The sequence below is a fragment of the Flavitalea flava genome (assembly GCF_054461575.1).
Genome location: NZ_JBTLQH010000004.1, coordinates 57,672 through 115,342, shown reverse-complemented (window position 1 = coordinate 115,342; position 57,671 = coordinate 57,672). Strand labels below are relative to the sequence as shown.

The window sequence follows — 57,671 nt, the reverse complement described above, 5'->3', positions numbered from 1 at the left end:
TTCGGGCTTTCCCAATGGTATTTTTTATCCTTTGCCGCCCTGCTCTTCTGCGGTCTGCTGGATGGTATCAGTGTAGTCGTGCGAAGCACTATCCTGCAATTAAAAACACCCGATGCGATGCGGGGCCGGGTTTCATCTGTCAACTCCATGTTCATCAACTCCAGTAATGAGCTGGGCCAGTTTGAAAGCGGAGTGATGGCCAGGCTGCTGGGGGTGGTTCCATCTGTAGTTTTCGGAGGATGCATGACCATTGCTGTAGTCGTCGGCACCTGGTTCAGGGCACCAAGTCTGCGGAAGATGGAATATTAGCTATCAGCCTCCGGTATCCATTAATTTTTCCAAAACAAAATAAACGATCGGGCAAAAGGTTGAATTTTTTTGCGTAATGGCCGGTCTCTTTAAAAGGATATCCTCATCGGTATAAGGAAACCGTTCGCAATCCGAAGGTCTTGCTGTATAGATGCTGCAATAATTATCATTTCCTAAAAAAGGGCATGGTAAGGTCTTCGCCACATAATCACCGTCTTCATCTATCCGAAGATAACGGTCGATCAGTTCCGTTTCGCGGATCTTCAGGTGTTTGGCAATCCTTTTTATATCCGGGCCTTTGAACCGGGGAGAATAATTCTTGCAGCAATTGGCGCATTGAAGGCAATCGACCCGCTCAAAAGCCTCTTCATGGAGATCGGGTAATTGTTTCAACACCTTGTTTTTATCCGCTTTTTGCAAAAAACGTTTGTACTGTTTCTGGTGTTCCCAGGATTTCTTTTCCCAGTTATGTAATATATCGCTCATACAATTTTTCTTCCCTCCCTGCTATTAATAAATATCTATCTGTTATTAACATCTACCGGTAATTAATATCTAATTAACAAATACAGGATACGAAGATCGTTCAATTAACGTTATTTCGGGTCAGGATTGGCCAATTAGTGTTAACTGGTGGCAAAGATCGGCCAATTAGGGTTGGCGAAGGATAAATACCGGCTATTTTCAATTAGATTTGCGTCAGATGGAAACATTCAGGGAACAGATGCTCATTCTTGTAAGTACACCTCTATACCTAATTGTCATAGGGCTGGAAATCCTGTTGAGCAACTACAGACATCGGAAGTTGTACTCCTGGAAAGATACCCTGACCAATATTTACCTCATGTTGCTGAATGGCAGCCTTGACCTTCTTTTCCGGACAGTATATCTATTTATTCTGGATTATTTTTACCGGCATCACCTGCTCTCCGTCACGCATGTTTTTTCTTATTGGTTCATGTTGATTTTAGCCGAAGATTTCCTTTATTACTGGTTACATCGCTGGGACCATGAGATCCGTCTTTTTTGGGCAGTGCATGTAACTCATCATTCTTCTGAACACATGAATTTTACGGTAGGGTTCCGGTCATCTGTTTTTCAGCCATTGTATCGTTTTGTTTATTTTATTCCCCTGGCCTTATGCGGTTTCAAACCGCTGGACATTATATTCATCTATTCCGCCACACAAATCTGGGGCATTTTCGTACATACCGAACTGATCAATAAAATGGGATGGCTGGAATATATCCTGGTGACCCCCTCTCATCACCGGGTACATCATGCCTCCAATCCGAAATACCTGGATAAGAACATGGGTATGTTCCTTATAATCTGGGATCAGTTATTCGGTACCTTTCAGCCCGAATTGACTGCCGAAGAATATCAGACCAAAAAATACGGTCTGACAAAGCCGCTTGAAAAGACGACAACCGGCAAGATTATTTTTCATGAATGGAACGATATCGGAAAAGACCTCTCGCGCGAGGATATCGGCTGGAAGGAAAAATGGAACTATGTATTCGGCCCTCCCGGATGGAGCCACGATGGCAGTCGGCTCACCAGCGACCAGATGCGGGATGCAGAGGATTTTACAATCACCAGATTGTCCGAACGATAGATAATAGATAATCCCTCTCCTTTTCCACGCGGACTCCTCTCCTGTTATTTTCCAGTTATACCTTAATACAGTTTTAATTTAATTTTAATATGTACTTTTCTTCATTACCCCATTTCTGCAGTAAATTTGCAGCAGGGGTATAAGAAATTAATATTTACACAACAAGTTTAGCATCAAGTTTTAGGGTTTAGGGGTTTTTAAAGAGCCCTTTCTAGTCATAGAAAGGGCTTTATTTTTTCTTCTCTTTTATTCACTTTTTATTCACCTCTCATCGGCCAGGCCCTTATAACCTATTGAGACCGTTAGCCTTACCATTTTCAAAAATCAGGATAACCACCTTCTTCAATTCGCTGTTTTTTCGCACTATCGCCGTAACTTTGCCCATCTTTTTTAAACGGTCAACCTCTAATTAGTATGAATCTATTCGAACAACAGGCGAATGAATTTGCAGAACGTCATATTGGGCCCAACGATCAGGAAACCAGCCAGATGCTTAAAACCATCGGGGTCCGTTCACTGGAAGAACTTATTGACAAAACGATACCTGGCTCTATCCGGAGCAGAAAACCATTGGCTATTCCAGGCCCGGTAAGCGAGTATCAGTACCTTAACGACCTCAGGCAGGTTGCGGCTTTGAATAAGGTATACAAATCGTATATCGGACAGGGGTATTATGATACCATCGTACCTAGCGTCATTTTACGAAATGTTTTCGAAAACCCGGGATGGTATACCCAATATACCCCTTACCAGGCCGAGATCTCACAAGGCCGCCTGGAAAGCCTGCTGAATTTTCAGACCCTGGTGGCGGATCTGACCGCCCTCCCTCTGGCCAATGCCTCTTTGCTGGATGAAGGAACTGCCGCCGCAGAAGCAATGACCATGTTTTTTAACCTGAAGAACAAAGACCACGATCATATCACGGTTCCAAAGTTTTTTGTCGATAAGAATATTTTCCCCCAGACCAAAAACATCCTGATCACCAGAGCTCAGCCTGTAGGGATCGAGCTGGTTTACGGAGACTTCCGGGATGCGGAGATAGACGGTTCTTATTTCGGCGCCCTGGTGCAATATCCGGGTAGTGACGGGGCCATTTCAGACTATCGTTCATTTATAAATATGGTTCACCAGGCAGGCGCCTTTGTGGTAATGGCCACAGATCTGCTGGCCCTGACGCTGCTCGCTCCTCCGGGCGAATTGGGGGCCGATGCAGCCATTGGTTCCTCCCAACGTTTGGGCGTCCCTATGGGATTCGGAGGGCCACATGCTGCATTTTTCGCCGCCAGGGATGATTTCAAACGATCCATCCCGGGCCGTATCATTGGAGTCAGCATAGATGCACAAGGCAACCGCGCGCTGCGTATGGCTTTGCAGACAAGGGAACAACATATCAAACGGGAAAAGGCTACCTCCAATATCTGTACAGCCCAGGCGCTGTTAGCCAACATGGCTGCCATGTACGCCGTCTACCATGGTCCGGAGGGCCTGACCCGGATTGCTAAACGGGTAAGCACCCTGACACGAACCCTTTCCCATGAACTGGAAGGATTGGGGCACCCCAACTTAAATGAATTTTATTTCGATACCATCCGCCTTAAAGTGGCGGATGCCGTAAAGATCAGGGAGTTTGCGGAAGAAAGAGGTATCAATTTCCTTTATTCAGAGGACCATCATATCGGAATCACCCTGGATGAAACGACTACGCAGCATGATGTCATTCAAATCCTTTCCGTATTTACAGATGCAGCCGGTCTGGACCTGGTCTCTGCCACTTTCGATGTTGATGACAGCCTGGATAATATTCCATCCTCCGCTACGCGGACTTCGGAATTCCTGACGCATCCCGTTTTTAATACCCATCATAGCGAAACAGAAATGATGCGCTACCTGAGGAGCCTGGAGAACAAGGATCTTTCCCTTAACACCTCCATGATCTCACTCGGTTCCTGCACGATGAAGCTGAATGCGGCATCCGAATTGATCCCGGTTAGCTGGCCGGAGTTTGGTAAACTGCATCCCTTTGCACCGGCAGACCAATGGAACGGGTATCGCCGGATCCTGACAGAACTCGAAAGGTGGTTAAGCGAGATCACCGGCTTCGTAGCGACCTCCCTTCAACCAAACAGCGGTGCTCAGGGAGAATATGCGGGGCTCCTGACCATTCGATCTTATCACGAAGCCAGAAAGGAAGCTCACCGGAATGTAATACTTATCCCTATTTCCGCTCACGGAACCAACCCTGCCAGCGCCGTTATGGCGGGCATGAAGGTGGTAGTGGTAAAAAGTGATGAGGATGGTCATATCGACACCATTGACCTGAAAGCCAAAGCCGAACAATATAAAGACCGGCTTGCGGGACTGATGGTGACATACCCTTCGACCCATGGTGTATTTGAAGAGAGCATAAAAGAAATTTGTAGTACCATACATGACAACGGAGGACTCGTTTATATGGATGGCGCTAATATGAATGCCCAGGTCGGACTTACCAGCCCCGGTCAGATTGGAGCAGATGTCTGTCACCTGAATCTGCATAAGACCTTCTCCATACCTCATGGCGGCGGCGGTCCGGGAATGGGGCCGATTTGTGTCAATGAAAAACTAAAGCCATATCTGCCTAATGCCGTTTCTGCAGCCCCTTATGGCTCTGCCAGCATTTTGCTGATCAGTTATGCCTATATTAAAATGCTGGGGGCAGAAGGGTTAACCAATGCAACCAGGTATGCCATCCTCAATGCCAACTACATGAAGGCAAGATTGGAAAAACAATATCCGATCCTTTATAGTGGAAGCAACGGCACCTGCGCCCATGAGTTCATCGTCGATCTCCGGCCATTCAAGGCTAGTGCAGGTATCGAAGCAGAAGACGTAGCCAAACGCCTGATGGATTATGGGTTTCATGCCCCCACGCTCAGTTTTCCGGTTCCGGGTACGGTGATGATCGAGCCTACCGAAAGCGAAAACAAAGCGGAGTTGGATCGTTTTTGTGATGCTATGATCAGCATTTTCCAGGAGATTAAAGCTATCGAAGAAGGAAAATCGGATAAGGTGGATAATGCCCTGAAAAATGCACCGCACACTCAACATGTAATCTGTGCAGACGAATGGAACCATGCTTATAGCCGTTCCCAGGCTGCCTTCCCTTTGCCTTATGTAAAAGAAAACAAATTCTGGCCCAGCATCGCCCGGGTAAATAATACCTATGGTGACCGTAACCTGATCTGCACTTGTGAGCCTGTCAGCTCTTATGCAGAAGAGATATTGGCGAATTAAAAAGGATAAAATAAAAAAACCTGGCCCTTAACATAAAGGCCAGGTTTTTTTATTTATATAAGGTCCATTTCAATCATTTAATCATTCATGATTGATCGGTTACTAATCAAAGACTGCCAGTAGAATTGAGGAAGGTGTTCCAAGGGATCGAAAAAAAAAGATCTCTCAACGATATATGATGAAAGATATCGGATAATGATCATTCAAAGGAATTCAGATAATGGAATTGTAAAATCTATAAAGTAAAGTTAAACTTGTTTTATCGATTAACTATCCCATAATAAATCAAAATATACCTTATTCCAGTCAAAAAAAAGTTCTAAAATCTATTTCCGGATGAATTTCGTATATGCGTTGCATACTTTTAAATTCAGATTCTATCCATAACCACCTCATGGCCTGCCCATGCATCGTTTCATAGTAAGAGATGACAATCTGGAATCCGGTTTCCTATCCCTTTCGAAACAACTACCAGCTTCGATTACAAACAATACCTTACATATTCCCCAGCATAGAGGAAGCGGTGTAATAAAAAGTGTATTTCTGGAGACAGGTTTATATCTGAGGTACTTCCGGATAGCCTATTATGAAGATATTGAGATCCTTCGCCAGGAAAAACAACCGGATAGCGATATTATTTTTGCTTTGTCCTTCCTGTTGACTCCATATTCCCCGCAAACGGCCAACCCTTTTCCTAATCCTTCAGGGTGGAAAGGTTATTCCAACACAATTTTTTTAACGTCAAATAATATTCGAATTTCCGTCCGGATCCCGGAAAGGAGCCTTTCACAAACTATCGAACTTCTGTTCTCACAGAAATGGCTATCGTCTAATATGACAGGGATGGAAAAGAAAATTGAAACCTTTACCGGTGGCCTGGTAGCGGACAATTTAATATCCGGGGATAATGGTCTTCCTTTCCTTACCGAACTAACCAGGACGGATGATGAAAATTTGCTTAGGGAAATAGAAGCTGAATTGAATAAACCAATGTCAGATTTGTTACTGGTACGGTCAAGAGCACTAATGCTCCTGTCCAATGTTTTTAAGAACCTCCCTGAAGAAACGATAACCAAATTACCGATCCGGGAAACGTATTATATACAAACCATACGACAGGTAGAACAAAGATTGGTTCGAAATCTGGAAAACAGGCTGCCATCCCAGAAACAATTGGCTAAAGAATTTGCCTTGAGCGAGTCCACTTTAAAAAGACATTTTAAAGCAACATATGGAAAGACCATATATGAATATTACCTGGGTAAAAAAATGGACCTGGCCAAATGGTTACTTAAAGAGAAAAAAATGAATGTGTCTGAAACAGCCTATATGCTTGGCTATGAAAAAGTCAGTTCCTTTATTATCATGTTCAAGAAATATCACAAGGTGTTGCCAGGCTCACTTCGTTGTGGTTAAAAGGACGTAAAGTGGACACAAAAAAGCCGGAGATCTCTGATTCAGACCCCCGGCGTACTAACCCGGAATAATTTTCCCGATCACTCAAACAAATCCCTTCTTTAGATTTGCTTTAATAAACAGCCCTAAACACCTTGATAGACAACGGATTAGTGGTGTTATTTGGTTTCCCTGTAAAAAAAATGGTATATGCATTAGCAGCGGCTGGGTTAAAATCGGTCATGGTAGCCAGGACCGAATCCGTTCCGGCAACCTTTACTTTCAGTGTATAACTGGCTGGATTGACCGGTTTGAACAAATTCAGACTTGTACGGGATACATTATCCGCAACAGCACGGTTAGGATCACTCACGGTAGTATTCAAATAGAAGTCTACAAGAGGAGCGTCTGGACACATATTAAAAAACCGGTAAAATCCACTCGCCGTGGTAATATTGCTGAAATCATCCGCTATTTTCGCTGCTTTGGCAGTTCCATTAACTGTGGTGTTGTAAAGTAAAAGGGTATAGAATTTAACCGAATCGTATATAGAGGCCGGAATCTGGGCCAGCAAACTATCGGATCCGGCAACTTTGAATTGAATGTCGTAAATAGCAGGATTTAACCGCGAATAACCGTTAAGATAACTACCTGATGGAATAGCAACCGTTGATTTCGAACCATTTAGGTAAATTTCTGTAGATGGGGCATAAGGAGCCAGATTCATAGCTGTAACGAAGGTTGCAACTGTGTTGGTGCTGGTAGAACTCGACTTTGCACAACCGGTAAACCCTAACCCTAAAATCCCCAAAATAATCGTCCAATAAATAGCAGCTGTCCACTTATTCTTTCTCATGTTCTCGTTTTTTAATAATTGTAAAGTTTTCAAATTAGATTAAGTATACTCCTGACAACTTCTACGCTCTTTCCGTTGCGTGGGTTGTCTTAAACAGGGTTACGATTAAATAAAAAAACGTTTACCACTCCCGGCGGGTTTTGTGTTAGCCCGGAATGGTAAACGAATGAAAAAAACGCCTTGAATCCGGTAATCCGGGTTATTGTACAGTTACATTAATGGTAGTCGCCAGTTTACCTCCGTAAGAACGATGTATTCCATCGGCAAATTGAAGAGTTAAGACATGTTTCCCGGCTGGCAGGGTAACTTCGGTGCTGGTTTGTCCTTTTCCAAAATGAAGATGATGTTCATCCTTCGGCACTACAATCCCTGAAGGAATGGAATCCCCGGCATCGATTAATAAATGGTGGTGCCCCGATCCTGCCACGATGACGCCGGCAGTATCGATTTTCAACCCTTCTACCCCCATTTCTATTTTAAAGGGAGATTTCACTTTTTCACCGTCCTTTAGGTTCTTAAAATACACTTTGGCCCCTGCCGGAACATCGGGCAAAGCTGTGGATAATTTACTGGAATCAACGCTATGATTCATATTCATGCTGTCAGGTGTCGCAGTTGCCTTGGTAGTGTCCGAAGGAGACGCGGCTCTGTCAGCGGCATTGTTACAGGCAGCCATACCCAATACCAATGCAGCAGAAAGAAAGTGAGTAATACGCATGTTGGAATTTATTTATTTTAGGAACTAAAAATACTTAATAAATGGTTACCCTGCCACAAAAAAGCAAAAACCCCGCACCATATCGTGCGGGGTAATGAATTTACTGTAAGATTGGACGTTCTTTACAGCGAGAGCCCTAAACAGGATAGGACATTGGACATTTTTGGTTTTTACAGGACGGATCGGACTTCTTAACGGTTTGGTTTTTCATGAAGGAGACCGGATCATTTATTCATTCACTGCGCAAAGTTGCGTCAACAGAAAGAAAATTCAAATTTTTAAGATGACCAATCTGTTACCCTTTGTGATAACCTTATATTCCGGTACAGGCAAACCCTTACCCTCACGTAAGTATACTACCTTGCCCGGAAAATCCCCCTCCCGGAAAATCGTGAGTTTCCCTATCTGTTTTCCCCTGTTCAACCGTAAAAACCCGGTTTTTGGGGGTCGGATAGTTATTCCGGGAGCTATCAAAAAAAAGTCGTACTTTGCATCCCTATTTTATTACCAATACAATTAATGATGGACAACAAAACAACAGGCACCGTAAAGTTTTTCAACGCAGACAAAGGATTTGGTTTTATCAAGCATGATGATTCCAACAAAGAAACCTTTGTACATGCCAGCGGGTTGATTGACCAGATCAAAGAAAACGATCACGTAGAATTTGATCTTCAGAACGGGAAAAAAGGCCTGAACGCAGTAAACGTAAAATTGATCCGATAAATCTGGTCTTTTTGCACACAACTTTTAAGAGGACCCTTGGTCCTCTTATTTTTTTCCCCCTATTTTTGTAAAAAATAATAGGGGCTATTTTTTTGTCGGGGTTTTTGTTAAAAATAACCCCGACAAAAAAATATCTAATGATGGCCCTTCGGGCAAGGGACCCGTGGTCCCTTATTTTTTGGCATGTTTCTTTGCAAAACATAACATGCCCAAAAAAATACCCCCCCTACGGCTTCCACTCTTTCTTCCATTCGATGACCGGTTTGCCGTCAACGATCTTTAAGGGCAGCCAGACATAACGGGAATCTTCCAGGTCGGCCTTATTCCAGCGGTCGGCCATAAAAACAAAAGAATTTTCCTTGCCTGCTACCGGCAATACAAAAGTGCTTTGAGCGTGATAGGTGCTGTCTGCACCCGGCCCGGTGCAGGGATTGGACGCCTGTTGAACCCAATCTCCCAGAGGATGACCGGCTATAGCGAAAAGTGCGGCATTAGGGTCCCATCCGGTACATAAGGAGGTGATAAGGTAATAGGTAGATTTGTATTTGAATAAGGCAGGCGCCTCCCGGTGAGCCCCTATCAATATTCGTTTGTATTGGGTCGTTGGAGATAAATAATCATCCGAAAGCAGACAAATCTGCATGGTTAGGTTATTCTCCGAAGCACTTACGAGATAGGCTTTCCCATCATCATCCCGAAAAAGTGTCATATCCCTTGACATCTGCCCGTTAGGCTGAATACTGCCCAGATACCTGAACGGGCCGGACGGGCGATCACTCACGGCTACCCCGGCCCTGGCATACCCATAATCATTCTTATCGATATGCAACCACATGACGAACTTACCTGTCCGGTCGTTATAAATAACTTTTGGCCTTTCGATCACCCGCCCGGTATCAAGATCCGAACTTCCATTCCCAGCCATGGCGGCCAGGGCTATTCCTTCCTTTTTCCAGTTCAGCAGGTCTCTTGATGAATAACAGGATACTCCACCTGCCGGTACCCGGTAATCTTCCCAGTCGGTGATGCCGGGCACCCTCCAGGTCTTTCCCTGTTTGATCTCCCCATACCAGTAATAAACGCCCTTATGATAAAGGATCCCACCTCCATGCGCATTTATAGCGTTTGTATGGGTATCCTGCCATATTTCTCCCGGTCGTATAACGGAATCGGGTGTTTGTGCAATGGCTGACCGTATACCGGTCAGCAGGCATCCAACGAGCAAAATTGAAAAAAACGACCAGTACCCAAACTGTTTATTTCTTCTTTTCATATCCCGAATTTTATACCTAATCCCTCTTTCTGCAGGGAAAATGAAACTTTACTCAAACCATTAATCAAGCCCAAGTTAAACAATACTTCTATTCGGAGATGTGTTTGGTAATCCTTAAATTGCAGCTGCTCATTCAATTCAAAATTGTCTTCTTAATACCATCCTCTTTATGCGCTTGTCCCTTTTAACATTGGTCCTGTTATTATCGCTGTCAGGTCTTGCCCAGAAATATTACCTGTTCATTGGAACCTATACAAATACCAGCGGGCACAGTAAAGGAATCTATGTTTATCAGTTCAATGCAGCCACCGGGGATTTTAAACCCGTAAGCACCGCAGTTACAGAAAATCCCTCTTATCTCGCTCTTTCTCCGGGAGGAAAGTCAGTATATGCCGTCAATGAGACAGGAGGAACCAATCCGGGTGGTGTAAGCGCTTTCTCTTTCGATAAAACTACCGGTCATTTACAATTCCTGAACAAACAGGAGAGCGGCGGAGATGATCCCTGTTATTTGTCTGTGGATGCCGGCCGCAAATGGCTGATGGTAGCCAATTATAGTGGTGGCAGCTTGTCCGCTCTTCCTTTACGGGCAGATGGTTCGATCGGCGCCCTAACGCAGTCGATACAACATACCGGAACAGGAGCCGATAAATCGAGACAGGAAAAACCGCATGTACATTCCGTGACTTTTACTCCGGATCAACGATTCCTGGTAGCAGCCGATCTGGGTTTGGACAAACTTTCCATTTATCGTTTTAATCCCGGAGCAACTGATCATCCGCTCTCTGCACTCCAGGACTCTTCTGTGGTGATCAAACCGGCTTCGGGACCAAGACATATCAGTTTTTATCCCGGTAAACCCTGGGTATACCTGATGAATGAAATGAGCGGAGTCGTTGACGTCTTCCATTATGCTAAGGGGAAATTTACCCTGTTCCAGCAGATAAGTTCTCATCCTGCCGGCTATTCAGGCGATATAGGCAGCGCAGATATCCATGTCGCTCCGGGTGGTAAATATCTCTATGCTTCCAACAGAGGCGATGCCGATAATATAGTGGTTTATGCTGTCGATTCCGCCAGCGGCAAATTAACGGTGAAAGGATTTCAGTCCACGCTGGGGAAAGGCCCACGGAATTTTGTCATCGACCCGACGGGTCATTGGCTGCTGGCCGCCAATCAACGGACCGACAATGTGGTTATCTACCGGATAGATCCGCAGACTGGTTTGCTGACGCCTTCCGGCAAGCAGATTCAGGTTCCCAGTCCCGTTTGCTTAAAAATACTGAAGAATTAAAAACTAATCCTTCCATGCCTTCCGCAGGAATCTGATCCAGTTCCCGTGCAGTATATTCTCAATGTCCTGTGGTTTATATCCTCTGCCGGTTAACAGATCCGGAATTTTTTGGAGATCGGCAATCGTTTCCAGGTCATAGGGGCATTGTTCCTTTCCATAACCACCATCCAGATCGGTACCGATACCCACATGCAGAACATTTCCCGCCAGCTGGCAAATATGGTCAAGGTGATCGACCATTTTTTCCAGGTTGCATTGCATGGCTTCAGGGGTAGATTTTCCCCTTACCCAGCCAGGGACCATCATCCAGGCATCCAGGGGGCCGCCAATAACCGCGCCCTTATCAATCAGGACCTTGATCATATCATCACTGAACTGGCGGTTATGGTCCACAAGCGCCCTGCAATTATTATGACTGGCCCAAATCGATCCGTTGAAAAGGTCCATCGCGCCCCAAAAAGCATCGTCACACAGATGTGTAGCATCCAGGATCATATTCAGTTTTTCCATTTCGTGCAGCAATTCTTTTCCATCTTTCCCAAGATGGCCGGTGGCATCCGTACCATTGGCATAACGGCCAGGCCCATAATGAGCAGGCCCTACTGCACGCAGACCATATTTATATGCTTTTTCTAAATAGTTAAGTGCAATCAGGGAATCTGCCCCTTCCAAACTAAGGATATAACCGATCGGCTTTTTAAAATCTCCTTCTGCATTTTTATCATTAGCCCGTTCTCCCATCCAAAGCACCAGATGATTTTCCAACGATTTTGCATCCTTTATCATGATCATTTCCCCTTCTTCCTCCATGGCTTTATACCAGGCTAACTGGCCCTGTGTCTGGGACCAGGCCTGTTCAGGAGAATGCCAGCCGGGTAACGGATTACCCGGCGCTACATAACGCGCGATCTGTGTGGCTACGACCAAACCGATACCTGCGTTCCGTAATTCAGGAAATGCTACCGTTCCTTTTGCGCGATCGGGTTTATCTTTCCATCCTTTTTCCCGTTCCCGGATTGCCAGTACCGGCAAACGAAGATCCCTGTTCCATTCCAGGGCATTCATGCTAAGATCAAGATGTGCGTCAATTATAAACATAGTAAGATGAAGATAAGATTTTTTACCCCTGTTTGGCAGCACGTTGCATTCTGGTAAAAAAGCAACAATGATGCTGAAGGAAGAACCCTGAAAGGATTTCTTTTGGGGGTTTTCAAAAAAATATTTGCTGGATTCCAAAAACGTCCTACATTTGTATAGACAACAGTTGTCAATACACTATTAAACCCCCTCAATTAACCTGATAAAGCTCCGGAAGGATCCGGAACTGTATAAAAGGAGAAATTAGGATGAACCCGGAAGAATCGATAAAATCAATAACGATCGTTGCAGATCTGGCGCCTTACAAAAGAGCGTTGATTAGTTTACTTTATACCGGTTACCAGATAAGCGACCGGCTGAACGAGCAGTTAAAGCCGTTCGGAGTTTCTGAACAACAGGTGAATGTATTGCACATTATAAAAAAACAAAGTTGCTCTCCCTGTAATCTTTACAATATTCAGGAGCAAATGATGCATAAGATGAGCAATGCCACCAGATTAGTCGAAAAGTTACGTTTGAAGGGATTGGTCACCAGGGAAACCTGTGAAGACAACCGCCGCAGAGTGGAAATTTGCCTTACCGAAGAAGGGCAGCAGCTATTGGATAAAATTGAAAAAAAATTGAGCAAATTTCATTTCGAACACGAAACCAGGATGACAGACGAGGAATATATACAATTAGCGGATTTATTAGACAAAATGAGGAGGCAGGAGAAGAAGGACGGGGGATGTTGATTTTTTTTACCCTAACTGCTGTATATACAACAATTGTACAGTAGTTAATAGTACACACAACAATAGACAGTTAGCACACCAATAGATGAACTTTAGAAAATGACAGGCAATGAAACAAATTTTACCCATCCTTCTTCTCTTCTTGTTTTTTACAGGAAAGAATGACAGGCTTTACGCACAGGTGGAACAAGACACCACCGAAAATAAAGAGACTACCCGACAAAATATGCAGGACGCCCCTACCCGGCTCCTGCGTATTTACGAAGACAACGATTTCATTAATATATACGGCAAAGGCACAGACAATGCTTACACCAATGGTACCCGTATAGACCTTTTTTATACGAAAAAACACCCTTCCCGCTTCTTCATCGACCGGTTCATGCCAAAAGCCGGCGATAGCAGCGTAAATGTTTTCGGATGGGGGATCATGCAGATCATGCTTACGCCAAATGATATCGCTGTTACTGAACGCCAAAGTAAGGACTACCCGTATTCAGGGGCGTTATTCGCAACCCATACCCTTTATTCTTATGATCCGGTAAAAAAATATGATTTCCAGACTGAACTGATCCTGGGTGTGATGGGGCCGGCCTCTATGGCCCAACAACTGCAAACCTGGGTTCACAGGATAATCAATTATCAGCGTCCGATGGGATGGGGCAATCAACTGGGGACGGATATCCTGATGAATGTCAACTTTACCGCGGAAAAACAATTAGTGGCCTGGCGTTCTATGGCACCTTATGGGGAAGTGATCGGCGGAGGCCAGGCATTCTTCGGAACGATGCTCAACGGAGCGGCTGTCTATACCCTGATCCGGATAGGAATTATGAACCCTTATTTCGATGGATTTATGAGCCAGTACAATAATAGAAGAACCCATAATAAAGCCGGTAACGATAAGGTCAGGATTAATTTTGTCATCAAGCCCGAAGTGCAAATGATATTCACCAATGCCCTGCTGCAAGGTGCCCTTTTCACCGGCGCTCCTGGCGGCAAAAACCCCGGCAGCGGCGGCAGCGGCAATAAGAATGGAAACGGAAACGTCGAAGCAGAGGCCAGTCAATCTAATCCCGGTCTGCACAGGATGGTCTATTCCATTAATTATGGCATCGTGGTTTCATCGGGTCGCCTGGGAGTCTCCTTTATTCAAAGTTCAAGCTCTCCCATGATGAAAGGATTATATGACCACACCGTAGGGAATATATCCCTGTATTACGGCTGGTAAGACCGATCCCATGTTATATTTTTTACCACAATGTGAAGCATTTAATAATTAATAACCATAAATCAACAGAAGATGAAAACGACACGCAAGATTGGCATTTTATCAGCAGTTTTAGTTGCACTCGCATTGACAGGGAAAGCCCAGACGACGCTACCACAGAAAAGCGCCAGACAGGAATTCCGTTTAAGCGTTGGACCTGAGGCCGGTGTTCCCCTGGGAGATCTTTCCAAAGGATATGACTGGAGTCTCGGGGGCTCCGTCCAGGTGGATATCCCGGTCATTCAAAACCTTTATGTGACCGTTAATGCAGGGTACAACAATTTTTTTGTTAAAAAGGATCAGGCGGAGTTCCCGGACAAGAACCTGCAGCTGATCCCGGTAAAGGCAGGTTTGAAGTATTTCCCGGTCGGGAATATCTTTTATGTTCAGGGTGAAGCGGGCGCTTCTTTCCTGGCGAATAAATCAGACCTGCTTTCCAACAAGTCAGCCGCCTTCGTCTACGCACCGCAGATCGGAGCCTTGTTGAAACTGTCAGGTAAAAATTATATCGACCTGGGTTTCCGGTTTGAAAGCACGTCCTCCTTTTACAACGGAGGAAACACGAATAACTACCTGGGCCTGAGAGCAGCCTATGCTTTTGGTCTCTAAAAAATGTGTGAAGATGAATATGCCCTGAAGAAAAACAGTAAAAGCCCGTTCAGGTAAAAGCCGGGAGGCTTTTACCTGTTTTTAAATAAAAAAATTACGGGAGCTTAACCCTTCCCGTATCCCATAGTAAATAACCGATAATAAAAACAACCACATGTCCACAATAGAATTCAATGAATTATTGATCGGCCATACCGAAAGATTGAAACCTTACGCGATCACTCTTACCCACGATGGGGAAGAAGCAAAGGACCTTCTTTCGGAAACGATCTACCGGGCTTTAGCTAACCGGGATAAATATAACGAAGGCACTAATATACAGGCCTGGCTATTCACCATAATGCGCAATACCTTCATCAATAACTATCGCCGCAGGGGCAGGGAGAAAAAGATCTTCGCTTCCAATGTTCAGGGGACTCAGCATGCTTATTACGAACCAGCCACCCAGAGTCTGGCAGAAAGCAGATTGGGAAATAAAGAGATCCTATCTGCGATCCATTCCCTGCCGGATAGCTGGAGGACGCCTTTCAGCCTGTATTTCGAAGGGTACCAATACCAGGAAATTGCCGACCGGATGAATATAGCATTGGGGACTATTAAAAGCCGTATCCATTTCGCCCGTAAATTCCTGAAAGAACGGGTCAGCCGCTGACCCTTTTTTGTTAACCGATATTTAATAAAGGCTATCCGGATCTCTGCTGATACCACAGAATCTTAACGGGTAGCCTTTATCTTACCGGTTTTCTAAACTAACCCCAATTGCTTATCTTCGCGCCATGCATTATGTTTCTGTAGAAGGATTGAGTAAATCTTACGGCGTTAAGCCCCTGTTCCAAAATATTACCTTTCATATTGAAGAAGGCGACAAGATCGCCCTGGTTGCCCGAAACGGGAGCGGAAAGTCAACCCTGCTGAAGATATTAGCGGGTACGGAAACCGCCGAAAAGGGTACAGTCTGGATCCATAAGGACGTTACGGTTGCCCTGTTCGAACAGGAACCTGTTTTTATAGAAGAAAAATCCATTCTGGACAATATCTTCCATCACAATCACCCCATTATCAATGCTATAAAATCCTATGAAGAGGCCAGCGACGATGGAGATATTGACAAATTGACCGATGCCATCGTAAAACTCGACGAGTTGAATGCCTGGGATTTTGATACCAAGGTCAAACAGATCCTTGGAAAACTGAATATTCATCACCTTCATCAGACAGCAGGGTCTTTATCCGGTGGACAGCGCAAACGAGTAGCTCTCGCCAAAACATTGATCGATATCGGATTCGAACACAAGCATGTGTTGCTGATAATGGATGAACCTACCAACCATTTGGATGTGGAAATGGTCGAATGGCTGGAACATTATCTCAACCAGGAAAAAGTGACCCTTTTACTGGTAACGCACGACCGCTACTTTCTGGACGCCGTAAGTGAAGAGATCTGGGAAATGGACGGGAATAGTCTTTATGTGGTAAAAGGGGATTATGCAGATTTTTTAGAAAAAAAAGCCGCCCGTATCGAAAACGAATCGGCCAGCATCGACAAAGCGCGGAATACCTATCGAAAAGAACTGGAATGGATGCGCAAACAACCAAAAGCCAGGACCGTTAAAAGTAAAAGCCGGCAGGATAATTTTTATGTGGTTGAGGCAAGAGCCAAACAGCGGATGGAAGATCAACAGGTAGAGTTACAGGTAAAAATGAGCCGCCTCGGAGGAAAAATTGCAGAGCTGAAAAAACTATACAAAAGTTATGGCGATAAGGTCATCTTAAAAGGCTTTGATTATACTTTTAAAAAAGGTGAGCGCCTGGGAGTGATCGGAAAGAACGGAGTGGGCAAATCCACCTTTATCAATATTTTACAGGGAATCGAACAACCCGATAGCGGAAAGGTCAATATCGGGGAAACAGTGATCTTCGGCAACTACTCACAGGCAGGGCTTGTAGTCAAGGAAGACATGCGTGTCATCGAGTTTGTAAAGAATATTGCGGAGCATTTCCCCCTGGCGGATGGCAGTACCATGAGTGCCTCCCAATTCTTAAACCTGTTCCTGTTCCCACCTGAACAACAATACACCTATATATCGAGGCTCAGCGGAGGCGAAAAAAGAAGATTACATCTCCTGTCCATTCTTTTTCGCAATCCCAACTTCCTTATCCTGGATGAACCCACCAATGATCTGGATCTTCCAACGCTGGGTGTTTTGGAAAATTTCTTAAGTGATTACCAGGGATGCCTGCTGATCATATCGCATGACCGTTATTTTATGGATCGGTTGGTAGATCATCTCCTCGTTCTGGAAGGAGATGGCGTCACCCGTGATTTTCCGGGGAATTATACCCAATACCGCGAATGGGTTAAACTTGGTAAGGATGATGCCGCCTTCCGGCCGCCCGGTGATGGGTATAAAGCTTCCGATACCGATATCAAGGCCAGTCCGGCCAAAGCTGCTTCGGCTACCGCCGTTGCTACGGAAAAAAAGAAGTTGTCCTATAAGGAAAAAAGAGAGTTTGAATTGTTGGAAAAAGAAATGGCAGACCTGGGTAAAGAAAAAGAAAATGTAGAACAAAAACTCAATAAAAGCGAAACGCCTTTCGATGAGTTACAAAAATTAGCTCTCCGGAGCGGGGAGATTACCCGCCTGCTGGATGAGAAAGAATTACGGTGGCTGGAGCTTAGCGAGGGGGATAATTAGCCTACTGCTGTTTCCTGCCTGAAGCTCTTTTCCCGAATCCGGGAACCAGCATGGGTACATTAAGCCGGTATACAGCATACTGTTCACCAAAAACACGCAATAATTTCTGCTCTTCCAGCCAGGCCCCCAATACAGTATATATCGTGATCATAAGACAAGCGATCAGGTTACTCAGGAAAGGGAAGAACAGGAGCAGCGCCCAGATGAATAATAAGGTGCCCAGGTATAAAGGATGGCGCACGTATCTATGAAACCCGCCCGTCTCCAGTGATCCATGTCCGCCTTCTATCTCATCTTCGCTGCCTCGCTCCCTGAAAAATACCGCAACCCCGCTCAGATGGAAAAAATATTTATGTATACTGAAAACCATCAGTACAACCCCAACCACCCCAGCGGGCAAACCAATCCATAGCCTGATGACCGGAAAGGAGCCAACCGGAGAACTTCGAATGGAAAATTGCCACCACAAAATGGCCAGCATAAAGACCAGGGCAAATACCGAATAAAGGAACCGGTAATACCTAAACCCCTTCCCCATCCTTTCCTCAAAAAATGCCTTAACCCATTCAGCGGCCAAAAGGCTGTGGGCAAGGCCAAATAAAAACCACAACCCTGATAGCATCCAATGATCTGTATTCATTTGACAATTTGCCGGTTTTATACCCTTTTATCAGGCTATTATTACTATTCTCTTATCCTACAATATACATCTATCCCTTAACTTAGCCTTATCGTCAAAATTCAGGAAATTCATGAGAAAGCTTTTTTCAGTACTCTCCATTCTGGCAACTGTATGGGTCCATGCTCAAAAGACTCCCGATCCACGTCCTTTTGCCGCCACGATAACAGCCGCCGATCTGGCAACCCATTTATACATTTTTGCCGGAAAGGAATTCGAAGGCAGGGAAACGACGACCTGGGGGCAACGCAAAGCAGCTTCCTATATTGAAAATTATTTCAGGTCCATCGGCCTTCAGCCAGGGAATAAAGATAGCTTCCAAATGGTTTACCCGGTATTCCAGGACTCCCTGACTTCTTGCAGCATCCGGGTTAACGGTCATTCTTTTGATCTCAATAAGGATTTTGCGGTGAACGCCTCTTCCAATAATACGGCCACCCTGATAGGTAGTGAAATTATTTTTGCCGGATACGGGATCAGCGATTCCATTCAGAACGATTATAAAGGACTCGATGTTAAAGGAAAGATAGTCATGATACTGAACGGTCTGCCCGGAAGCCGACGGTCCACAGGTTCCGGAACCAGCGCCCCGCCTTTCCACAGAGGCAATCTTTCCTCCAATTTCAAAGTGGAAGCAGCCCGAAGGAACGGAGCATCCGCCTTGCTCATTATCCAGGGTGGTTTTCCCAGGAATTCCTTTGGAGACAAGGGCCCCTTGTACCGGGAAGGAAATACCGATGTTTCCTCCCCCAACCTCTTTTACGTTTCAGATAAAATTGCAGGTCTGGTAATGGGCGACGATTTTGCGATAGCAAGATCCGGAAGCCCCCAGCCTAAGTCCTATCCGGCAGATATATTGCTGCAGTTCAGTAAACAAATCGAATGCTTACAGGGAAGTGATGTACTCGGATTCCTGGAAGGGACCGATCTGAAAGATCAACTGGTTGTTTTATCCGCACATTATGATCATTTGGGAAAAATGGACACTGTTATTTATTATGGGGCCGATGACGATGGATCGGGTACTGTAGGTCTGCTGGAACTGGCTCAGGCATTTGCAGAGGCAAAAACTGCCGGAAAAGGCCCCCGCCGAAGCGTACTTTTTCTCGCCAACTCCGGCGAAGAAAATGGACTGTGGGGTTCGGCCTATTATACAGATCATCCTTCCTATCCCCTTGAAAATACCACCGTCAATCTGAATATCGATATGATCGGTCGTATCGACCCGAATCGTAAAAAAGGAGATTCTACCAATTATGTGTACGTGATAGGCGATGATAAATTAAGTTCCGATCTCCATCCCATCAATGTCGCTCAAAATAAAAAATACACTAAACTGGAATTGGATTACAAATACAACGATCCCAAAGACCCTCAACGGATTTATTACCGGAGCGATCATTATAATTTTGCCCGTAATGGAGTTCCTATCATTTTTTATTTCGACGGGATCCATTCCGACTATCACCGGCCATCGGATACTCCTGATAAGATCAATTATAACCTGCTGGAAAAAAGAACCCGTCTTGTCTTTTATACTGCCTGGGAAATGGCGAACAGGGATGATATGCTGAAAAGAGATATTCCGTTGAAGTGAAACAGTCTCAGCGGAAAAAATAACTATCGAGGATATTCATAGCATCCTTCTCATCTCTTGCACAGAATGAACAGGTAATGGTAGAATCGCTGGCCCCTCTTGTCTCATTTTCCCAGGTAAAATAGCCCAGTTGCTTTCCCGTCCGATCGGAAACCTTTAACGCATATTTATTCTGAATGATATACAAACAATTGCTGTCGGGAGCTGGAAATTGAACTTTGAAGCTTTTTTCCCCATTCAGAAAATGGGTGCCGAGATAGGTAAGATCGATATCTTCCGAGTCGTTGTCCTTACCCGCAGCATAGCGGATATAAGCTCTTTTATTATCCTTGATCCAAAAGGAAAAGCCTTTGTATTCTTTGCTATTTATTTTTCCATTGGAATAGGTGGCGACTCTTACCTTCTCGGGGGGATGCAGGAGGGAAAGGGTTAACGAAAGGAGTGCCAGTCTGATCATAGAAAAGGGGTTCGTTAAAAAATAAAATCCTGAAAAAACAGGAATACGCACTGATCAACGTCCGATCAGTGCGTATTAGTGTTTTTATATTGTTTTATGTCTTTTTATTTCACGATATCCAATAATTCGACATCGAATATAAGGGTAGATCCCGGAGCGATCATTTGTCCTGCCTGCTGGTCACCATAAGCCAGGTTAGATGGAATAAAGAGCTTCCATTTACTGCCTACAGGCATCAATTGCAAGGCTTCCGTCCAACCGGGGATAACTCCATTCACGGTAAGTTCAATGGGTTGCCCGCGGTCCACAGAGCTATCGAATACCTTTCCGTCCAAAAGCGTCCCATGATAATGACATTTCACTTTATCAGTGAGAGCGGGTTTTGGACCGGTTCCTTCCTTGATCACGGTATACTGAAGCCCACTGGCTAAGGTTATTACCCCGGGTTTATTTTTATTGGCAGCCAGAAATTCTTCGCCGATCTTTTTATTGCCGGATGATTTTTCGGATTTTGCTTTTTGCATGTAACTGACGATACAGGCATTGGCTTGTTGCTCATCCAACATCAGCTTTCCTTTCCTGTTTACATCGTTGATTGCCCTGGTAACGAGAGCTGTATTGATATTGGTAATATTCTGTTGTTTGTAAAAATTGGCTACGCTCAAGCCTATGGCATAACTTAAAGAATCCTGCGTAGTTCTTAAAACGGCTGCAGGCGCGGTGGTCTTTTTTGCGACGCCGGCTACGGAAGCGGCAGGCTTTTTCACCTGGGACCAGGCGGACAAACAGACAGATATACTAAGGGCAGATACGATGATTTTTTTCATTCTTGAATTTTGTGACGCAAAAATAGTGTTTATTACGATAAAGGTCAACCTGCAGGCTATTTTCCGCCAGGGAATATTAACGTATTCAGTTTCAATATGATATTTGCTTTTTCCGGTTCACCAGCCGCCCGTAGAACATGAGCATAACTTTTCAGTTCGGAGGCAGACTGGACCAGTGGTCTGATCCGGTCTGCCAGTGCAGGCAGCTTTTTTTCCAAATTTACGGCATCGTCTTCCCTGAACACCCCTATCAGAATAGCAGGTGCCGGGTATCGGGGGACATAATTTTCTCCCGAACTGATCATCAGGAGGTCTTTTTCCAGGGAGATTACCGGAGATTCAACGATGCGCCCTAATTCTCTGCCTTCCCGGAATCCCTTCCCGTCTGCATTATCGAATACCAGCAAATCAGGCACCCGGAAGATGTTCATTCCCTTTTCTTCATGGCCAGGACTCTGCTTATAGGCAGAATCCTCTTTACTGACCATGATCAGCTCTATATTAGCAGGATCTACACCACAATAATCCAGTATTTTATACATCCTTGGCACTTCCCTCCTGCTGTCTCCACACCAGGTTCCCATAAAGATCAGGAACCGTTTGCCATCCAGCATGGATTTGAGCTTGCCTGCCAGAGCGGAATCAACGGAATAACCGTTGTAGTTTTTGACGAACCATTCATTAAAGGGTGGCTTTTGCAGATTATCCCGGGTATTGATCCCGAGGAGATCAGGATTGTTATTTGTTCCGTGGTTGACGGCCAGTTTGGAATGACAGGAAAAAAGACAGGCTACCAGGCCTGCAAGGATCAGGTATGCATATATGGTGTTCATATGTTTATTATTTATCTATATAGGCTGTCGTCTTCTCATGATAAGATTTTATCATAGAAGATTCAGGCTAAATAAGTTGTGTCTGAATAGAAATAAAAGATGCCGGAGAAGCGTTTTTCTGATCAGACACGGGGAGGTTGAAATACCGGAATGTCAACCCCTGCGGGATAAAAGGAGAAGAAACGATCAGATCCGGACCTCAAAGGTTCCGGAAAATACCCCGAAAGGGCAACCACCGGATGGCCGGCAAAAACTTGTTCCGGTTTTAATTTGTAGGAAGTCCTCTCCGCACCGGGGAGCTCACCTGCCGATTTTTGGGTAACCTGTTGTTTTCCGCAGTCACAGGCAACAATGACGGAATAGGAAGGAGAAATGGCCGGACATTGTACATAATCCAGTATCCGGCTGTATTGAAACAGCAATAACAAAATAAAGAGTAATATGGATAAAATCCGTTTCAGAGAAAGAATTATGTACAAAAGAAAAATTAAGCAATTTTTCCGGGTATTGCAAATAGGTTGACAACAGGCTTATCCGTTGTACTATTATTCCTTAACGTTCTTTTACCTTATAGTCTCAGATTTTGGTCTTATTTTTAAATCCGAACTTAAAAACAAAAATATCCATGATGAAAAAATTAACATCCGTACTGTTCCTTTCCTTTTGTACCGTTCTGTTGGTAAATGCACAGGGCGGTTTGCTGGGGGGGGCTAAAAATGCCCTGAATTCTTTAAAAGGCGGTAAATCCGGTTCGCTCAGTTCGGATGATATCGTAGCAGGTTTAAAAGAGGCCTTATCGCAGGGAACAAAAAAAAGCGCAGACAAATTATCGGCCGTGGATGGTTTTTTCAAAGACGCAGCTGTAAAGATCCTTCTCCCGCCTGAAGCCCAGAAAGTGGAAAAAACCTTACGCAGCATTGGATTAGGTAAGCAGGTGGATGATGCCATCCTTAGCCTCAACCGGGCAGCAGAAGATGCTTCCAAATCGGCTGCCCCCATCTTTTTAAACGCCGTAAAAACTATGAGTGTACAGGATGGGTTGGGTATTCTGAAAGGAACAGATACCGCGGCCACCGCTTATCTCCGCAAATCCACCAATCTGCAATTGACTTCTGCATTCAGACCCGTGATTGATTCATCACTTCAAAAAACCGGTGCTACCAAATATTGGAAAACTGTATTTGAGACCTATAATAAACTACCGACCACTTTTACTAAGGTAAATACGGATCTCTCCGGTTATGCTACGGAAAAAGCTCTCCAGGGAGTGTTCTATTATGTTGCGCAGGAAGAAAAAAATATCCGTCAAAACCCTGCAGCACAGGTAACCGACCTGTTGAAGAAGGTGTTTGGAGGGAAATAAGAAATAAGCCATTAAAAAGCCGCCGGAAATTATCTCTCCGGCGGCTTTTTGCGTATACCACTTTCTCTAAGGTCTGTTTTCTATAAACAACCTCTATTTTTTCTTTTCCCTATCCCCTTCGTCAGCTTCTGCTTTTTTACGAAGTTGTTCCAGCAATTGCAGTCCCAGCAAACCGGTGATGGGCCCGTTGGACGTCTCTCCTCCTCCCCCGCTGCCTCCAATCAGGATATCCGGCATGATCCTGATCTGTTGAGCGCCGATCGCTTCCATTACTTTTAACTGGGTAAAATTACCGCCTCCCATGGCTTCCACTGCCAGTTTGTAGGACTCTGCCGAAGATTTACCGATAGCCAGGATCTTACCCGCTTCTGCACTACCCGTGAGCGAGATCTTTTCGGCATCCGCCTTTGCCAGCCATTCGATCTTTTCCGCGTCAGCCTTCGCCAGCAGTCTTGTTCTTTCTGCTTCACCGCTGGCCAGGGATTTCAGGCGGTCTGCTTCTGCAGTAGCCTGAAGACGTACGCTGTTGGCATCACCCGTGGCCTTCTTAACGGAAGCATCCGCAATCCGTTCAGCGATCTGTACACCCTGATCGGCTTTCACGATATCCTTTTGTATTTCTGCGATCGCCGTTTCCTTTTCCAGGCTTTGACGGGTTTCCTGTGCTTTCATTTGAGTTTCATAGGTCACCTTCTGTTCTTCGGCCAGTTTACGGTCGGTCAGGGTCTTCATCAGGCTTTCAGGAGGAACGATATCGCCGATCAGGGTATCAACTCCTATGACATTATATTGTTCCAGCACCTTGCCGATGTGCTCTCTTGCCGACTGCTGCCTTTCTTTACGCGTACCCAGGAAGGCGATCACATCGCTGTCCTGGGCCGAGTTACGGAAGTAATTACCAATTGTCGGCTCCAATACCTGGCTTACCAGATTGGTCATATTTCCAAACCGCCCGATCACTTTCGGGGCTTCTGTAGTCGGGATATGAATGATCTGTGAAACATCCAGGTTGAAAGGGAACCCGTCCTTACTTCGCACGGTAATGGTAGATAAATTTTTATCCAGCTGATGCGCTTCGCTCCGGGCATTGGCCCAGTTCAGGACCAGGTTGGTAGTGGGAACCAATTCCACTTTCATAATATAGGGGTTGATCGGGTATTTTCCAGGGCCTAACGGCTCTGCCCATACGCCCTTCGAACCCTTGGCAACAATATTACCATGCCTGAATTCCACGCCGCTCAGATCGACGCCGTCACTACCGACATAAGAAATCACTACCCCAACATGACCAATTGGGATCTCTGTCATCTTCACCGTTTCCACTTTGGCAAACCAGGGGTTCAGAAAATAGGTACCGGCCAGGATGACCTGTTCCTGCAAACCTTTATAACCGCCGTTGTTCATGAACAAGTCCACGTCCTGGAACCGGTTGTGGTCCCCGATGATCCTGCCTGCTATCTGTCCTTCCTCCAGGGGTTTACCTTCCTGCGTTGTTACAATCCCAACGGTATTGTCCGGTATGCTGACCATATCGGAGATTTCCACTTCGAACAGGAACGTATTGATCCGGTAGGAACCCGGAGTAATAATACCCGTCTGTCGCCCTTTTCGGCCGCCGCTCTTCAAAAAGGCCTGGGCATCCTGGAAAGAATCACAGGGCACCTTACGGGCAAGGATAGAGCCGGTTTCCAGTTCAGCCCCATCCCTGGCCAGCACTAATCCGATCTTACCGGTGGGTACGATCGTGAAGGATTGAAAACTGACATCGTATTGCCATATCCATTTTCCAAAATAGACACCAGGAGCCAGGGTTTGCGCCTGGAAGCCGGCCTCGCCCTCTGTAGCTATTATCCGGCCTTCCGGCAAGGACTGATTACCCACCAGGACGAACTTTTTAGTTACCAATCCGATCTTGTCCTCCGGCACAATGACCACTCCGAAAAAAACACGCAGGATCAGCCTGTATAATAAAAGACATAATAATGGGATACCGAGGATCAATCCCCATTTGATCAGCATTGACGTTTCCATTTGATTGTTGATTTAGGTTTTAGATGAAAAATAAATATTTCAGCCTGCATTTGGAAAACACAGTCAGCCATAGATGTTTCAGGAATTATAACCGAACGGGTTACAGTAAAAGATTAAATAACGACAACAGGATTCTAACTATTCACTGGAGGAGAAGTATTCAAAATGGTGAAACGGAGTTCGGCCCATTTTAATTCAGTTGTCTTAGTAGCGGGTTGCATAACTTATGTTAATTGATAAGGCAAAGTTTGTGTGTTTACAGTTCTGCCACAACAGAAATCAGGATGAACGGTATCCAGGAAACAAACTAACGGAAATAAGGGTCCCAGAAAAAGGATTAACGGAGATGGAAGAGCCTCCCCAACATGGAGAGGCTCTGAAAAAAACAATAAGTACTTAATTAATATTCAATGACTTATCCTTTGGATAGGTTATAAGGGTTACATAATACCTGATTCCTATTTATACAATAACTCATAATACTCATGAACCATACGCCCCGAATCGAATTGGTAACGTACATCCCTCATACCATTCTTGGCGATCTGCCTCCAGGTATCATATTTATCATAATACAAAGGAAGGATATCCTTTTCGAGGATCTCATAGACCTTATTGAGATCATATTCATCCTGGGCTTCCACATGCATATTGGCATAGTCGGCCTTGGGAACGACAAAACCATTATTCCCGTTATTGATGAATTCCGGGATCCAGCCATCATCGGTGGAAAAATTCACCGCTCCGTTCATGGCTGCCGTCATTCCACTGGTTCCGGATGCCTCACGCGGAACCCTGGGATTGTTCAGCCAGCAATCGGCTGCTTGTTTCATCCGTTTGGATAAGCCAAGTTCATAACCGATCACAACGGCAACATTTTTATAGCCTTTACTGAGGTGGACCAGGTGATTAAATTCATTGATCGCCGGGTAGTCCATCGGGTATGGTTTACCTCCCCAGATGATTTGTACCGGATATTTGGCGTTACTGGTTAGTTTGTTAAAACGCTCGATGTCCCTGGTTAGAAGGTCGGCTCTTTTATACCCTGCGAAACGACGTGCCCAGACTATGGTAAATACATTCGGGTCGAAAACTTTCCCGGTCTGATCGGCAACGATTTCAAAGGCTCTTTTCTTCATATATTTTTTGCGGTCGTCCCACCAATAATCATCCCCTCCCTCCATTTTCCGGTACAATTCCTTATCCGCCCAATAATTCCAGTTTTGTGCATTGGTAATGGATATGATCGGACAGATCCCGCTATATTTACTCCACATGGCCCTGGAAACATCACCATGCAAACGGGATACACCATTGGCCAACCTGGCAAAACGGAGAGCAGCGAGTGAATGGTTGAAGGCATCGTCTTCCATGCCCGTCAGTTTTTTTGTTTCTTCCACGGAAAGCCCGCAGAAATAACTCATCTTATGACATAGATATATATCGTGTTTCTCATTCCCTGCCTCCTCCGGCGTATGCGTGGTGAATACAAGTCGTTTTCTCACCTCTTCGATATTCCGGTTATATTTCTGATACAGATAAAAGGCAGCACTCAATCCATGTGCTTCATTCAAATGATAGAGTTCCGGATTAAAACCCAGTTCATCCACTAATTTAGCTCCTCCTACTCCCAATAAGATAAATTGAGCCACTTTGGTTGCCACATTCGCATCGTATAAGCGGTGTGTGATCGTCTGCGAAACATAATCATTTTCCGGAAGATCGGTGCTCAACAGGAATAAGGGAGCACTTTTAAAGGTTTCGGGTTTCAGATACCAGACCTTTACCCATACCGGATGTTCATGAATATTAACCTGGAATTTTATTCCCGTGTCTTCCAGGAAACTATACTGTTTCTCCATCCAGGTCACCTGCAGGGTCTGATCCTGATTCCGGGCCTGGTCATAATATCCGTATTTCCATAAAATGCCGATGCTTATCATATTCTGACGTAACTCATATGCACTGCGCAAATGCGAACCCGCCAAAAAACCCAGCCCTCCGCTGTAGATCTTCAGCGGCTGATGTACGGCAAATTCCATAGAGAAATAAGCAATTTTCTTTGAATAACGCTCGTCGACGGTGTAAGGCACATTAAAATTTCTAAAACTCATAGTTATTCCTGATTATTTTATCTATGTAAGAAGTACGCAATATAACGGATAATCCCGAATTGAATTGCCCGTCCTTCTTTCATTCGATTTATAGATTTTTTCTATTTTGATTTCCCCGGTCCTGGTTTATGCGCCGGTTTTGTTTTGAGTTCTTTTCTTTTGCCGTAATACCCTTCAAAAAAACATTTGATGTCCCTGTGATTACCACAACCCTCCAGTTCTTTCATCGTAACACCAGTGGTCCCAAAGGAAAAATCCACCGTACAGGGGTCTCCATTTGCCCGGTAGCGGGCAACATTAGCCGAGATGAGTTTCGCCTCTCCTTTTAATTCCCCCTTACAGGAACTTTCATCTTTCTCAAAATGCACGAAGACTAAAAGACGGGAATTATCCTTGCCATCACGAACAGTAATAAAGTTGCGTTTATCCTGCATATAATCCCCGGTGAATTTATGTTTGCGTGGCAATGTATCGATCGGATTATAAACGGGTACAGGCTTATTACTGGCCTCATTCGATTCAGTCATAATAAGCGTAAATACGCCTGCTTCATTAAAGACATAAGTATCTTTTCTGAAATAAACCTGACCCCCTGTTGTTTTCCGCTGATGGGTGATGGAAATGGTGTATTTGGAATCCATTCCGGCCTGGCCGCTTATACCCGCCTCATTGTCCAGGTAAATAAGGGGCTTGGATACTACAAATTTATTTTTTTTATCAAGTCCAAGAATAAAAAGTGCTTTCCTGGAAGCGGTGGAGGCTTTGACGAAAAGATAAGTCTCATGATCTGGAACCACTACCTTGCCGGCTGCGAAGAGCCTTGGTTTTATTTCCTTACCGAAATACCGGGTCAGCACGGTGTCTGGGATGAACCGGGAGAATAGGTTATTATTAATTATGACCGAATCGTTCTCCTTGCGCCTCAGCAGGGTATCGGACACCAGGTAAGGTAATTTAAGAGGCTGGAAAAATTCCACAAAATCACTTACATCCACTTTTTCGTCATTTTCGGCCAGGGACACCTTTTTGTTTTTGCAGGCAAACAACAGAAGGGTTAGCACGGTCATCAACAGGTATTTCTTCATACAAGGTGTTATTGAAAGCCTCATTTTCAGCCCTAAAAGTAACCATTCAGGACAAGAAGCGGAAAAATGAGGCTTCCTTTTATCAATATTTAATTTTAGATTTGTCTAAATTTAATTTTAGTCAGCCAGAATAATTAAAATGCAATATTCAGTCAGTAAAGAGAACCACCTCAAAGCTATTTTCCACCTGCAGAGTGAACAGGGTATGGTGACCACCAATGCCCTGGCTGCCGCTTTGCAGACCCGTCCCGCTTCCGTGACGGATATGCTTAAAAAGCTGAAAGAGCAGAAATTATTGCTCTATGAGCGATATAAAGGGTTCAAATTGAACAATGAAGGCAAAAAAGCCGCTATTCAGGTCATTCGAAAACACCGGTTATGGGAATATTTTTTGGTGAAAAAGCTGCAATTCGGGTGGGATGAGGTGCATGAAATAGCTGAAGAACTGGAACATATCAGCAGCAAAAAGCTGGTAGACCGCCTGGATGCCTTCCTTGGATTTCCAGATACGGACCCCCATGGGGATCCTATCCCGGACGCTCAGGGAAAATTCAACATTTGCCAGCAGATAAGTTTGTCCGAACTACCCCTGAACAAGATGGTCGAAGTCTCCGGCATAGCCCGGCAAACGACCGAAATGCTGGAATTATTACAACACAAACATATCCGGTTGGGTACCAGGCTTGAGGTAAGGAAAAAATTCCCGTTTGACGATTCCCTGGAAGTAAAGGTGCGCAACCGTCCGGCCGTTACAATCAGCGCCCTGGTTGCCAAAAATGTGCTGGTAAAGGAGGATAAGTATGAATAACCCTCATCGTAATGTTTCGCTGAGCGAAGTGCACGGCAGTGTGGATGCTACCCTGAAAGGGCCGCGGTGGCGACAGCTATTTGTTTTTTTTGGACCAGCCTATCTGGTAAGCGTTGGTTATATGGATCCTGGCAACTGGGCCACGGACCTGGCTGGAGGAAGCCAATTTGGCTATAGCCTGCTATGGGTATTGCTGATGAGCAACCTGATGGCTATCCTCCTGCAAAACCTTTCGGCAAGGCTGGGTATCGTCCGGGGCCGCGATCTGGCACAGGCGAACAGGGAGGTCTATCCCCGTTATATAAATATCGCCCTTTATGTGCTGGCTGAGATCGCCATTGCCGCCTGTGATCTGGCTGAAGTGTTGGGAATGGCCATCGGCATTCAGCTTCTCACGGGTTTACCGCTGGTATATGGCGTCTCCATTACCGTATTGGATACTTTCCTCCTTTTATTCCTGCAAAAGCTGGGAATGCGCAGGATGGAAGCATTTATAATCGGTCTTATCGCCGTTGTAGGCCTTTCTTTCGGAGTCGAGATCTTTCTGGCCCGCCCGGATTTAAAGGAAGTAGCGACCGGGCTGGTACCTGTCTTACATGGAAAAGAGGCCTTGTATATCGCCATCGGTATCATAGGGGCGACAGTAATGCCGCATAACTTATACCTCCATTCTGCCCTTGTTCAGACACGGAAGATCCTTCCTGGAGCAGAACACATGCGCAAGGCCCTGAAAATCAACTTCATGGACAGCGCTGTCGCTTTGAACCTGGCTTTTTTTGTAAATGCAGCCATCCTGATCCTTGCTGCCACGGTTTTTTTTAAGACGGGGAATACCCATGTGGCCTCCATTAAAGAAGCCTACCAACTCCTGCCGATGCTGGGAACTACAGTTGCGCCAAAATTATTCGCCATTGCCCTGATTGCAGCCGGCCAAAGCTCGACGATCACCGGAACGCTGGCCGGACAGATTATCATGGAAGGGTATTTGCAATTACGGATCAACCCCATGATGAGAAGATTGCTTACCCGTTTGCTCGCTATAATCCCTGCGGTAGCCGTTATTCTTATTTCCGGTGAGGAAAAGGTGGATAGTCTGCTCATCCTGAGCCAGGTGATCCTTAGCGTTCAACTGGGATTTGCGGTCATTCCCCTGATCCATTTTGTAAGCGATAAGACGACCATGGGAGATTTTTCTATCAGCCCCTTCATCAAAGCTTTATCCTGGATGGTTGCCTCGTTGTTGGTGTATCTTAACATTAAACTGGTCTCTGAAGAAATAAGTTCATTTTTTATGGAACCGGGTAATCTTATCTGGAAAGGATTGATCCTTATCTCAGGGCTTGCCGCCATCCTGTTGCTGCTATATATTGTTTTGCACCCCTGGATCAACCGGCAATCCCAGCGAGCCTCGATCCAGCTCCACCCCCCGTCTGCTTACGGAGATCTGCTTGACCTGCAGGTCCCTGTCTTCCGGCATATTGCCATCGCACTTGATTTCAGCAAACATGATGAAAAATTACTGGCTTATGCGGTTGGGCAGGGAGGAAAAGAAAGCGGGTATCTGCTAATACATATCGTGGAAAGCGCCTCGGCCAGGATGTTAGGACAGGAAAGCGATGATTACGAGACCAGGAGGGACCAGGAAAGACTTGACCTTTACGCGGCAGCACTGCAACAAAAAGGGATCAGGAGCAGTACCTGCCTTGGTTTCAGGAACCGCAGCCGCGAGATCGTACGTATTGTAACCGAAAAGAAGGCCGATATGTTGGTGATCGGCGCTCATGGGCATAGCGGGCTGAAAGATTTTATTTATGGAGAGACCGTCAATACGGTCCGTCATGATCTGAAGATCCCGGTTCTGATTGTAAGTTTGTAAGAGCCCTCAACGTTTGGCTTTCTTAGGTCTCAACAAATGTTTAAGACGGCTGAAGGTCTCTGGTTTTATATTTAAATAGGAAGCAATATATTTCTGCGGAACCCGCTGCAGCATATGAGGGTGGTTCCGTACATATTCCAGGAAACGCTCCCGGGTATTTTTTTGTAATTGGTCGAAATACCGGTAATCCTTTTTAATGAATTGGTCAGAAACCAAAAGTCTGCCCAATCGCTCTACTTTTGGATATGACGCATATAGCTCCTGCAAATTATCGTAACTAATAGAAAAAAAGATCGTGGGTTCGATAGTTTCTACAACGGCGCCGGACGGTTTTCGATAATGAAAGGACAACTCTGAATGAACGATATGGCCTTCGGTGGCCAATTGGACAACCACCTCCTTATTTTTTATAGGAAGATATTTCCGAACCAGCCCCTGTGCAAGAATATTAAGATAATTCTCTATTTCGCCTTCCCTGGTAACCTGCACTTTTTTATCGAATTCCCTTATCTCGATAAATGGCAACAGCCGGGCAAATTCGGCGGCAGTCAAGGGAACAAATGCTGAAAGGTATTGGTGGAGACCTGCAAGGGCGGTCCTGACCAACAGGGTCTGCTTATTCATTGCCTTCCTTTTTACCGGGCCCTGATGGTTGTTTCATGGGAAGATTTTTCAAACGACTGAATGTTTCGGGTTTCATATTCAAATAGGAAGCCAGGTATTTATGGGGCACCCGCTTCATCAGGTCAGGATTTTTCTCAACAAATCTTATCAAACGTTCCCTGGCATCTATGCGAAGGGATTCCAATTCCCATTCCTCCTTTTGCAGGTAAAAATAAGTGGTCATCATCCGGCCCAGTCTTTCCATCCTGGGAATTTCATGGTATAATTTTTCCAGGTTCTGCCTGGAGATCGAAAGAAAAGTGGTTTGTTCAAGGGCTTCGACGATATAGGGGGAAGGATTCCCCGATAAAAAGGAGGCGGAAGAGCTGATCAGCTCATTTTCCCGGGCAATGTGGGTAATAACCTCCGTTTTCCCTTTTATGAAATACATACGGGCGAGTCCTGTCACTAAAAAATTCAGATAATTTTCCACCTCTCCGGCCCTTACCAGCGGCTCTTTCTTATCAAAATTCCTGATCTCCAGCATCCCGGTCAATGAAGAAAACTCTTCATTGGTCAGGTCTAAATAAGCCGATACGTATTGCCGCAAGGAATCTAACATCCACTGATAGGTATTATATTAGCTGCAAACATACAAAAAAGGAAAAAAACCCTGCAAGACTAAAATGGACCACGGGTCCATTGGCTATAACCGAGCAAAGCGTAACTGAGTTCCGTTCGAAGGAGAACGGGACGAAAGTTACGGGCGTAGCCCTAAAGAACAAGACAAAGCAAGGAACGACGCTTTGGCGAAGTTCCCATCATAATGGGATGAACGCGGCAAGGGGTAAATTTTAAAAAAACCCCGCCGCGTTCATCTTAATTCACCCAATTCTTGTAGGTTTGCTATCTTTTGAATGTAAAAATGAAGAAATATGGCCAAGAAAATCAAAGTTGCAAATCCCGTAGTTGAGCTGGACGGGGATGAAATGACCCGGATAATCTGGAAATTCATTAAGGACAAATTGATCCTCCCTTATCTTGAACTCGATATTAAATATTATGACCTGGGTGTGGAATTTCGCGACGAGACGAACGATCAGGTGACCATCGACGCCGCAAACGCCATTAAACAATATGGTGTGGGGATAAAATGCGCTACGATCACGCCCGACGAGGATCGTGTAAAAGAGTTCAAACTGAAACAAATGTGGAAAAGTCCTAATGGGACAATCCGGAACATTTTGGATGGAACGGTTTTCCGCGAACCTATCGTAATGAAAAACGTTCCCCGCCTGGTGTCCAATTGGACAGCGCCGATTATCGTAGGCCGTCATGCCTTCGGAGATCAATACCGGGCGACGGATACGGTTATTAAGGGAAAAGGCAAACTGACCATGACCTTTACTCCTGAAGGTGGCGGAGAACCGCAGACCTTCGAAGTATATAACTTCAAGGGCGATGGTGTAGCCCTTTCTATGTACAATACGGACGAATCGATCATTGGTTTTGCCAGAAGCTGCTTCAACATGGCTCTGAGCAAAAAATGGCCTTTATACCTTTCCACCAAAAACACCATTCTGAAAAAATACGATGGTCGTTTTAAAGATATCTTTGCAGATATATATGAAAAGGAATTCGTACAGAAATTCAAAGAGGCCGGTATCGTATATGAACATCGCCTGATTGATGACATGGTCGCCAGCGCCTTGAAATGGAATGGTAATTTCGTTTGGGCTTGTAAGAACTATGATGGTGACGTTCAGAGTGATTCAGTAGCCCAGGGATTCGGTTCTTTAGGGCTGATGACTTCTGTACTGGTCACACCTGACGGAGGAATTATGGAAGCTGAGGCTGCCCATGGAACGGTTACCCGTCACTACCGCGACCATCAGGCCGGAAAACCGACATCGACCAACCCTATTGCTTCTATCTTTGCCTGGACAAGGGGTCTTGCTTTCAGGGGCAAACTGGACGGGAATCAAGCCCTGATCGATTTTTCCAACGCCCTGGAAACGGTATGTATCGAAACTGTCGAGAGTGGCAGTATGACAAAGGATCTGGCCATTTGTATCCACGGCAATAAGGTGGAGCATGGCAAACATTATCTCTATACAGAAGAATTCCTGGATGCTATCGATCAGAATTTGCAAAAGAAGCTGTTATAAAAATAAAAGACTGGTAACCAGGTTAAAAAAAGAGTCCCGCCATTATGGGACTCTTTTTTTTAATCGTCTGGAGGTAGATGCAACTGTTATAATGAATAATGCTGCCTCTATAATGAATTATAATTCCTGAACGCTTCTTCCCGCTCAATCAGCAGCGTCCTGGTATTTCCTTTTTTGAGCAAACGCTGAAAGCTGAAATCCTGTTGATCTTCCTTCTCATATAGTGCATGGAATTTAGTTATCCCCTGAGCCGTATATATCCCGCAAAAAGGCTGAGCAAACGCGGTTCCCTGGTATACAAAAAAATCCGGACGATCTTCCCGCTCTTCCTGGTAAAAACAAATCATCCGCCTGATTGTCATTTCATCCAGGTCAAGCAAATCACAGGATAATAACAGGAGATCTTTATCAGGATTTTTTTTATGCGCGCTTATTAGCCCTTTCATGGGGCCAGGCCAGGAGACAGCATCCACGATCAATTGGATAGAAGGAATAATAGCGGAATATAATTCCCATTGGAGCTGGCTAATGGAGAAAACGACTGGTATCTGGTGAGAGGCAAGTTTATCTCTCATGTATATTACCCAGGGAATGCCCCCCTTTTTCAATAAACCTTTATCCCGTCCCATTCTCCGGCTTTCTCCCCCGCACAAGACGACTCCTAAAAGATTACCGGCTGGATTACCGGAGAGATTACCTGCCGGATTGCCAGATGGATTATTCATAAATATGCTTCGATACATCCCCGGTAACAGTATGGCAATTGCAATTATTTCCCCATTCATGGGTGCCATCCGTATAATGTTCGCATTTCCAGATCGGGGCCTCATGTTTGATCCTGTCAATAATATAACGATTCGCGGCGAAGGCTTCCCGTCGGTGGGCCGAGGCGGTGATTACCACCACGGCCGTATCACCCGCAGACACCTTTCCAATCCGGTGCTGAGCTATGGCGATATGCAGTTTCCACTTATCTTTTGCTTCTTCCAGGATATCTCCGATCATCCTGATCGCAAGGGAAGAATAGGCTTCATATTCCAGGAAAGCGACCGCTCTGCCCTTGTTGTTATCCCTTACTTCACCGCTGAATAATACGACCGCTCCTGCTCCGGGATGGTGAGCCATACTCATCTGTCCTGCTAAATCAAGGGGCTCCGGAGAAAGGTATGCTGAGGAAAGATTATCCTCCGCTGCTGGGAGGGATGATGATGACCGTATCATGTTCCTGTAATTTATATTCATTATCGATAAACCCGTCTTCGACGGCAAACCTGCAGCTCTGCAACAGTTCTCCTGCGCTTTCATTTATCGCCAGCAAATGTGTTTTTAATTCATCCGTATTCCGGGCTATTTCCACCAACTCGAATTCGGGTGTAAAATAATCTTTCAGCGCAGCGTATACATGGATTTTCATATCTATTAATTTATACTTATCCCATAAATCATCCGCCAATATGGAGCATGCTCAGATCGCTCCCCTTGAAGCGTAAAGTCTGTTTCTGTAAGAGTGCCTTTTTTAATTTTATATTCAACCCGTCAGCCCCATCGGTGTCCTCCAGGGCAATTGGATGATTACTACTCAGGCAACCATAGATATTTCCCTGGCTATCCAGCCGGAGACGATTGCAATCCTGGCAAAAAGGTTCGCTTTCATTGGCAATGATGCCAAATTCCGCACCATTATCCAGTTGCCAGTAATTGGCGGTCGCCGAACCAGCGCGCTCAAGGGGTGTAAAATGATATTGTCCGGAAATTACCTTGAGAATTTCTTCCTGGGAAAATAAATATTTTTTTGATGACTCGTGCAAATGTCCCATCGCCATAATTTCAAGGAAACGGATTCTGAGATTACGGGATATGGCAAAATCAAGTAAAGGCAGGATCTGTGTGTCATTCATCCCCTTCATGACCACTGAATTGATCTTCACGGACAGACCTGCCTCAAGGGCGGCATCGATCCCCCGGAAAATGCGTTCGGCAGAATGACGTTTGCTCATCCGGAAGAATATATCTTCCTCAATTGCGTCCAGGGATACATTAATGGATTCCATTCCCGCGTCTTTCATCGGGGCGGCCAACCTCTCCAGCAAAAAGCCGTTAGTGGTTAATCTGATCGCTGAAATTCCTGCCAGGCGTATACCTTTGATTAATTCAATCAATCCGGGATATAACAGGGGTTCTCCCCCTGTCAAACGGATCGTATCCAACTGAAGGCGTTCATGAAGCCGCCCGATCACTCCCAGCAGGCTGGGCACGGACAGCGATGTGGCCTTTTCGCTCTTTTTCAGGTAATCATCCCCCGCAACGCAATACACGCAGCCAAGATTGCAATGATTGAGCAGGCTTACCCTAAGCGTTTTAAAGGTCCTTCCATATTCGTCTTTGATCGCTTGCATATTTATCTACAAAAGAGGTATCCTCCTGTTCATAAAGGTACGATGACTATTAATGATTTAACAGGGATTTTTCAATGGCCGTAAAGCCCTCTTTTCCCCCTCCGCAGACAGGACAGCTATACCCTGAACTGGTCTTTTCAAAAGGGCGGCCTGAAGGCTCTCCATTCTCCGGATCTCCATACCTTTCATCATAATGGGTAAGACAATGCCGGCATTGAAATACCCGGGGTTGCTCTGAGGTAACCGGGACATCTTCTTTTCCCCTCTTTCCTCTGCCACCCGGATTTCCCTGCCCCTGACGGTAAAACAGGGAAGGTATCCGTTCCTGCGTCATTTGCTGTTCATAAAAATACTTACATAAGGAAGCCAGATAAGGATAAAGATTTTCCTTTTCAAGGCCATCCCGGAACAGGATATACTCCTTGGAATTGGCATTAAAATCAGGCGTATATAAAATAGCATAACGGTCCAGCAATTTCCGTTGGGAAGGCGTCCCTCCTTCCTGTTTACGGATAATGATCGATCCCGACAAACCCGACTTCGGGCGGGTCTTAATGGCAAAACATAAACCGTATGTCCGGAGGTCATCGTTATCGAAAAGACGTACCAGCCAGCGTTTCAATCTGAGGCCCTCCTCGCAAAGATCCTCTGCCTGCCAGTTCAGTTCATTGGACGCATGCCTGACGTTAATTCGGTGTTTGTTCAATACAAAATCCCAAAGACTGCGGTCCTCCTGCCCGATCCCTTTGATGATAAGGGATTTCCAGGGAGTAGTGTATAACTGGCCGACCTTGGTTTGGAGACAGAGGATACAAATGTCTTTCAGAAAAGAAAGGGGAAATAATTCTTCCCTGCGGTAAATCCCCAGCCAGAGCTTATTCCCATAGCGGTTAAACCCTTCATAATAGGGCAGATTAAATGCCGGTAATTTTAATGGCTCCGTAACCGGTTGGGAGATAAAACTTTCTCTTTCCTGCACTTCTGTATATAAACGATCCCCATTTATGGTAGGCTGGTCGACGAACAACTCTTTTTTATGAAGAATAATTTCTTCGACTACCCGGCTGATCCTGGGAATATCCCTGAAATAGATCAGGTCTTTCCACTGGTAAATAAGAGAGGTTCTGGGGAACCGGATATAAAGGAACCAATAGTTCCCGATATCTGAACTGATAAAATTGATATTCCCGGTAAAAAAAGGAACAAAGGACTGCTTGCTCTCGACCAGGTTGACTTTCAGCCCGGGGCGGAAATCAAATCCATCCAGGATATCTTTATACAATCCTTCGCTAACCCAATCTGATTTTTCAAAAACGTTCTCGCAAACATAGGAGCTGACGATATTGGGGAATTTATCCTCATTGACTTCGTAACTAATGCCTGCCTCCTTAAGATCCCGGAAAAGACCCGCACCGAATTTATCGGCCACCTTACAGAACAATTGCTGACGGGTTCCAAATTGTATTTGGGTCACTTTGGCCTTCTCCGCTGCTTCTGTAATAGCGTACAAATCCCCTGCGGACACGATCCCTCCGGGAAGATTGATCCGTACTATATGATTTTTTCGAAACACCATTTCAGAAAATGATTTACTTTTTGTTCAATTCCTCTTCCAGGATCTTCTTTACCTCCGGTTTGCAAGAACCGCATCCTGTCCCTGCGCCGGTAATGGCACACAACCGGGCCAGATCTTTGCAACCTGAGCTTATCTGTATTTCCAGGTTGCCGCTGCCGACGTGGTTACAGCTGCAAATCAATTTTCCCAAAACCGGCTCTGTTTTTTTTCCACTGCGCAGCAATTGCAGGCGTTTTTCATTCAATTCTGTTCCACCGGTGATCAATTCGCGGAATTCCTGGAACTCCGCTTTATCTCCAATCAGGATCGCGCCGACGAGACGGTCCTGGTATATAATGCATTTTTTATAATAACGCCGGGATCTGTCAATGAATAAAATCTCTTCATAGTCCTGTTCATTGGGGCTTTTGGAGAGACCGATACTGCAAAGGTCGAACCCATGGATCTTAATAATATTCATGGGCACGGTTCCGGAGTAATAAGAAGTGATGTCCCCATTCAAATAACCGGCCACGACACCCGCCTGTTGTTCCGCCGCTGCCGTAAATCCATATAACGTTCCTTTGAACTCTGCAATCTCTCCGATCGCAAAAATAGCCGGGTCATTGGTTTGCAAATACTCATTTACGATAGCCCCCCGCTGACAATGCAGGCCGGCTTCCCGGGCTAATTCAATATTTGGCGTCGTTCCGATCGCAAATACCAGCGCATCGCAATCGATAGTCCTTCCGCTTCTCAAACGAAGACCCGTTAGTTTGGATTGACCGTAAAAAAGCTGTACTTCATCGTCATAATATACTTCGCAGCCCTGATCAAGGATTTCTTCCTGCAATAACTGACTACCCAATTCATCCAATTGGCGGTCGAGGAAACGTGAAGTCCTGTGTACGATAATAACCTTTATGCCGACCTCCCGTAAAGATGCGGCCAGCTCAAGCCCCAGGAGTCCCCCGCCGATGATCACCACTTGCCCTTCCTTTGGTAAATGGCCCAGGAAACGATCGGCATCCGCCCGGCTACGCATGGTAAATATGCCTTCGAGTTTCGGAACGTTCTTTGGTATGGCAGCCCTGCTACCGGTAGCCAGGATCAGGGTATCGTATCCGGTTATTCCTCCATTCGAGTCAATGACATGTTTATTTTCCCGGTCTATCCTTTCAATTCCAAGCCCCCTGTTCAACCGGATCCGGCTGCCCAGTTCTTCTTCATCGGTCATCTTAACCAACTGGTCCCATTGCTGGGTTCCGCTGATATAATCCGGAAGTTGTACGCGATTGTAAAAAGGCAGATTTTCTTTGCTGAATATGGTAATTTCATCTTCCGTGTTTACCCCCCGGTAAGACTGAACAAAACCAAAGGCCCCTGCACCTGCACCAACAATAACGATCCGTTCCTTTTCCTTTTTGAATTTCCGGACCCGGACTGCTGAAAATTTAAAATCGGGTTCTTTGGAGACAGGATCTACCAGGTTTTGGGTGAGGTTATTGACCCGGTTCAGGTCATTTCCCAGGATCTTTCCCCAATGCATAGGAAGAAAGACTACCCCCTTTTTGATGGCGGAAGAAAGTTTTGCTTTAACCCGCACCTCTCCTCTCCTGGATTCCACGGTTACGGTATTATTGTCGGCAATATCCAGGGCCTGGGCATCTGCCGGATGTATTTCCAGGAAAGCCTGTGTGTAATGCTGTTTCAATTTATTGACCTTTCCTGTCTTGGTCATGGTATGCCATTGATCACGTATACGACCGGTGGTCAGTATCAGCGGAAAATCCTCATCTGGCCCTTCACTGGTAAATGTATCGGATACCGCATGAATAACAGCCTTTCCGGTAGGAGTATAAAATTTATGATCTGTAAACAAACGGGCGGTTCCCTGCCCTTCTGACTGATAATTTTTCAACGGGTATTCTCCTTCTGTCTCCGTTTCTTTTACTATAAATGGGCGGTAAGGCCATTGAACAGATCTTTTCGATCGAAGTATCTCATAATTTAAGCCGCTGATAGAAATGGATGTGCCTGCAGTCAGCGACGCATGCTCCAGGAATATGGCATCACTCCCGGAATAATCGAACCCTTTATAACCCAATTTGCGGGCAAAATTGCAAATGATCGATGCGTCCGCCAGGGCTTCTCCCGGAGGATCCACTATTTTTTCCAGGTAACTGATCCTTCTTTCGGAATTGGTCATCGTTCCTTCTTTCTCGGCCCATGCGGCAGCAGGAAGGATCACATCTGCATAGGCCAGCGTCTCTGGTTTATTGCTTACTTCCTGCACCACGACGAATTTGGCATTCCGGAGCGCCTTTTCTGCTGCCCTTACATCGGGAAGGCTGACCAGGGGGTTGGTACCGATGATCCAGATGGCCTTCAGGCTTCCATCCGCCAGGGCTCCGAACATTTCAGTTGCAGTAAGGCCCGGTTTGCTGGAAAGAGGTCCGCCACCCCAAAACTGTTGTACTTCCAACCGGTGCACAGGATTTGCCAGGTCGCGGTGGGCAGGCAGCAAATTGGCAAGCCCTCCTGTTTCACGCCCACCCATCGCATTGGGCTGACCAGTCAGCGAAAAAGGCCCTGAACCAGGCTTGCCAATTTGTCCGGTTATCAGGTTGAGATTGATCAGAGAGAGGTTTTTATTTACACCGGCAACACTTTGATTCAAACCCATGGTCCACATGCTGATAAAACCCTGAGCCTTTCCGATATAGGTTGCTGCAAGACGTATATCTTCTTCCTTCACCCCGCAAATAACCGAAGCTTCGGCAAGCGTGCGTAAAAATACCTGTGCTTTGTATTGTTCAAACCCTTCCGTATGTTCGCGGATAAAATCCGGCCGGATAAATCCATCTTCGATCAGGCATCTGCCAATGGCGTGATTCAGGGTAATATCGGTACCCGGGTTGACCGGCAAATAAAGATCTGCGAGTGCAGTTGAGTCAGTACGCCTGGGATCTGCGACAATGATCTTCGTTTCCGGATGGGCTGCTTTACGGGCCTCTATCCTCCTCCATAAAATAGGGTGACACCAGGCAGGATTGGCCCCGGTAACAAAAAAGCAGGTTGCCTCCTCGATATCGGCATAACTGACCGGCACGCTGTCTTCCCCAAGTGCCATCTTATAAGCGGCCACAGCGCTGCTCATACAAAGCCTCGAATTACTGTCGATATTGTTGCTGCCGATAAACCCTTTCATCAGCTTATTGATCACATAATATTCTTCTGTCAGGCATTGCCCCGAAATATAAAAGGCTACCGAATCAGGGCCATATTTATCGATGAATGTTCTGAACACGGCAGCAGCCCTTTCCAATGCCGCATCCCAGCTTACGCGTTGCAAAGGCATGCTCCTGTTATAACGCATTTGCGGATAAAGCAGGCGGTCGGATCTGTCGTTTACAGTATAATGAAGATTAATGCCTTTACTGCACAACATTCCTTTATTAACAGGGTAAGCGGCATCTCCTTCCACCGTAAGACTTCCTTTTTTGTCTTTATGCACAACCACTCCGCAACCCACTCCGCAGTAGCAGCAGGTAGAAGTAAATTTATTGGAATGTTGCGGGTCGTTGATCATTTACAGTATCCTTAAATTTTAATTGGATGATATCCCGGAAAAGGAATTGCCGGAAGAAGTCCTGGAAGACAGCTCAGGCTTTTTGAAACGGGTAATCAGGATAATCACCGAAACAATCATAACGGTAATGCCTATATATTTGAATGCCTGTCCGTAGGTTAAGGAATCGGATTTGAATAAAAATCCGAAAAACATCCCGCCAAGATTTCCTCCTGCTCCCACAACGCCGCTTATAAGTCCGACATTCTTTTCATTTATAAAAGGAACAATTCCATAGGTAGCGCCATTGGCCATTTTCAGGAACAGGGCAAAGGACAACATGGAGACGATGGCCATCCCAAAACTTCCTGCACCGGCAAAAACGATCAGTCCCAGGCCTTCCAGCAGCAGTACGCCGGAAAGAAGCAGGCCTTTTCCTCTCATACCCCATAGACCGCCTGCCTTATCGGATACGAAACCTCCCAGGGCACGGGCAAAAATATTCATGGCTCCGAAAATCCCGGCCCAAAACCCAGCCTGGCTTTGGGACAATTTAAATGTATCGACGAAATGGAGGGAAGCTACGTTATCGAAGGTGATCTCCATGCCAAAACACATTCCGTAAGCCAGGGCCAGTGCCCACACCCGCCAGTCCGCCAATGCGGACCAGTCTGTTTTTCTGTTGGCAGATCCTGTGCGGCCTGTTTCGCTGTAATTGCCTTCAGGGGTATCCTTAGTGAACCGGTAGTATAAAAAGGCGATGCCAAGCATCATCATTCCTGGAACAATCATGGCATAACGCCATGCAGCATGGCGGGTATACCCGAATCCTACAATAGCAGCGAAGATGACGGGCATGACCATATTGGTTACGCCCCCTCCCAGGTTACCCCAGCCGCCGGTTATCGCGTTGGCCGTTCCTTTTATCTTCGACCCGAACATCATGGAAGTATGGAACTGCGTGATTACGAAAGATGCACCGATAATCCCTATCGCCAGCCGAAACAACAGAAAACTGGTATAATCCCTGGATAATCCTACCAGGAATACGGGTAAGGACCCGATGAGCAACAATCGTATAGCTGTTTTACGCGGGCCCCATGAATCGCACAGTTTGCCGATGATGAGCCTGGCCAGTATAGTAGAAGAAACGGATGCAATAATAATATTTCCAACCTGCGATTTGGTAAGGCCCAGGTCCGTCCGGATCGTTGGCATTAAAGGGGCCAGGCCGAACCATCCGAAAAAACAAACGAAGAACATCAACCAGGTTATATGGAAGGTACGCATTTGAATGGATCCCAGAGAGAACAGGTTGATCCTTTCCAGGGGTTGGTTTCCGGGAAAAACCAAAAGGGGAGCCGAGGCTTTTTTTTGGTTGGCCTTTGCGGCAGATTGCAGTTGATTAGTCATGGTAAAAGAGCTTATATAAAATGAGATATTTTTTTTGTTCCGTTAGAGACCGCAGATTCCTGCCGGAGCTATCTGGCTCCCAAAAAATCAGGCCTGATATTGATCTGGAGATAAGCCCAGGCAGCATTCAGCCCGTTGGTCCCCGGAGTGATCCCTTTGGCATATTCCATGCTCTTTGTCGCGGCCATCCAGCAGATTCCCAGCTCTACCATGGTCACCTTATTTAAGTTATAGCTGGCGACCCCATCGATCTCGCTGCCCAGGTATTTAGAAACGGGCTCTCCTTTTATGTCCTTTTGTTCCGAGGCCAGTCCAAAATAATGATAGCCGAGTTCTGCGTTAAACCGCCCTCCCGTAGCCGCGTATTTCCATTTCAGGAATGGATTGTTCAATCCCCCGGTGGGAGATCCTGACCCGGCATAGAAATAATCCATATAACCCCAGAATTTATGGGGGGTACCGTATAAAGGGTCAAAACGGTGATTGGTAGCGGAGCCGGAAAGGGCATTGTTCCCCGATACATAATCCCATCCTGCCGTATACGTAAAATTCCTGTTTGTATGCGAGAGGGAAAAAGTGGATGTCCAGGCATTCAGATCCAGGCCATCCCTATCCTTGCCTGCCTGATAATAAACGCCGGCATTGAGGGTCCAGGCCTTTTGTTTATCGAGGGCGCTGGTCATCAGGAGACCGGTGGTTATCCTGGCATTAACGCCCTTCAGGTTGAAGCGTCTTCCATATACATAACCCGTATCCATACCTGCAATATTCCGTACCGAATCAGCCTGGTACTTCCCGAATTCATCGGCAAAAAACAGCCCGGATATCCTGGTCTGGTTAAATTTCCTGGCGACATACAGGAATTGCATGGATTTATAATCCTGGTTCATTCCGTTGGTGCCTGCCGCATTGGCCAGTGAAGGGCTCCCGTTTTTGGCGCTAAACCCTGCCCCGTTTACCAGGGGCACCAATCCTGCGGGAGTCGGCGCCAGGTTGCCCTTGCTATCTTTTACATAGGCAGGCAGGTTGGCAGGTGTGTAATAGGTTCCGTTAACATTAACAGCATCGGAATTCTGGTTGAACGCTGCTCCCAGGTCTGTCTGCCACCCCTTTTGCAACAACTTGAAAACAAGGGCATCATGTCTTCGCCCCTGCTGTAGCCAATCCAGATTGCCCAACAGACGCTGATCGTCATACACTAATTCCTGGCGGCCTATCCTAACACTAAAGTAATCAATGGCAGATCTGGTGAATGAACTGTCTTTCACATTCGCCATTATCAATTCTGCCCAGGCTTCATGCACGCCCAGGCGGTTGCCATCTGCATTACTGATGGTTGAAGCGTCAGCACCCCATACTCTTACGTCCTGGACAGAAGTTTGAAAAATGACCCTGGCCGACCGGTATTGAAAATTGAGCCGGGCGCGTTGAGAGGTAAGAAAGGCCGTACTGCTGGCATTTGGTTTTAGCGTTCCATATCCGTCCCGCAGTTCGGTCCGGGTCCGGAGCTGGCCAGTCAGGGAGAACTGAGCCTGGCTGGATAAATGTATCCAGAAAGTAAAAACTATACTGGTTACAATAATGAAAACAGTTTTTTTCCTCATAAATTTGTTTTGGTTTAAGATGAGCTAATCATTTTACCATGTAAGCCCCGGACAGACCCTCATCTCCCGGGGTTTTTTGGTTTTCAAATGACAAACAATCGTTGACAGATTGAAAAATCAAACGTGAAATAGCTGGCAATCGTAGATTGAAATAAAAAGGAAGGCAATGGCAGGTAATCGCAGAATGAAACCCAAACTTTGTGGCTGGATTATTATCCAGGCAAAACACATTAGTTTTTATTTCATATAATGTTTAATCAAAAAGCAATTATCAAAAAATACTATTTTATATGACTTGCGCAATAAAAATAACGATTTTTTCATTTTCTTTCTAATCATTTCATTATTTTAATCATATATAATTTATGATAATATATTAATTTTTATCAAACTCCCCTCCTTTTTGCTTTTAAAAACTAATATTGCAAAAGGCTATAATCCAAAAAGGCATCAAACAAAAGCGCTGGAAATGAAAAAAGACAATCATGACTGTGATCTGAAAAGCTGTTTTTTATGCCAACAATGCCTTCCGGAATGGATCCCGGCAATTGCCGCCAATAAAAAAAATCTTCATTTTAAAAAAGGCGAATCGATATTCACCGAAGGCGATATTGTTGCAGGGATCTATTTTGTTTATGGTGGAAAGGTAAAAGTTCACAAAAAATGGGGATCCGAAAAGGAACTGATCATTCGTTTTGCAAAAAAAGGAGATATTTTCGGTCATAGGGGCCTTGGACATGAAACGCTGTATCCGGTTTCCGCTACGGCATTGGAACCGGTCAATGTATGTTTTATTGATCTTGCTTTTTTTCAGGCAACGCTGAAAGTAAATTACGCCTTCATTTACCAGCTTTTGTTGTTTTTCGCCGATGAGTTACAGGAATCCGAGAAGAAAATGCGCAATCTCGCACATATGCAGGTGAAGGGACGCATAGCCCAGGCCTTACTTGCCTTAAAAGATAAATTCGGTCTCACGAAAGAGGGCATCATCGACCTTTCCCTTAGCCGGCAGGACCTTGCTTCCTTTGCAGGAACCACCTACGAAACTGTATTTCGTATCATCAATGAATTCGCCCAGGACCAGGTCATTTCTGTGGATGGAAAAAAGATCTCCATCAGGGATGAAGGCAGATTGGTGAAGTACACCAGGGAAACCGAAAATTAAAAAACAAATTAATCGTTTAGCGGAAAAAAGCGGACTACCGTTCCTTCCTTAAGATCTCCGGTCCCTGCAGGATGCAGCGCCAGTGCATTAGCCTGTAATCCCATACGGATATCTCCGGATCCATTTAAAATATTTGTCTCCAGTCTGGCTGGCGAGCCGGTAATGCGGGCAGGGAAAAATTCGTCGAGAAGTGTTTTCTTTTTCCTGGCAATTCCAAGAGGTAGTCCCATAATTTCTGGTACCGGCAGCCCAAAACAAGCCCGTAACCAGGGATCCACCAGGAGCGTAAAACTTACAAGACAGGAAAAGGGATTGCCGGGTAGTGCAAAAACCATCGCCCCTCCTGAGGTTATCCCGCACCAGACCGGCTTGCCTGGTTTTATAGCGATCTTATGAAAGAGCTTTTGTACACCCAGCTCTTCAAGCACACCAGGAACAAAATCTGCATCCCCTGCAGATACGCCCCCGCTCATGATGATCAATTCCGATGACCCCAATGCTTTTTCCAGATTGTCGGTCAATATGGCACGATCATCCGGTAAATGAGCATAAATAGAAGTCGCTATCTCCCGTTTCTTAAGGGAGGACTGCAATAACCACCGGTTACTGTTGCGGATCTGAACAGGGCTCACCGGCTCTTCAACGCCCACCACCTCATTACCCGTCGTGAACAAGGCCACCCGGGGAAGACGTTCGACCCGTATTTTATTTTTGCCAAGGGATGCTAAAAGTCCAATAATCTCCGGCTCACAAAGCGTTCCTTTGGCAATGGCTTTTTCGCCCGCGGTAAGATCTTCCCCTCTGCGTGAAATATTCAGAAAAGGCTTCCATACCGATGACAGAATTTCCACGGTGGTGATCTGTTTTCGGCCCCCTTCTGTTTGTCGTTTTTTTTCGTCCGTATCTTCTCTTCTTATAACGATATCCGCATTATCGGGCACCGGAGCTCCGGTCATAATCTTATAACACTGCCCCGATCCGATCGGCACTTTAGGGGTCTCCCCGGCATAGATCGTTTCCTTAACCTCGAATTGCCGGATTCCATTTTCAAGATCCTTGTAACTAACCGCATAACCATCCATCGAGGAACGGTTGAAAGGCGGATAGTCGCGGTCGGCTTCCACCGTTTCTGCCAAAACACGATTACCCGCATTTTCCAATCCCACCGTTTCACTGCCGAATGACCCGGCTTTCTGCAGTAAAATATCTTTGGCTTCTTTAATGGTGAGAAGGCTCATAAATCTTAATTTTTGCTCCCCCTTTAGGGGGTTTGGGGGGTTAATGTCCTCCCCCTTTCATCATTTTTCTTGCGTGAAATACTGCCGGCAAAATAGCATCCAGGGATTCCCTGGCCCCATCACTGCTTCCGGGAAGAGTTACGATCAATGTCTGACCGATCGATCCTGCTACGGCCCGGCTCATCATGGCAAGCGGAGTACGCATCTGCCCATGTGCCCGCATTGCCTCTGCAATCCCATCCGCATCGCGCTCCAATATCTCTTTGACAGCGGTTACTGTATTATCCCGGGGCCCAAGACCGGTCCCACCCGTTGTAAAGATAAATTGTATGTCTTCGGTTACCCATTCCTGTATTTGCCGCTGAATCCCTTCCTTATCGTCGGCAACAATAATATAATGTTTTACTTTGGCGTTAACATTTTCCAGCATTTTCCGGATCAGTTTTCCGCTTTTATCCTCCCTCTCCCCGGCTGCAGTCGAATCGGAACATACCAATACCGCGCAGGTTGGCGGAGTGGAAAAATATTTATCCCGGTCGCTCTTACCTCCTTTTTTTTCCAACAGGCGTATATGTCCTATCTCCAGCCGGGCCTCTACCGGTTTCAGCATATCGTAGATCTCCAGGGCAGCTACCGAAACACCCATCAATACTTCCATTTCAATACCCGTCCGGCCAATGGAACTTGCCTGCCCCTGGATAACGATCCCCGATCGTAAAAAAATCGCCTCTCCGAATAAATGACCATGCAGCTCTTTGTCCAGGAATTCAAATTGCATATCCATTCCATCAATGGAAACGGGATGACAATGAGGAAGTAATTGTGGTGTGTTTTTAGCACCCAGAAAACCTGCCGCCCGGGCGACATCGAAAAGATTGCCTTTTGGCAATTGGTCATTCCGGATCAGGTCTATCGTATCCTGAGAACAAAAAATGACCCCCACCGCCCTGGCCGTTCGTAAACTGATCTGTTTGTGTGTGATATTGCGCATACTCCCCAAAAGTCAGGATTTTCCGGCATAACTTCCGTTATAATCAACGGTAATTTTCTTTCCGGGGTTCAAATCAGCCAACCCCAATATACACCTTCCCATTTTTCACTTTTACGGGATAAGTCTTTATTTGATAATCTTCTCCATTCAGACATTCCCCTGTGAGCAGGGAAAAGGTCTTTTTATGAAAAGGGCATGCTACCTTGGGTTCGCACGCTTCTCCGGCGCTTCCGATCATTCCGCGGGATAAAGCCATCTGTTGTTTGTGCGGGCAAAGGTTCTGCGTAGCATACCACTCCCCCCTTCGCGAAAAATTAAAAATGGCGATCTGCTCATTACCATGACTTATACAGGCACCACCGTCCTGAGGAATATCCTCTACCCTGCAGGCCACAAACCAACCTCCCTGCTCCCTCCGCTCCTCTAAAGGGGGAGTACTTTTCCGGAAGTTACTATCTGGCTCAGACAAGTTTTTTTTTGACATATAAAATGTTTTACTTTTTATCGGGTTTTTACTATTGAGGGGGAGTTACCATTCTTTAGCCTTGATCTGGCCCCTCATCTTTTCGAACTGCACATCGGGATCTTTTTTTCGCGGGGCATTGACAAAGTGAACGAAACGTTTACGCAATGCAGGGCTCTCCACGACTTCTTTCCATTCACAGGTATAACTACTCACCAGGGATTGCATTTCCATCTCCCATTGCACGCACATTCCAAGGCTGTCCTCTATAATCACATTTTTTAAATAACTAAGGCCGCCTTCCATTTTATTGAGCCAGGTGGCCGTCCGGGTGAGCGGATCGGCGGTTTTGATATAGAACATCAGGAAGCGGTCCAGGTAACGGACGCAGGTTTCCTTATCGATATCGACGGCAATCAGCTGGGCATGCTGAGGCTTGGATCCCCCGTTTCCGCAAACAAAAAGGTTCCAACCCTTTTCCGTGGCAATGATCCCAAAATCCTTGCTCTGCGCTTCGGCGCATTCGCGGATACAGCCGCTAACCCCACCTTTGATTTTATGGGGAGCCCTGATACCGCGGTACCGCTCCTCTACTTCAATGGCAAAGGAAACGCTGTCATGAAGCCCAAACCGGCACCAGGTACTTCCTACGCAGCTCTTGACCGTACGAAGAGCCTTCCCGTAAGCATGTCCGCTTTCAAATCCGGCATTTATCAGTTCTTCCCAGATATCCGGCAGGTCCCCCACATGGGCACCAAACAGGTCGATCCGCTGACCGCCGGTAATCTTGGTGTAGAGATTGTATTTTTTAGCAATCTTTCCAAGAACGATCAATTTATCAGGGGTTATTTCTCCACCGGGAATACGGGGAACAACAGAATAGGTCCCCCCTTTTTGAATATTCGCCAGATAGCGGTCGTTGCTGTCTTGTATAGTAGGCTGCTTAAGGATCAGGTCATTCCAGCAGCCTGCCAGGATGCTGGCAATGGCAGGTTTGCATACTTCGCAGCCATCTCCTTTGCCAAAACGGCCCAATACTTCGTCAAAGGTGAGAACATGGTGTAATTTAACAAGATCGAAGACCTCCTGGCGGGAATGCTCAAAATGTTCGCAAATTACATTCCTTACGTAACGGCCATTTGCCTTCAACGTTCCGGTAATCAGGTCTTTTACCAATGGAATACATCCGCCACATCCGGTTCCGGCCTTCGTGCATTTTTTCATGCCTTCCACAGAATCGATCCCTTTATCGGTAACTGCCCCGCAAATAGCCGCCTTGCTGACCGATTCACAGGAACAGATAAGCGCCTCTTCAGGCAAATTCAGCACACCCGCGCCTTCCGGGGACCCTCCCCTGTTGCCCAATATGAGATCCTCGGGATCGGAAGGGAGGATCATCTTATTATTTACGGTTTGCAACAACAAATTATAGGCAGCGGCCTCTCCGATTAAAATACCCCCCAGCAGGTATTTTCCGTCATTGCTGATATTAATACGTTTGTAAATTCCTTTATGCCGGTCCTCGAAAGCTATCGTCCTGCAATGCGGCTCTGCGATAAAAGGATCTCCGAAACTGGCAACATCCACACCGATCAGTTTCAGTTTGGTACTCATATCAATGGCAGTAAAGGACTTGTTGCCCCCCAAAATATTCGAGGCCACAACTTCTGCCATTTCATATCCCGGAGCCACCAGTCCATAGATCATACCATTGACCAGAGCACACTCCCCGATTGCAAAAATATGTTTATCACTTGTCTGTAGTTTTTCATTTACCAGGATCCCTCCCCTGGTGCCAACCTGCAAACCTGCCAATCTTGCCAGTTCATCACGGGGTCGGATACCCGCCGATATAACCAGCATATCCACCTCCAGACGGGTATCATCTGCGAATTGCAGGGCATTTATCCTCGTCTCCCCTTCAATGGCCAGTGTAGTCTTATTAAGATGCAATTCCAGTCCCAGCTTTTTTAGCCTGGACTCCAGCGTGAGGCTACCTGCGCTATCTATCTGCCGGGGCATAAGACGGGAAGCAAATTCTATGACATGGGGGTTGGAGATACCCAGATCCAGGAGTGCCTTGGCAGCTTCCAATCCTAAAAGCCCGCCTCCCATAACCGCGCCGGTCCGGACTCCTGAAGCAAATGCTTTGATCAGCTCCAGGTCTTCGATCGTTCTGTATACGAACACTCCATCTTTTTCAATACCGCTGATATCGGGAACAAAAGCGGATGAACCGGTCGCCAGGACCAGGTAATCATAGGACTGACTGATCCCTTTACGGGAATGGACCACCCGGGTATTCCGGTCAATCTCCCGGACAGGGTCCCCTAAATGAAGAACAATATCCTGTTCATCGAACCAGCCTGCCATGGAAAGGCTCAGATCGCTGGCCGTTTTCCCATTAAAGTATTCGCTTAGGTGGACCCTGTCGTAGGCTGGCCTCGGCTCTTCACCAAATACCACTATCTGAAAATCATTGGAACCTGAGGTTGATCCGGCCATCAATTTTTCACAAAATTTATGACCAACCATGCCATTACCGATCACTACGATCACGGGTTTAAGGTTACTGCTCATTATGAAGAATTTAAAGAATGAAGGCAATTCTTAAAAAATGGCAGGCAATCGTATCAGACAAATCAAACATATTACATTTAATGATATATAATACTGTTAAACAATAATAGTAAATATTATGACACAAAACATGATATAAATAATATTTTATCCAGTTTATATGATTTTTTTTGATAGCTTAGATGTTATAAATCACATTTTAATTAAACACATATTAAATATGTCACATAATATTCCTGAATCGCCTCATCTATTCCTGGTAGGTGCCGGCCCGGGGGATCCGGAATTGATTACCCTTAAAGCCTACCGGATTCTGCAGGAGGCTGCTGTTATTCTGTACGACAACCTCGCCAACAAAGCGCTTTTGGATATTGCCCCTTTAACTTGTGAAAAGATTTATGTAGGAAAGCTTCCTTATGGAGAGTATACTCCACAGGAGGCCATACACCATCTTATCCGGCAAAAAGCATTTGAAAAAGGTAAAGTAGTTCGTTTGAAAGGAGGTGATCCCTTTATTTTCGGAAGAGGTTATGAAGAAATTCTTTACGCAAAAGAACAGGGTATTACTGTTTCCTATATTCCCGGGATAACCAGCATGCAGGCATCCGGTTTGTCTGATATTCCGCTGACCCATCGGAATATCAGCGAAAGCATCTGGATCGTTACCGGTACCAAAAAAGACGGCTCCTTATCGGGTGACCTGAAATTGGCCATGAAAAGTAAGGCCACCGTCGTGATCTATATGGGCATGAAAAAAGTCCATGAAATTGCGTCCGCTTATCGGGAGGAAGGCCTGGGAAATATGCCGGTGGCTATCATTCAAAATGCTTCGCTGGATCATCAGAAAGTAGCCAGAGGAATGGCGAAGGATTTACCGGAACTTGTCAGGGAACACCAATTGACCCATCCGTCAATTATTATTATTGGAAAAGTAGTCGGATTGGCTTTCCCGGAAACTTTAACCCCGGTTCGGGAAAGAACCTTCGGATCCTGGCAGGTACCAAATCAAAAACCGGCCAAAAGGCCGGTCCTTGAACAATTTTTTATGTTATTGAAAGTCTGGTTTTACTCCTTTATTTGAAGGCTTTAGCATCGGAAAGGAACTTTGCCAAACCGATATCCGTCAGCGGGTGTTTTAATAAACCCAGGATAGGCTCCAAAGGAGAGGTTACTACATTTGCCCCTGCTTCAGCACACTGTACGATATGCAGGGCGCTGCGGATCGATGCAGCCAGGATTTCTGTTTCGTAGCCCTGAATGGAATAGATCTGGGCAATCTGAGCGATCAGCTGAACCCCATCCCAGCTACTGTCATCGATACGACCGATAAAAGGAGAAACATAATTTGCACCGGCTTTTGCAGCCAGAATAGCCTGTCCGGCGGAGAAGACCAGTGTACAGTTAGTCTTGATCCCATTGTCGGAGAACCATTTCAGGGCCTTGATACCATCCTTGATCATAGGTATTTTCACAACGATATTGGGGTGAATAGCGTGCAGTTTTTTACCTTCTTCCACCATTTCCTTAAAATCCGTGGACACCACTTCCGCACTTACATCTCCATTAACCAATTCTGCAATAGTCTTATAGTGATTGGTAACGGCAGCTTCTCCCTTGATCCCTACTTTTGCCATAAGGGAAGGGTTGGTCGTTACACCATCCAAAATTCCGAGATCGTTTGCTTCTTTAATTTGCGCCAGGTCGGCTGTATCAATGAAAAATTTCATAAAAAAAATTTTTTCCCGGGTATTAGGGCCAGGAAGTATTAATTAAAATAATCAATTGCTGAATGAATAATTCAATTTCAGGGAACGAAGATAATAAAAATGAGATTCTTTTGGGATAGGTTTTCTGTATTTACAGAAAAGTTGAGCAGAATAGGTGAAAAAAAGAAATAAAAAAAGGCAAGTTACTTACATCGCACCGCTCAACCACTTACCCTTGCTGCCTTCCGGCCCTGGGGGATTCAGCAGGAGCTGGTCGTATAAGACTTGCCTCCCGCAAAGATAATGAAAGTTAACCGATAAATAATACCCGATCTGTTAAATAATAATTGATCACTTATTCAGGCTGTTAAAAGCAGATATTCCAACTAATTCATCTGCTCTGGATCCTAAAGCCCGGTAATAAACCAGGACGGTATAATCATTTTCTGTCTCCAGGAAATTTCCTTCAGTAAGATCGAAAGCAGCCCTTTTTTCCGGATCATTATGGTCGATCGTAACATAAGAATAATTATAATACCCCTGTTTAAGAAAAAAAGCAATTTCATATCTGCCTTTTTCTGCGTTATAGATCAGACGGGTTGAATCATTGAAACCTCCTCCCGTAAACTGGCCCAGTATATAGACATCCTTACCGGGAAAAGAAATATTGCCGGGAGGAACAAAACTAAAATGAACGGTGGCATAATCTGTCTGAAGAAGTGGATTTAGGCTTTCTGTAGTCTGGATAAAATAGAAGCCGTTATAATCCTTATAAAAATAAAAAGGCAGACGTGACCGGTCAGCATCAGGCCTTACCATGATATCTGTGGAGGTCTTTCCATAAGTGGCGTTCTGTATCCGGTCACTCTGGTAACGAAAACTCTGCAGGTCAAGCCACCGGTATTCCCTTCCTGCCGGAAATACACAATCATTATCGCTGCTGTATTCTAGTTTGTTATTGCTGAAAAAAGTGGGGCGCATATTCCGGATGGCATTATCCCACCGGTAATTCTGCAGAACGACTACTTTGATCTGATCGAGTGGATTGGCAGGGTTCAGGGCACCCACATTGACCTCCATTTGGATACGCTGGTGCGTATGAGCCAGTTGATAATCCAATGGTGGAAAGAGGCGGGGATGTACGCTGATCCGCCCATCTGTTATCAACATACGCCTGACAAAAGCGAGTTTGGAGGTGTCTCCATCCAAAAAAACTTTCACCAGGTAATTTCCGGACCGGATCGGCAGGCAGTTCTGATCAGGAAGAAGGGCCTGGTAATGCGTGTAACGGGTGAGCGCTACAGAGGAGAATTGATAATTGGCAAACCTTACCTGGGAAAAACCTCGTATAAAATCGAACTGACTGACAATAGCCGGGGTCCAGTCTGCGTTGCACAATTGATAGGTATAGGAATAGTTCTTCACATCCCCGTCCAGGTCATCGAAATGCAATTCCAGCTGGTCATTGGTGTTCAACCGGAGGATCGGGTATCCCAATTGATTACCTGCTATAAACAACTGAGGAGTCGCAATGGCCAAAGAGTAAACAGAATCGGGTGTCTGAGCCTTTGCGGAATGCCCTTCCAGTAAGGAGAAGGCCAGGATTATGATAAAAAGAAAACAACGGTTCATATACAATGTTAACACAAAAATGTAAAAATCTTTTATTCATATGTTTCCACAGGCTAAATTTGCCTGCGCCGGATCCTTGTCCAATTATTACCCAACCGGAGTCATACCAACCTTAAATCACACCGATTGAATGTATCTGCCTTTATAGCCAAACGGATAGCCTTTAACAGGGAAAGGTCATTTTCCCGGTTTATCATCAGGCTCGCTATTATGGCTACTGCGATCAGTGTGGCAGCGATGCTGCTGACCCTCTCTTTTACCAATGGGTTCCAATATGCCGTCAGTCAGAAGGTCATTAATCTTTGGGGGCATATCCGCGTCGGTTATTCTATGCCCAACAGGGCCGGTATAGCGGAAGACCTGCCCGTATTTCCCAATGATACCGTATTAAACGTGCTCCGTTCCGATCAGGATATCCAAACCATTCAGGCCTACGCAACCAAGAACGCCATCCTCCGGACCACCGAAGGCATTGAAGGAGTATTGCTGAAAGGCGTGGAAAAAGAATATGATTTTCCCCGCATCGGTAGTTTTTTGAAAAGCGGTCATTGGCTCCGGTTTCCGGATAGCGGTTATAGTAACCAGATCAATTTATCCTCTTATACGGCAGGACAGCTCAGATTAAAAACCGGAGATAAGGTATTCGTTTATTTTATCCAGTCTGACGGCCCTCCCCGGGTAAGAGCTTTGACGGTTGCCGGGATCTTTAAGATCGGCATAGAAGATTATGACAAACTGATCGCCATCTGCGATCTTAAACTCATACAGCGATTGAATAACTGGGATGCAGGCCAGATCGGAGGTTATGAGATCTTTACCAGGGACTACCGAAAGGTAGATCAGACCAACGCCCGGATATTCGATAAGTTCCCTGCGGGCTGGGGTAGTCATACCATTGAAGAAACCTATCCCAATATTTTTGACTGGCTCAACCTCCAGGATAATACTATATTGATCGTGCTGATCATTATGACTGTTGTGGCTACCCTTAATCTGGTCACCTGCCTGATCATCCTGGTGCTGGAAAGGACCCGTATGATCGGTATACTAAAGGCGGTCGGCTCGCCAAACCTTTCCATCCAGAAAATCTTTCTTTATCAGGGCGCCATTATCACCCTTTTCGGGATGATTATTGGAAATGCAGGCGGCCTCCTGATCTGCTGGCTGCAGGAGCGGTATGGTTTTATTTCTCTGCCCGAGGACGCCTATTTTATTTCAAAAGCGGTGGTAAAACTCGAATGGTGGCACCTGATCCTGGTAAATGCAGGAACTTTCCTGATCTGTTTCCTGGTACTTATGATCCCTACCCTCGTCATCCGGAAGATCCAGCCGGCAAGGGCAATACAGTTCAGGTAGCAATCTCCCTTTATCCCCCCGCCAAATGTGACAGGATAATTCCTGTCGCCACAGCCGCATTTAAAGATTCAGCCTGCCCTTTTCTGGGTATGGTTATTAAGGCCGGTATCCTCGCCAGCAGTTCCTTCCGGATACCCCTGGACTCATTGCCGATAACGATCATTCCTTTTTCGATCCGCCCAATCGAATAAAGGTTTTTGCCTTCCAGAGCCGCGGCAAAAACCGGCAATCCTTTGTCATATTCCAGTATCCGTTTTTCCAGGTCCCCGTAACTTACCGGAACACGTATGATACTTGCCATGGTTGATTGCACGGTCTTGTTATTATATAGATCGGCACAGTCCATACTGCATATGACCTTACCTATGCCGAACCAATCGGCGATCCGGACGATCGTTCCCAGATTGCCGGGATCCTGAAGACCATCGAGCAACAGGATAATACCGTCTTCGCCTGCGGAAGAAGGAAAAACCGGCTTTTCAAAAACGGCCAGCACCTGATTGGGTGTCGTCAGAGAAGATATCCGCTCCAGTTCCTTTTCCTTCAATTCGTGGATCCCGGCTGCAGCCATGCCGGACAAAGCCGCAGCATGTTCTTCCAGCCATCCTTTCAGCGCAAAGATCTGTCTGGGCCGGGTATTGGAATTAGCCAACAGCTCCTGGATTATCTTGGGCCCTTCGGCAATAAATACGCCTTCCTCATCACGGAATTTTTTCTGGCCCAAACTTTGAATATATTTGACCTGCGATTTTACCAGCATTGTTTTTCGTTTACATCCAAAAGTTAAATCGAATTTGGTTTGTTTATTCAGAATATGTTACACCGCCGGCAAGTTACTGTATCTTTTTTCAACCCAGCATTTGTACTGTCGACGGTCGTATTGATCCTGCTTTTTTCCTGTACAACCCCCAAAAATTACCAGGCCGGCAAACCCTTTGTTTACAATGTTGATATTAAAGTTGATGGAAAACTTAAAAAAAATGAAAAGCAGGACCTGACAGCCAAATTGACCAACCAGTTGGATGATAGCCTTCGTACCCAGATCGTTTCCTATGCAGGGGTTTATAAAAAATTGCAAAACCCTCCTGTTTTCGATACCGCGAATCTGCGCAGGTCCATTGGGTTTATGGTTGCCCTGCTTAATGCCGAAGGGTATTATTCCCCGGTCATTAAGGATTCGGTCAGGATTACCGTCAAAAAAGGCCGCAGGCTCAAGCTCAGCAATTGGTACCTGTTTCCCATTAAAATGGTCAGTTATAACGAGTCCCGCGTGTCAGTCAGTTTCCGGGTTAACCCGGGCAAACAGCTTAAATTCGACTCTATAGGTTACCTCTTGAGCACCCCCGAACTACAGGAACTGGCCATGAAGAATAGAAACGGAGCCCTGCTTCAGCCCGGAAAGCCCTATTCCAAACAGATCGTTTCAGCGGAATTGGACCGTCTGGTCGACCTGTTCCGGGATAATGGCTATTATAAGTTTTCCAAAGAGGATCTGGTTGCAGTAAGGGATACCGTAGTTGCCGCCCTGATCGACCCTACCCTCGATCCCTTCCAGCAGGCAGCCCTGCTGGAAGACCTGAAGAAAAAAAGGGAGAACCCTACTATACGTGTAGTGGTCGAACAGCGGCCGGTTAAAGATTCCATTAGGATCACCCGGTTTTATATAGGCCATGTGACCATTTTCCCGGATC

The 57,671-nt window shown here is 45.7% G+C and carries 50 protein-coding genes and 1 other RNA gene (2 of these 51 cut by a window edge); 20 read left to right on the top strand and 31 right to left on the bottom strand.

The genetic code is table 11. The features are described 5' to 3' along the window. Positions 1–309 carry the 3' portion of an MFS transporter gene (locus ACX0G9_RS06315; RefSeq protein ID WP_459064021.1) on the top strand. The gene continues 933 nt to the left of window position 1, outside the view, so the window shows 309 of its 1,242 coding nt (coding positions 934–1,242); its start codon lies off the left edge, out of view; the stop codon is at positions 307–309. Positions 310–312: 3 nt separating this feature from the next. Here ACX0G9_RS06315 and ACX0G9_RS06310 read toward each other — a convergent pair whose 3' ends face one another. Continuing rightward, positions 313–795, bottom strand: coding sequence for a YkgJ family cysteine cluster protein (locus tag ACX0G9_RS06310; protein ID WP_459064020.1), 483 nt, complete (start codon positions 793–795; stop codon positions 313–315). 217 nt (positions 796–1,012) lie between these two features. Here ACX0G9_RS06310 and ACX0G9_RS06305 point away from each other — a divergent pair, with 217 nt between their 5' ends. The 3 genes from ACX0G9_RS06305 (at position 1,013) to ACX0G9_RS06295 (ending at position 6,616) form a co-directional block, all read left to right on the top strand. Beyond that, positions 1,013–1,927 (top strand): sterol desaturase family protein, encoded by a 915-nt coding sequence (locus ACX0G9_RS06305; protein WP_459064019.1) that lies wholly within the window; start codon positions 1,013–1,015, stop codon positions 1,925–1,927. Between the two features lie 414 nt (positions 1,928–2,341). Continuing rightward, positions 2,342–5,200, top strand: coding sequence for an aminomethyl-transferring glycine dehydrogenase (gene gcvP, locus ACX0G9_RS06300; protein WP_459064018.1), 2,859 nt, complete (start codon positions 2,342–2,344; stop codon positions 5,198–5,200). A gap of 405 nt (positions 5,201–5,605) precedes the next feature. Continuing rightward, the gene (locus ACX0G9_RS06295; RefSeq protein WP_459064017.1) at positions 5,606–6,616 is read left to right on the top strand and encodes a helix-turn-helix domain-containing protein; all 1,011 of its coding nucleotides are present in this window, start codon (positions 5,606–5,608) and stop codon (positions 6,614–6,616) included. A 112-nt stretch (positions 6,617–6,728) separates the two neighbouring features. Here ACX0G9_RS06295 and ACX0G9_RS06290 read toward each other — a convergent pair whose 3' ends face one another. Together ACX0G9_RS06290 and ACX0G9_RS06285 are read right to left on the bottom strand one after the other, a co-directional pair. Continuing rightward, positions 6,729–7,451 (bottom strand): DUF4397 domain-containing protein, encoded by a 723-nt coding sequence (locus tag ACX0G9_RS06290; RefSeq protein ID WP_459064016.1) that lies wholly within the window; start codon positions 7,449–7,451, stop codon positions 6,729–6,731. 199 nt (positions 7,452–7,650) lie between these two features. Beyond that, positions 7,651–8,169 (bottom strand): DUF4399 domain-containing protein, encoded by a 519-nt coding sequence (locus ACX0G9_RS06285; RefSeq protein WP_459064015.1) that lies wholly within the window; start codon positions 8,167–8,169, stop codon positions 7,651–7,653. Between the two features lie 519 nt (positions 8,170–8,688). Here ACX0G9_RS06285 and ACX0G9_RS06280 point away from each other — a divergent pair. Next, positions 8,689–8,895, top strand: coding sequence for a cold-shock protein (locus tag ACX0G9_RS06280; RefSeq protein ID WP_459064014.1), 207 nt, complete (start codon positions 8,689–8,691; stop codon positions 8,893–8,895). A gap of 226 nt (positions 8,896–9,121) precedes the next feature. Here the strand turns inward: ACX0G9_RS06280 and ACX0G9_RS06275 are convergent, their stop codons facing one another. Further along, positions 9,122–10,168, bottom strand: coding sequence for a glycoside hydrolase family 43 protein (locus ACX0G9_RS06275; protein WP_459064013.1), 1,047 nt, complete (start codon positions 10,166–10,168; stop codon positions 9,122–9,124). 169 nt (positions 10,169–10,337) lie between these two features. Here ACX0G9_RS06275 and ACX0G9_RS06270 point away from each other — a divergent pair, with 169 nt between their 5' ends. After that, positions 10,338–11,462: a lactonase family protein gene (locus tag ACX0G9_RS06270; protein WP_459064012.1), complete on the top strand. Its 1,125-nt coding sequence runs from the start codon at positions 10,338–10,340 to the stop codon at positions 11,460–11,462. 3 nt (positions 11,463–11,465) lie between these two features. Here the strand turns inward: ACX0G9_RS06270 and ACX0G9_RS06265 are convergent, their stop codons facing one another. Beyond that, positions 11,466–12,560 (bottom strand): dipeptidase, encoded by a 1,095-nt coding sequence (locus tag ACX0G9_RS06265; RefSeq protein WP_459064011.1) that lies wholly within the window; start codon positions 12,558–12,560, stop codon positions 11,466–11,468. A 248-nt stretch (positions 12,561–12,808) separates the two neighbouring features. Between ACX0G9_RS06265 and ACX0G9_RS06260 the strand changes: the two genes are divergently transcribed. The 5 genes from ACX0G9_RS06260 (at position 12,809) to ACX0G9_RS06240 (ending at position 17,869) form a co-directional block, all read left to right on the top strand. Further along, positions 12,809–13,294, top strand: coding sequence for a MarR family winged helix-turn-helix transcriptional regulator (locus ACX0G9_RS06260; protein WP_459064010.1), 486 nt, complete (start codon positions 12,809–12,811; stop codon positions 13,292–13,294). A 109-nt stretch (positions 13,295–13,403) separates the two neighbouring features. After that, positions 13,404–14,525 carry a lipid A-modifier LpxR family protein gene (locus tag ACX0G9_RS06255; RefSeq protein WP_459064009.1) on the top strand — a complete coding sequence of 374 codons (1,122 nt, stop codon included), beginning with the start codon at positions 13,404–13,406 and terminating at the stop codon, positions 14,523–14,525. 72 nt (positions 14,526–14,597) lie between these two features. Then, positions 14,598–15,173, top strand: coding sequence for a hypothetical protein (locus tag ACX0G9_RS06250; RefSeq protein ID WP_459064008.1), 576 nt, complete (start codon positions 14,598–14,600; stop codon positions 15,171–15,173). A gap of 154 nt (positions 15,174–15,327) precedes the next feature. Further along, entirely contained in the window at positions 15,328–15,825 is a 498-nt protein-coding gene (locus tag ACX0G9_RS06245; RefSeq protein ID WP_459064007.1) for an RNA polymerase sigma factor, read from the top strand. Positions 15,826–15,949: 124 nt separating this feature from the next. After that, the gene (locus ACX0G9_RS06240) at positions 15,950–17,869 is read left to right on the top strand and encodes an ABC-F family ATP-binding cassette domain-containing protein (protein ID WP_459064006.1); all 1,920 of its coding nucleotides are present in this window, start codon (positions 15,950–15,952) and stop codon (positions 17,867–17,869) included. 1 nt (position 17,870) lies between these two features. Here ACX0G9_RS06240 and ACX0G9_RS06235 read toward each other — a convergent pair whose 3' ends face one another. Beyond that, positions 17,871–18,509, bottom strand: a complete 639-nt coding sequence (locus ACX0G9_RS06235) for a methyltransferase family protein (RefSeq protein ID WP_459064005.1) — start codon at positions 18,507–18,509, stop codon at positions 17,871–17,873. 112 nt (positions 18,510–18,621) lie between these two features. Between ACX0G9_RS06235 and ACX0G9_RS06230 the strand changes: the two genes are divergently transcribed. Continuing rightward, positions 18,622–20,145, top strand: a complete 1,524-nt coding sequence (locus tag ACX0G9_RS06230) for a M28 family peptidase (RefSeq protein ID WP_459064004.1) — start codon at positions 18,622–18,624, stop codon at positions 20,143–20,145. A gap of 7 nt (positions 20,146–20,152) precedes the next feature. Here the strand turns inward: ACX0G9_RS06230 and ACX0G9_RS06225 are convergent, their stop codons facing one another. The 4 genes from ACX0G9_RS06225 to ACX0G9_RS06210 all read right to left on the bottom strand — a co-directional run bounded on the left by ACX0G9_RS06225 (position 20,153) and on the right by ACX0G9_RS06210 (position 22,741). After that, complete coding sequence (locus ACX0G9_RS06225) at positions 20,153–20,602, bottom strand: hypothetical protein (RefSeq protein WP_459064003.1); 450 nt, start codon at positions 20,600–20,602, stop codon at positions 20,153–20,155. Between the two features lie 104 nt (positions 20,603–20,706). Further along, positions 20,707–21,429 (bottom strand): FKBP-type peptidyl-prolyl cis-trans isomerase, encoded by a 723-nt coding sequence (locus ACX0G9_RS06220; RefSeq protein ID WP_459064002.1) that lies wholly within the window; start codon positions 21,427–21,429, stop codon positions 20,707–20,709. Between the two features lie 56 nt (positions 21,430–21,485). Further along, positions 21,486–22,262, bottom strand: a complete 777-nt coding sequence (locus ACX0G9_RS06215; RefSeq protein WP_459064001.1) for a TlpA family protein disulfide reductase — start codon at positions 22,260–22,262, stop codon at positions 21,486–21,488. A gap of 122 nt (positions 22,263–22,384) precedes the next feature. Then, positions 22,385–22,741: a hypothetical protein gene (locus tag ACX0G9_RS06210; protein ID WP_459064000.1), complete on the bottom strand. Its 357-nt coding sequence runs from the start codon at positions 22,739–22,741 to the stop codon at positions 22,385–22,387. 146 nt (positions 22,742–22,887) lie between these two features. On the opposite strand from ACX0G9_RS06210, the gene ACX0G9_RS06205 reads away from it, so the two are divergent. Next, positions 22,888–23,625: a DUF4197 domain-containing protein gene (locus ACX0G9_RS06205; RefSeq protein WP_459063999.1), complete on the top strand. Its 738-nt coding sequence runs from the start codon at positions 22,888–22,890 to the stop codon at positions 23,623–23,625. Between the two features lie 93 nt (positions 23,626–23,718). Here the strand turns inward: ACX0G9_RS06205 and ACX0G9_RS06200 are convergent, their stop codons facing one another. The 3 genes from ACX0G9_RS06200 to ACX0G9_RS06190 form a co-directional block, all read right to left on the bottom strand. After that, on the bottom strand, positions 23,719–25,656 hold the full coding sequence (locus ACX0G9_RS06200) for an SPFH domain-containing protein (RefSeq protein ID WP_459063998.1): 1,938 nt from the start codon (positions 25,654–25,656) through the stop codon (positions 23,719–23,721). A gap of 458 nt (positions 25,657–26,114) precedes the next feature. Next, positions 26,115–27,770 (bottom strand): alpha-glucan family phosphorylase, encoded by a 1,656-nt coding sequence (gene glgP, locus ACX0G9_RS06195; RefSeq protein ID WP_459063997.1) that lies wholly within the window; start codon positions 27,768–27,770, stop codon positions 26,115–26,117. Between the two features lie 101 nt (positions 27,771–27,871). Then, positions 27,872–28,855: a hypothetical protein gene (locus ACX0G9_RS06190; protein WP_459063996.1), complete on the bottom strand. Its 984-nt coding sequence runs from the start codon at positions 28,853–28,855 to the stop codon at positions 27,872–27,874. Between the two features lie 139 nt (positions 28,856–28,994). Between ACX0G9_RS06190 and ACX0G9_RS06185 the strand changes: the two genes are divergently transcribed. Then, positions 28,995–29,663 carry a metal-dependent transcriptional regulator gene (locus ACX0G9_RS06185; protein WP_459063995.1) on the top strand — a complete coding sequence of 223 codons (669 nt, stop codon included), beginning with the start codon at positions 28,995–28,997 and terminating at the stop codon, positions 29,661–29,663. Next, on the top strand, positions 29,656–31,539 hold the full coding sequence (locus ACX0G9_RS06180) for an Nramp family divalent metal transporter (RefSeq protein WP_459063994.1): 1,884 nt from the start codon (positions 29,656–29,658) through the stop codon (positions 31,537–31,539). Before ACX0G9_RS06185 ends, ACX0G9_RS06180 begins: the two co-directional genes overlap by 8 nt. 6 nt (positions 31,540–31,545) lie before the next feature. On the opposite strand, the gene ACX0G9_RS06175 is transcribed toward ACX0G9_RS06180, so the two are convergent. Both ACX0G9_RS06175 and ACX0G9_RS06170 read right to left on the bottom strand, forming a co-directional pair. Further along, complete coding sequence (locus tag ACX0G9_RS06175; RefSeq protein ID WP_459063993.1) at positions 31,546–32,163, bottom strand: Crp/Fnr family transcriptional regulator; 618 nt, start codon at positions 32,161–32,163, stop codon at positions 31,546–31,548. After that, positions 32,156–32,764 (bottom strand): Crp/Fnr family transcriptional regulator, encoded by a 609-nt coding sequence (locus ACX0G9_RS06170; protein WP_459063992.1) that lies wholly within the window; start codon positions 32,762–32,764, stop codon positions 32,156–32,158. Before ACX0G9_RS06170 ends, ACX0G9_RS06175 begins: the two co-directional genes overlap by 8 nt. Before the next feature lie 313 nt (positions 32,765–33,077). On the opposite strand from ACX0G9_RS06170, the gene ACX0G9_RS06165 reads away from it, so the two are divergent. Beyond that, complete coding sequence (locus ACX0G9_RS06165) at positions 33,078–34,310, top strand: isocitrate dehydrogenase (NADP(+)) (protein WP_459063991.1); 1,233 nt, start codon at positions 33,078–33,080, stop codon at positions 34,308–34,310. Between the two features lie 107 nt (positions 34,311–34,417). Here the strand turns inward: ACX0G9_RS06165 and ACX0G9_RS06160 are convergent, their stop codons facing one another. The 8 genes from ACX0G9_RS06160 to ACX0G9_RS06125 all read right to left on the bottom strand — a co-directional run bounded on the left by ACX0G9_RS06160 (position 34,418) and on the right by ACX0G9_RS06125 (position 44,849). Further along, positions 34,418–35,035 carry an NTP transferase domain-containing protein gene (locus ACX0G9_RS06160; protein ID WP_459063990.1) on the bottom strand — a complete coding sequence of 206 codons (618 nt, stop codon included), beginning with the start codon at positions 35,033–35,035 and terminating at the stop codon, positions 34,418–34,420. After that, the gene (locus ACX0G9_RS06155) at positions 35,028–35,531 is read right to left on the bottom strand and encodes a molybdenum cofactor biosynthesis protein MoaE (RefSeq protein ID WP_459063989.1); all 504 of its coding nucleotides are present in this window, start codon (positions 35,529–35,531) and stop codon (positions 35,028–35,030) included. Before ACX0G9_RS06155 ends, ACX0G9_RS06160 begins: the two co-directional genes overlap by 8 nt. Then, positions 35,491–35,724, bottom strand: a complete 234-nt coding sequence (locus ACX0G9_RS06150; RefSeq protein ID WP_459063988.1) for a MoaD/ThiS family protein — start codon at positions 35,722–35,724, stop codon at positions 35,491–35,493. The genes ACX0G9_RS06155 and ACX0G9_RS06150 overlap by 41 nt, the downstream gene beginning before the upstream one ends. Before the next feature lie 28 nt (positions 35,725–35,752). Then, the gene (locus tag ACX0G9_RS06145) at positions 35,753–36,706 is read right to left on the bottom strand and encodes a GTP 3',8-cyclase MoaA (RefSeq protein ID WP_459063987.1); all 954 of its coding nucleotides are present in this window, start codon (positions 36,704–36,706) and stop codon (positions 35,753–35,755) included. 49 nt (positions 36,707–36,755) lie between these two features. Beyond that, the gene (locus ACX0G9_RS06140; protein ID WP_459063986.1) at positions 36,756–38,282 is read right to left on the bottom strand and encodes a rubredoxin; all 1,527 of its coding nucleotides are present in this window, start codon (positions 38,280–38,282) and stop codon (positions 36,756–36,758) included. 13 nt (positions 38,283–38,295) lie between these two features. Then, complete coding sequence (locus ACX0G9_RS06135) at positions 38,296–41,853, bottom strand: molybdopterin-dependent oxidoreductase (RefSeq protein WP_459063985.1); 3,558 nt, start codon at positions 41,851–41,853, stop codon at positions 38,296–38,298. Between the two features lie 18 nt (positions 41,854–41,871). After that, complete coding sequence (locus tag ACX0G9_RS06130) at positions 41,872–43,245, bottom strand: MFS transporter (protein WP_459063984.1); 1,374 nt, start codon at positions 43,243–43,245, stop codon at positions 41,872–41,874. Between the two features lie 68 nt (positions 43,246–43,313). After that, complete coding sequence (locus tag ACX0G9_RS06125; RefSeq protein WP_459063983.1) at positions 43,314–44,849, bottom strand: alginate export family protein; 1,536 nt, start codon at positions 44,847–44,849, stop codon at positions 43,314–43,316. A gap of 469 nt (positions 44,850–45,318) precedes the next feature. Between ACX0G9_RS06125 and ACX0G9_RS06120 the strand changes: the two genes are divergently transcribed. Beyond that, positions 45,319–46,014, top strand: a complete 696-nt coding sequence (locus ACX0G9_RS06120) for a Crp/Fnr family transcriptional regulator (protein WP_459063982.1) — start codon at positions 45,319–45,321, stop codon at positions 46,012–46,014. Between the two features lie 8 nt (positions 46,015–46,022). Here the strand turns inward: ACX0G9_RS06120 and ACX0G9_RS06115 are convergent, their stop codons facing one another. From ACX0G9_RS06115 to nirB, 4 genes are all read right to left on the bottom strand, one after another. Continuing rightward, positions 46,023–47,252, bottom strand: coding sequence for a molybdopterin molybdotransferase MoeA (locus ACX0G9_RS06115; RefSeq protein ID WP_459063981.1), 1,230 nt, complete (start codon positions 47,250–47,252; stop codon positions 46,023–46,025). A 40-nt stretch (positions 47,253–47,292) separates the two neighbouring features. After that, the gene (gene moaCB / locus ACX0G9_RS06110; protein ID WP_459063980.1) at positions 47,293–48,243 is read right to left on the bottom strand and encodes a bifunctional molybdenum cofactor biosynthesis protein MoaC/MoaB; all 951 of its coding nucleotides are present in this window, start codon (positions 48,241–48,243) and stop codon (positions 47,293–47,295) included. 73 nt (positions 48,244–48,316) lie between these two features. Beyond that, entirely contained in the window at positions 48,317–48,727 is a 411-nt protein-coding gene (gene nirD, locus ACX0G9_RS06105; RefSeq protein WP_459063979.1) for a nitrite reductase small subunit NirD, read from the bottom strand. A 45-nt stretch (positions 48,728–48,772) separates the two neighbouring features. Then, positions 48,773–51,286, bottom strand: coding sequence for a nitrite reductase large subunit NirB (gene nirB / locus ACX0G9_RS06100; RefSeq protein WP_459063978.1), 2,514 nt, complete (start codon positions 51,284–51,286; stop codon positions 48,773–48,775). Between the two features lie 220 nt (positions 51,287–51,506). Between nirB and cobA the strand changes: the two genes are divergently transcribed. Beyond that, entirely contained in the window at positions 51,507–52,367 is an 861-nt protein-coding gene (cobA, locus tag ACX0G9_RS06095; RefSeq protein ID WP_459063977.1) for a uroporphyrinogen-III C-methyltransferase, read from the top strand. Here the strand turns inward: cobA and fsa are convergent. From fsa to ACX0G9_RS06080, 3 genes are all read right to left on the bottom strand, one after another. Continuing rightward, entirely contained in the window at positions 52,360–53,013 is a 654-nt protein-coding gene (gene fsa, locus ACX0G9_RS06090) for a fructose-6-phosphate aldolase (RefSeq protein ID WP_459063976.1), read from the bottom strand. The two genes, cobA and fsa, sit on opposite strands and share 8 nt — an antisense overlap. 172 nt (positions 53,014–53,185) lie before the next feature. After that, positions 53,186–53,283: signal recognition particle sRNA small type (gene ffs / locus ACX0G9_RS06085), an RNA gene on the bottom strand. Between the two features lie 60 nt (positions 53,284–53,343). Further along, positions 53,344–54,624, bottom strand: coding sequence for a type IX secretion system plug protein (locus tag ACX0G9_RS06080; protein WP_459063975.1), 1,281 nt, complete (start codon positions 54,622–54,624; stop codon positions 53,344–53,346). 126 nt (positions 54,625–54,750) lie between these two features. Here ACX0G9_RS06080 and ACX0G9_RS06075 point away from each other — a divergent pair, with 126 nt between their 5' ends. After that, positions 54,751–55,980, top strand: a complete 1,230-nt coding sequence (locus ACX0G9_RS06075) for an ABC transporter permease (protein WP_459063974.1) — start codon at positions 54,751–54,753, stop codon at positions 55,978–55,980. 10 nt (positions 55,981–55,990) lie between these two features. Here ACX0G9_RS06075 and ACX0G9_RS06070 read toward each other — a convergent pair whose 3' ends face one another. Continuing rightward, positions 55,991–56,740, bottom strand: coding sequence for a TrmH family RNA methyltransferase (locus ACX0G9_RS06070; RefSeq protein WP_459063973.1), 750 nt, complete (start codon positions 56,738–56,740; stop codon positions 55,991–55,993). 39 nt (positions 56,741–56,779) lie between these two features. Here ACX0G9_RS06070 and tamL point away from each other — a divergent pair, with 39 nt between their 5' ends. Then, positions 56,780–57,671, top strand: the 5' portion of a protein-coding gene (gene tamL / locus ACX0G9_RS06065) for a translocation and assembly module lipoprotein TamL (RefSeq protein WP_459063972.1). It continues 1,529 nt past the right edge of the window; the window shows 892 of its 2,421 coding nt (coding positions 1–892); its start codon is at positions 56,780–56,782; its stop codon lies beyond the right edge, outside the window.

Excerpts from the sequence above, each read along its gene's own strand:
- ACX0G9_RS06310 (WP_459064020.1), bottom strand. The coding sequence starts at position 795 with ATGAGCGATATATTACATAACTGGGAAAAGAAATCCTGGGAACACCAG.
- ACX0G9_RS06305 (WP_459064019.1), top strand. The coding sequence starts at position 1,013 with ATGGAAACATTCAGGGAACAGATGCTCATTCTTGTAAGTACACCTCTA.
- gcvP (WP_459064018.1), top strand. The coding sequence starts at position 2,342 with ATGAATCTATTCGAACAACAGGCGAATGAATTTGCAGAACGTCATATT.
- ACX0G9_RS06295 (WP_459064017.1), top strand. The coding sequence starts at position 5,606 with ATGCATCGTTTCATAGTAAGAGATGACAATCTGGAATCCGGTTTCCTA.
- ACX0G9_RS06290 (WP_459064016.1), bottom strand. The coding sequence starts at position 7,451 with ATGAGAAAGAATAAGTGGACAGCTGCTATTTATTGGACGATTATTTTG.
- ACX0G9_RS06285 (WP_459064015.1), bottom strand. The coding sequence starts at position 8,169 with ATGCGTATTACTCACTTTCTTTCTGCTGCATTGGTATTGGGTATGGCT.
- ACX0G9_RS06280 (WP_459064014.1), top strand. The coding sequence starts at position 8,689 with ATGATGGACAACAAAACAACAGGCACCGTAAAGTTTTTCAACGCAGAC.
- ACX0G9_RS06275 (WP_459064013.1), bottom strand. The coding sequence starts at position 10,168 with ATGAAAAGAAGAAATAAACAGTTTGGGTACTGGTCGTTTTTTTCAATT.
- ACX0G9_RS06270 (WP_459064012.1), top strand. The coding sequence starts at position 10,338 with ATGCGCTTGTCCCTTTTAACATTGGTCCTGTTATTATCGCTGTCAGGT.
- ACX0G9_RS06265 (WP_459064011.1), bottom strand. The coding sequence starts at position 12,560 with ATGTTTATAATTGACGCACATCTTGATCTTAGCATGAATGCCCTGGAA.
- ACX0G9_RS06260 (WP_459064010.1), top strand. The coding sequence starts at position 12,809 with ATGAACCCGGAAGAATCGATAAAATCAATAACGATCGTTGCAGATCTG.
- ACX0G9_RS06255 (WP_459064009.1), top strand. The coding sequence starts at position 13,404 with ATGAAACAAATTTTACCCATCCTTCTTCTCTTCTTGTTTTTTACAGGA.
- ACX0G9_RS06250 (WP_459064008.1), top strand. The coding sequence starts at position 14,598 with ATGAAAACGACACGCAAGATTGGCATTTTATCAGCAGTTTTAGTTGCA.
- ACX0G9_RS06245 (WP_459064007.1), top strand. The coding sequence starts at position 15,328 with ATGTCCACAATAGAATTCAATGAATTATTGATCGGCCATACCGAAAGA.
- ACX0G9_RS06240 (WP_459064006.1), top strand. The coding sequence starts at position 15,950 with ATGCATTATGTTTCTGTAGAAGGATTGAGTAAATCTTACGGCGTTAAG.
- ACX0G9_RS06235 (WP_459064005.1), bottom strand. The coding sequence starts at position 18,509 with ATGAATACAGATCATTGGATGCTATCAGGGTTGTGGTTTTTATTTGGC.
- ACX0G9_RS06230 (WP_459064004.1), top strand. The coding sequence starts at position 18,622 with ATGAGAAAGCTTTTTTCAGTACTCTCCATTCTGGCAACTGTATGGGTC.
- ACX0G9_RS06225 (WP_459064003.1), bottom strand. The coding sequence starts at position 20,602 with ATGATCAGACTGGCACTCCTTTCGTTAACCCTTTCCCTCCTGCATCCC.
- ACX0G9_RS06220 (WP_459064002.1), bottom strand. The coding sequence starts at position 21,429 with ATGAAAAAAATCATCGTATCTGCCCTTAGTATATCTGTCTGTTTGTCC.
- ACX0G9_RS06215 (WP_459064001.1), bottom strand. The coding sequence starts at position 22,262 with ATGAACACCATATATGCATACCTGATCCTTGCAGGCCTGGTAGCCTGT.
- ACX0G9_RS06205 (WP_459063999.1), top strand. The coding sequence starts at position 22,888 with ATGATGAAAAAATTAACATCCGTACTGTTCCTTTCCTTTTGTACCGTT.
- ACX0G9_RS06200 (WP_459063998.1), bottom strand. The coding sequence starts at position 25,656 with ATGGAAACGTCAATGCTGATCAAATGGGGATTGATCCTCGGTATCCCA.
- glgP (WP_459063997.1), bottom strand. The coding sequence starts at position 27,770 with ATGAGTTTTAGAAATTTTAATGTGCCTTACACCGTCGACGAGCGTTAT.
- ACX0G9_RS06190 (WP_459063996.1), bottom strand. The coding sequence starts at position 28,855 with ATGAAGAAATACCTGTTGATGACCGTGCTAACCCTTCTGTTGTTTGCC.
- ACX0G9_RS06185 (WP_459063995.1), top strand. The coding sequence starts at position 28,995 with ATGCAATATTCAGTCAGTAAAGAGAACCACCTCAAAGCTATTTTCCAC.
- ACX0G9_RS06180 (WP_459063994.1), top strand. The coding sequence starts at position 29,656 with ATGAATAACCCTCATCGTAATGTTTCGCTGAGCGAAGTGCACGGCAGT.
- ACX0G9_RS06175 (WP_459063993.1), bottom strand. The coding sequence starts at position 32,163 with ATGAATAAGCAGACCCTGTTGGTCAGGACCGCCCTTGCAGGTCTCCAC.
- ACX0G9_RS06170 (WP_459063992.1), bottom strand. The coding sequence starts at position 32,764 with ATGTTAGATTCCTTGCGGCAATACGTATCGGCTTATTTAGACCTGACC.
- ACX0G9_RS06165 (WP_459063991.1), top strand. The coding sequence starts at position 33,078 with ATGGCCAAGAAAATCAAAGTTGCAAATCCCGTAGTTGAGCTGGACGGG.
- ACX0G9_RS06160 (WP_459063990.1), bottom strand. The coding sequence starts at position 35,035 with ATGAATAATCCATCTGGCAATCCGGCAGGTAATCTCTCCGGTAATCCA.
- ACX0G9_RS06155 (WP_459063989.1), bottom strand. The coding sequence starts at position 35,531 with ATGATACGGTCATCATCATCCCTCCCAGCAGCGGAGGATAATCTTTCC.
- ACX0G9_RS06150 (WP_459063988.1), bottom strand. The coding sequence starts at position 35,724 with ATGAAAATCCATGTATACGCTGCGCTGAAAGATTATTTTACACCCGAA.
- ACX0G9_RS06145 (WP_459063987.1), bottom strand. The coding sequence starts at position 36,706 with ATGCAAGCGATCAAAGACGAATATGGAAGGACCTTTAAAACGCTTAGG.
- ACX0G9_RS06140 (WP_459063986.1), bottom strand. The coding sequence starts at position 38,282 with ATGGTGTTTCGAAAAAATCATATAGTACGGATCAATCTTCCCGGAGGG.
- ACX0G9_RS06135 (WP_459063985.1), bottom strand. The coding sequence starts at position 41,853 with ATGATCAACGACCCGCAACATTCCAATAAATTTACTTCTACCTGCTGC.
- ACX0G9_RS06130 (WP_459063984.1), bottom strand. The coding sequence starts at position 43,245 with ATGACTAATCAACTGCAATCTGCCGCAAAGGCCAACCAAAAAAAAGCC.
- ACX0G9_RS06125 (WP_459063983.1), bottom strand. The coding sequence starts at position 44,849 with ATGAGGAAAAAAACTGTTTTCATTATTGTAACCAGTATAGTTTTTACT.
- ACX0G9_RS06120 (WP_459063982.1), top strand. The coding sequence starts at position 45,319 with ATGAAAAAAGACAATCATGACTGTGATCTGAAAAGCTGTTTTTTATGC.
- ACX0G9_RS06115 (WP_459063981.1), bottom strand. The coding sequence starts at position 47,252 with ATGAGCCTTCTCACCATTAAAGAAGCCAAAGATATTTTACTGCAGAAA.
- moaCB (WP_459063980.1), bottom strand. The coding sequence starts at position 48,243 with ATGCGCAATATCACACACAAACAGATCAGTTTACGAACGGCCAGGGCG.
- nirD (WP_459063979.1), bottom strand. The coding sequence starts at position 48,727 with ATGTCAAAAAAAAACTTGTCTGAGCCAGATAGTAACTTCCGGAAAAGT.
- nirB (WP_459063978.1), bottom strand. The coding sequence starts at position 51,286 with ATGAGCAGTAACCTTAAACCCGTGATCGTAGTGATCGGTAATGGCATG.
- cobA (WP_459063977.1), top strand. The coding sequence starts at position 51,507 with ATGTCACATAATATTCCTGAATCGCCTCATCTATTCCTGGTAGGTGCC.
- fsa (WP_459063976.1), bottom strand. The coding sequence starts at position 53,013 with ATGAAATTTTTCATTGATACAGCCGACCTGGCGCAAATTAAAGAAGCA.
- ACX0G9_RS06080 (WP_459063975.1), bottom strand. The coding sequence starts at position 54,624 with ATGAACCGTTGTTTTCTTTTTATCATAATCCTGGCCTTCTCCTTACTG.
- ACX0G9_RS06070 (WP_459063973.1), bottom strand. The coding sequence starts at position 56,740 with ATGCTGGTAAAATCGCAGGTCAAATATATTCAAAGTTTGGGCCAGAAA.